This is a genomic window from Streptomyces sp. NBC_00878 (assembly GCF_026341515.1).
GTDB lineage: Bacteria > Actinomycetota > Actinomycetes > Streptomycetales > Streptomycetaceae > Streptomyces.
Map to the genome: position 1 here is coordinate 4310288 of NZ_JAPEOK010000001.1, position 57671 is coordinate 4367958.

51 protein-coding genes (2 of these 51 running past the window's edge) are annotated in these 57671 nt (G+C 69.7%); 22 read left to right on the plus strand and 29 right to left on the minus strand.

Features of this window, described 5'->3' with window-relative positions; translation table 11 throughout:
• Together galE and galT are read right to left on the minus strand one after the other, a co-directional pair.
• On the minus strand, positions 1–1033 hold the 5' portion of the coding sequence (gene galE, locus OHA11_RS17960; RefSeq protein WP_266497461.1) for a UDP-glucose 4-epimerase GalE. The gene continues 2 nt to the left of window position 1, outside the view; only the first 1033 of its 1035 coding nucleotides appear in the window; the start codon lies at positions 1031–1033; the stop codon is cut by the window's left edge — 1 of its three bases falls inside, at position 1.
• Positions 1030–2091 carry a galactose-1-phosphate uridylyltransferase gene (gene galT / locus OHA11_RS17965; RefSeq protein ID WP_266497463.1) on the minus strand — a complete coding sequence of 354 codons (1062 nt, stop codon included), beginning with the start codon at positions 2089–2091 and terminating at the stop codon, positions 1030–1032. Before galT ends, galE begins: the two co-directional genes overlap by 4 nt.
• A gap of 376 nt (positions 2092–2467) precedes the next feature.
• Here galT and OHA11_RS17970 point away from each other — a divergent pair, with 376 nt between their 5' ends.
• Positions 2468–3694 (plus strand): serine hydrolase, encoded by a 1227-nt coding sequence (locus OHA11_RS17970; protein ID WP_266497465.1) that lies wholly within the window; start codon positions 2468–2470, stop codon positions 3692–3694.
• Between the two features lie 61 nt (positions 3695–3755).
• On the opposite strand, the gene OHA11_RS17975 is transcribed toward OHA11_RS17970, so the two are convergent.
• From OHA11_RS17975 to rsmI, 12 genes are all read right to left on the minus strand, one after another.
• The gene (locus OHA11_RS17975) at positions 3756–4463 is read right to left on the minus strand and encodes a response regulator transcription factor (protein WP_266497466.1); all 708 of its coding nucleotides are present in this window, start codon (positions 4461–4463) and stop codon (positions 3756–3758) included.
• A gap of 314 nt (positions 4464–4777) precedes the next feature.
• Positions 4778–6643, minus strand: a complete 1866-nt coding sequence (locus tag OHA11_RS17980) for a PQQ-binding-like beta-propeller repeat protein (RefSeq protein WP_266497468.1) — start codon at positions 6641–6643, stop codon at positions 4778–4780.
• Positions 6644–6767: 124 nt separating this feature from the next.
• Entirely contained in the window at positions 6768–8630 is a 1863-nt protein-coding gene (locus OHA11_RS17985; RefSeq protein ID WP_266497470.1) for a PQQ-binding-like beta-propeller repeat protein, read from the minus strand.
• 213 nt (positions 8631–8843) lie between these two features.
• A complete protein-coding gene (locus tag OHA11_RS17990) occupies positions 8844–10652 on the minus strand; it encodes an ABC-F family ATP-binding cassette domain-containing protein (RefSeq protein ID WP_266497472.1) in 1809 nt (602 codons plus the stop codon).
• A gap of 161 nt (positions 10653–10813) precedes the next feature.
• Positions 10814–12823 (minus strand): nitrate- and nitrite sensing domain-containing protein, encoded by a 2010-nt coding sequence (locus OHA11_RS17995; RefSeq protein WP_266497474.1) that lies wholly within the window; start codon positions 12821–12823, stop codon positions 10814–10816.
• Between the two features lie 118 nt (positions 12824–12941).
• Positions 12942–13721, minus strand: coding sequence for an MHYT domain-containing protein (locus OHA11_RS18000; protein WP_266497475.1), 780 nt, complete (start codon positions 13719–13721; stop codon positions 12942–12944).
• Positions 13722–14033: 312 nt separating this feature from the next.
• The gene (locus OHA11_RS18005; protein ID WP_266497477.1) at positions 14034–14936 is read right to left on the minus strand and encodes a 4-(cytidine 5'-diphospho)-2-C-methyl-D-erythritol kinase; all 903 of its coding nucleotides are present in this window, start codon (positions 14934–14936) and stop codon (positions 14034–14036) included.
• On the minus strand, positions 14933–15793 hold the full coding sequence (rsmA, locus tag OHA11_RS18010; RefSeq protein WP_266497478.1) for a 16S rRNA (adenine(1518)-N(6)/adenine(1519)-N(6))-dimethyltransferase RsmA: 861 nt from the start codon (positions 15791–15793) through the stop codon (positions 14933–14935). Before rsmA ends, OHA11_RS18005 begins: the two co-directional genes overlap by 4 nt.
• Positions 15794–16045: 252 nt before the next feature.
• On the minus strand, positions 16046–17560 hold the full coding sequence (locus OHA11_RS18015) for a ubiquitin-like domain-containing protein (protein WP_266497479.1): 1515 nt from the start codon (positions 17558–17560) through the stop codon (positions 16046–16048).
• A 148-nt stretch (positions 17561–17708) separates the two neighbouring features.
• Positions 17709–18578, minus strand: coding sequence for a TatD family hydrolase (locus tag OHA11_RS18020; protein WP_266497481.1), 870 nt, complete (start codon positions 18576–18578; stop codon positions 17709–17711).
• A gap of 125 nt (positions 18579–18703) precedes the next feature.
• Positions 18704–19147, minus strand: coding sequence for a hypothetical protein (locus OHA11_RS18025; RefSeq protein ID WP_266497482.1), 444 nt, complete (start codon positions 19145–19147; stop codon positions 18704–18706).
• Between the two features lie 299 nt (positions 19148–19446).
• Positions 19447–20301, minus strand: a complete 855-nt coding sequence (gene rsmI / locus OHA11_RS18030; protein ID WP_266497484.1) for a 16S rRNA (cytidine(1402)-2'-O)-methyltransferase — start codon at positions 20299–20301, stop codon at positions 19447–19449.
• A gap of 61 nt (positions 20302–20362) precedes the next feature.
• Between rsmI and OHA11_RS18035 the strand changes: the two genes are divergently transcribed.
• Positions 20363–22105, plus strand: coding sequence for a dolichyl-phosphate-mannose--protein mannosyltransferase (locus OHA11_RS18035; protein WP_266497487.1), 1743 nt, complete (start codon positions 20363–20365; stop codon positions 22103–22105).
• An 840-nt stretch (positions 22106–22945) separates the two neighbouring features.
• On the opposite strand, the gene OHA11_RS18040 is transcribed toward OHA11_RS18035, so the two are convergent.
• Entirely contained in the window at positions 22946–23677 is a 732-nt protein-coding gene (locus OHA11_RS18040; protein ID WP_266497489.1) for a hypothetical protein, read from the minus strand.
• A gap of 685 nt (positions 23678–24362) precedes the next feature.
• Here OHA11_RS18040 and OHA11_RS18045 point away from each other — a divergent pair.
• Positions 24363–24560, plus strand: coding sequence for a hypothetical protein (locus OHA11_RS18045; protein ID WP_266497491.1), 198 nt, complete (start codon positions 24363–24365; stop codon positions 24558–24560).
• Positions 24561–24616: 56 nt separating this feature from the next.
• Here the strand turns inward: OHA11_RS18045 and OHA11_RS18050 are convergent, their stop codons facing one another.
• A complete protein-coding gene (locus OHA11_RS18050; RefSeq protein ID WP_266497494.1) occupies positions 24617–25468 on the minus strand; it encodes a helix-turn-helix transcriptional regulator in 852 nt (283 codons plus the stop codon).
• A gap of 15 nt (positions 25469–25483) precedes the next feature.
• Positions 25484–26239 carry a DUF6879 family protein gene (locus OHA11_RS18055; RefSeq protein WP_266497496.1) on the minus strand — a complete coding sequence of 252 codons (756 nt, stop codon included), beginning with the start codon at positions 26237–26239 and terminating at the stop codon, positions 25484–25486.
• Between the two features lie 173 nt (positions 26240–26412).
• Between OHA11_RS18055 and OHA11_RS18060 the strand changes: the two genes are divergently transcribed.
• From OHA11_RS18060 to OHA11_RS18085, 7 genes are all read left to right on the plus strand, one after another.
• Complete coding sequence (locus tag OHA11_RS18060) at positions 26413–26613, plus strand: hypothetical protein (RefSeq protein WP_266497499.1); 201 nt, start codon at positions 26413–26415, stop codon at positions 26611–26613.
• Positions 26610–26861: a hypothetical protein gene (locus OHA11_RS18065; RefSeq protein WP_266497501.1), complete on the plus strand. Its 252-nt coding sequence runs from the start codon at positions 26610–26612 to the stop codon at positions 26859–26861. The genes OHA11_RS18060 and OHA11_RS18065 overlap by 4 nt, the downstream gene beginning before the upstream one ends.
• 79 nt (positions 26862–26940) lie before the next feature.
• Positions 26941–27192 (plus strand): putative ATP-grasp-modified RiPP, encoded by a 252-nt coding sequence (locus OHA11_RS18070; RefSeq protein WP_266497503.1) that lies wholly within the window; start codon positions 26941–26943, stop codon positions 27190–27192.
• A gap of 14 nt (positions 27193–27206) precedes the next feature.
• Positions 27207–27830 carry an MvdC/MvdD family ATP grasp protein gene (locus tag OHA11_RS48355; RefSeq protein WP_323186769.1) on the plus strand — a complete coding sequence of 208 codons (624 nt, stop codon included), beginning with the start codon at positions 27207–27209 and terminating at the stop codon, positions 27828–27830.
• Complete coding sequence (locus OHA11_RS48360) at positions 27767–28168, plus strand: hypothetical protein (protein ID WP_323186783.1); 402 nt, start codon at positions 27767–27769, stop codon at positions 28166–28168. Before OHA11_RS48355 ends, OHA11_RS48360 begins: the two co-directional genes overlap by 64 nt.
• Complete coding sequence (gene tgmC / locus OHA11_RS18080) at positions 28165–29298, plus strand: ATP-grasp peptide maturase system methyltransferase (protein ID WP_266497506.1); 1134 nt, start codon at positions 28165–28167, stop codon at positions 29296–29298. The genes OHA11_RS48360 and tgmC overlap by 4 nt, the downstream gene beginning before the upstream one ends.
• Before the next feature lie 401 nt (positions 29299–29699).
• Positions 29700–30542, plus strand: a complete 843-nt coding sequence (locus OHA11_RS18085) for a protein kinase (RefSeq protein ID WP_266507267.1) — start codon at positions 29700–29702, stop codon at positions 30540–30542.
• A 341-nt stretch (positions 30543–30883) separates the two neighbouring features.
• Here the strand turns inward: OHA11_RS18085 and OHA11_RS18090 are convergent, their stop codons facing one another.
• Positions 30884–31201 carry a hypothetical protein gene (locus tag OHA11_RS18090; protein WP_266497509.1) on the minus strand — a complete coding sequence of 106 codons (318 nt, stop codon included), beginning with the start codon at positions 31199–31201 and terminating at the stop codon, positions 30884–30886.
• Positions 31198–31674, minus strand: coding sequence for a DUF6232 family protein (locus tag OHA11_RS18095; protein WP_266497511.1), 477 nt, complete (start codon positions 31672–31674; stop codon positions 31198–31200). Before OHA11_RS18095 ends, OHA11_RS18090 begins: the two co-directional genes overlap by 4 nt.
• 412 nt (positions 31675–32086) lie before the next feature.
• On the opposite strand from OHA11_RS18095, the gene OHA11_RS18100 reads away from it, so the two are divergent.
• Complete coding sequence (locus OHA11_RS18100; RefSeq protein ID WP_266497513.1) at positions 32087–33718, plus strand: penicillin-binding transpeptidase domain-containing protein; 1632 nt, start codon at positions 32087–32089, stop codon at positions 33716–33718.
• Between the two features lie 192 nt (positions 33719–33910).
• The gene (locus OHA11_RS18105; protein WP_266497515.1) at positions 33911–35659 is read left to right on the plus strand and encodes a penicillin-binding transpeptidase domain-containing protein; all 1749 of its coding nucleotides are present in this window, start codon (positions 33911–33913) and stop codon (positions 35657–35659) included.
• Positions 35660–35832: 173 nt separating this feature from the next.
• On the opposite strand, the gene OHA11_RS18110 is transcribed toward OHA11_RS18105, so the two are convergent.
• Positions 35833–36174, minus strand: a complete 342-nt coding sequence (locus OHA11_RS18110; protein ID WP_266497517.1) for an SsgA family sporulation/cell division regulator — start codon at positions 36172–36174, stop codon at positions 35833–35835.
• Positions 36175–36352: 178 nt separating this feature from the next.
• Here OHA11_RS18110 and OHA11_RS18115 point away from each other — a divergent pair, with 178 nt between their 5' ends.
• The 5 genes from OHA11_RS18115 (at position 36353) to OHA11_RS18135 (ending at position 40944) form a co-directional block, all read left to right on the plus strand.
• Positions 36353–37402 (plus strand): energy-coupling factor ABC transporter permease, encoded by a 1050-nt coding sequence (locus tag OHA11_RS18115; RefSeq protein ID WP_266497519.1) that lies wholly within the window; start codon positions 36353–36355, stop codon positions 37400–37402.
• A 1-nt stretch (position 37403) separates the two neighbouring features.
• Positions 37404–38165: a cobalt ECF transporter T component CbiQ gene (cbiQ, locus tag OHA11_RS18120; protein WP_266497521.1), complete on the plus strand. Its 762-nt coding sequence runs from the start codon at positions 37404–37406 to the stop codon at positions 38163–38165.
• Positions 38153–38944: an energy-coupling factor ABC transporter ATP-binding protein gene (locus OHA11_RS18125; RefSeq protein WP_266497523.1), complete on the plus strand. Its 792-nt coding sequence runs from the start codon at positions 38153–38155 to the stop codon at positions 38942–38944. Before cbiQ ends, OHA11_RS18125 begins: the two co-directional genes overlap by 13 nt.
• Before the next feature lie 241 nt (positions 38945–39185).
• On the plus strand, positions 39186–39635 hold the full coding sequence (locus OHA11_RS18130) for an organic hydroperoxide resistance protein (RefSeq protein WP_266497524.1): 450 nt from the start codon (positions 39186–39188) through the stop codon (positions 39633–39635).
• A gap of 88 nt (positions 39636–39723) precedes the next feature.
• On the plus strand, positions 39724–40944 hold the full coding sequence (locus tag OHA11_RS18135; RefSeq protein ID WP_266507269.1) for a serine hydrolase domain-containing protein: 1221 nt from the start codon (positions 39724–39726) through the stop codon (positions 40942–40944).
• Between the two features lie 172 nt (positions 40945–41116).
• Here OHA11_RS18135 and OHA11_RS18140 read toward each other — a convergent pair whose 3' ends face one another.
• Positions 41117–41476, minus strand: coding sequence for a hypothetical protein (locus OHA11_RS18140; protein ID WP_266497526.1), 360 nt, complete (start codon positions 41474–41476; stop codon positions 41117–41119).
• 387 nt (positions 41477–41863) lie between these two features.
• Between OHA11_RS18140 and OHA11_RS18145 the strand changes: the two genes are divergently transcribed.
• The 3 genes from OHA11_RS18145 (at position 41864) to OHA11_RS18155 (ending at position 45547) form a co-directional block, all read left to right on the plus strand.
• Positions 41864–42706 (plus strand): AraC family transcriptional regulator, encoded by an 843-nt coding sequence (locus OHA11_RS18145; RefSeq protein ID WP_266497527.1) that lies wholly within the window; start codon positions 41864–41866, stop codon positions 42704–42706.
• Positions 42707–42780: 74 nt separating this feature from the next.
• Positions 42781–43398, plus strand: coding sequence for a dihydrofolate reductase family protein (locus OHA11_RS18150; RefSeq protein ID WP_266497528.1), 618 nt, complete (start codon positions 42781–42783; stop codon positions 43396–43398).
• A gap of 553 nt (positions 43399–43951) precedes the next feature.
• Positions 43952–45547, plus strand: a complete 1596-nt coding sequence (locus tag OHA11_RS18155; RefSeq protein WP_266497530.1) for a VCBS repeat-containing protein — start codon at positions 43952–43954, stop codon at positions 45545–45547.
• Between the two features lie 153 nt (positions 45548–45700).
• Here OHA11_RS18155 and OHA11_RS18160 read toward each other — a convergent pair whose 3' ends face one another.
• Together OHA11_RS18160 and OHA11_RS18165 are read right to left on the minus strand one after the other, a co-directional pair.
• Positions 45701–46546 carry a DMT family transporter gene (locus OHA11_RS18160; RefSeq protein ID WP_266497531.1) on the minus strand — a complete coding sequence of 282 codons (846 nt, stop codon included), beginning with the start codon at positions 46544–46546 and terminating at the stop codon, positions 45701–45703.
• Complete coding sequence (locus OHA11_RS18165; RefSeq protein ID WP_266497532.1) at positions 46543–47064, minus strand: YbaK/EbsC family protein; 522 nt, start codon at positions 47062–47064, stop codon at positions 46543–46545. The genes OHA11_RS18160 and OHA11_RS18165 overlap by 4 nt, the downstream gene beginning before the upstream one ends.
• Before the next feature lie 299 nt (positions 47065–47363).
• Between OHA11_RS18165 and OHA11_RS18170 the strand changes: the two genes are divergently transcribed.
• Entirely contained in the window at positions 47364–48152 is a 789-nt protein-coding gene (locus tag OHA11_RS18170) for a class I SAM-dependent methyltransferase (protein ID WP_266497535.1), read from the plus strand.
• 22 nt (positions 48153–48174) lie between these two features.
• Here the strand turns inward: OHA11_RS18170 and OHA11_RS18175 are convergent, their stop codons facing one another.
• From OHA11_RS18175 to OHA11_RS18185, 3 genes are all read right to left on the minus strand, one after another.
• On the minus strand, positions 48175–48729 hold the full coding sequence (locus OHA11_RS18175) for a cysteine hydrolase family protein (RefSeq protein ID WP_266497536.1): 555 nt from the start codon (positions 48727–48729) through the stop codon (positions 48175–48177).
• 168 nt (positions 48730–48897) lie between these two features.
• A complete protein-coding gene (locus OHA11_RS18180; RefSeq protein ID WP_266497538.1) occupies positions 48898–51252 on the minus strand; it encodes an MMPL family transporter in 2355 nt (784 codons plus the stop codon).
• 179 nt (positions 51253–51431) lie between these two features.
• On the minus strand, positions 51432–52022 hold the full coding sequence (locus tag OHA11_RS18185) for a TetR/AcrR family transcriptional regulator (RefSeq protein ID WP_266497540.1): 591 nt from the start codon (positions 52020–52022) through the stop codon (positions 51432–51434).
• 428 nt (positions 52023–52450) lie between these two features.
• On the opposite strand from OHA11_RS18185, the gene OHA11_RS18190 reads away from it, so the two are divergent.
• Positions 52451–55795: a S41 family peptidase gene (locus OHA11_RS18190; RefSeq protein WP_266507271.1), complete on the plus strand. Its 3345-nt coding sequence runs from the start codon at positions 52451–52453 to the stop codon at positions 55793–55795.
• Positions 55796–55991: 196 nt separating this feature from the next.
• Here OHA11_RS18190 and OHA11_RS18195 read toward each other — a convergent pair whose 3' ends face one another.
• From OHA11_RS18195 to OHA11_RS18205, 3 genes are all read right to left on the minus strand, one after another.
• On the minus strand, positions 55992–56258 hold the full coding sequence (locus OHA11_RS18195; RefSeq protein ID WP_266497542.1) for a hypothetical protein: 267 nt from the start codon (positions 56256–56258) through the stop codon (positions 55992–55994).
• 84 nt (positions 56259–56342) lie between these two features.
• Positions 56343–57227: an SDR family oxidoreductase gene (locus OHA11_RS18200; RefSeq protein WP_266497544.1), complete on the minus strand. Its 885-nt coding sequence runs from the start codon at positions 57225–57227 to the stop codon at positions 56343–56345.
• Positions 57224–57671: the 3' portion of an alpha/beta fold hydrolase gene (locus tag OHA11_RS18205; protein WP_266497546.1), read on the minus strand. Its footprint extends 494 nt past the window's final position; the window shows 448 of its 942 coding nt (coding positions 495–942); its start codon lies beyond the right edge, outside the window; its stop codon occupies positions 57224–57226. Before OHA11_RS18205 ends, OHA11_RS18200 begins: the two co-directional genes overlap by 4 nt.

Here is a 57671-nt window from a genome sequence, read left to right on the forward strand (position 1 = left end):
AGCTCTCCTTCGACTTCGCGACGCCCTGCTTCGTGATGTTCTGCTTCGCGATGTTCTGCTTCGCGATGTTCTGCTTCGCGATGTTCTGCGCGAACTCCCACGCGTCCGCGACGATCCCCGCGAGATCCGCGCGGGACGGGTTCCAGCCGAGCCGGTCGCGGGCCGTGGCCGCGGAGGCGACGAGGACCGCCGGGTCGCCCGCCCGGCGCGGGGCCGCGACCTCGGGGATCGGGTGCCCGGTCACCTTGCGGACGGTCTCGATGACCTCGCGGACCGAGAAGCCGTTGCCGTTGCCGAGGTTGCAGATCAGGTGCTCGCCCGGCTGCGCGGCGGCGACCGCCAGCAGGTGGGCCTCCGCCAGGTCCGCGACGTGGATGTAGTCGCGGACGCAGGTGCCGTCCGGGGTCGGGTAGTCGTCGCCGAAGACGGAGATGGCGTCGCGGCGGCCCTGGGCGACCTGGAGGACGAGCGGGATCAGGTGCGACTCGGGGGCGTGCCGCTCGCCGCAGGTGCCGTACGCACCCGCCACGTTGAAGTAGCGCAGCGACACCGCCGCCAGTCCGTGCGCGGCCGCCTCGCCGGTGATCATGTGGTCCACGGCGAGCTTGGAGGCGCCGTACGGATTGGTCGGGGCCGTCGGGGCGGACTCGACGATCGGGGTGGTCTCCGGCTCGCCGTACGTCGCCGCCGTGGAGGAGAAGACCAGGGTGCGGACGCCCGCCACGCGCATGGCGGACAGCAGGGCCATCGTGCCGCCGACGTTGTTGTCCCAGTACTTCTCGGGCCTCACGACCGACTCGCCGACCTGTGAGAACGCGGCGAAGTGCAGCACGGCGTCGAACGAGTGGTCCAGCCACTTGGCGGCGTCGCGGATGTCGCCCTCGATGAACGAAGCGCCCGCGGGGACGCCCTCGCGGAAGCCGGTGGAGAGGTTGTCGAGGACGGTCACCTGGTGACCCGCCTCCAGCAGGTGCTGCGCGACCACGCTGCCCACATAGCCCGCACCGCCGGTGACCAGGTACTTCCCACTCATGAACTCGCTACCTCTCGCAGTCGCTGGGCCGCGGCCTCCGGCGGCACGTCGTTGATGAACACGCTCATGCCGGACTCGGAGCCCGCGAGGAACTTCAGCTTGCCCGATGTACGGCGGATGGTGAAAAGCTCCAGGTGGAGCGCGAAGTCGTCCCGCACCACACCGTCGAACTCCTCCAGCGTGCCGAACGGCGCCTGATGCCAGGCCGCGATGTACGGCGTCCGCGGTTCACCCTCGCCGAAGATCCGGTCGAAGCGCCTCAACAGTTCCAGATAGACCTGGGGGAACTCTGTGCGCGCCCCCTCGTCGAGCCCCAGCAGGTCCGGCACGCGGCGGCGCGGGTAGAGGTGCACCTCGTACGGCCAGTGCGCGGCGTACGGCACGAAGGCCACCCAGTGGTCGGTCTCCAGCACGATCCGCTCGTCGGCCAGCTCCCGCTCCAGTACGGCGTCGAAGAGGTTCTCCCCGCCGGTCGCCTCCTTGTGTGCCGCGAGCGAGCGCAGCATCAGGGCCGTCCGGGGCGTCGTGAACGGGTACGCGTAGATCTGCCCGTGCGGGTGTCCGAGCGTCACGCCGATCTCGGCGCCGCGGTTCTCGAAACAGAACACCTGCTCCACGGAGGGGAGATGGGACAGCTCGGCCGTGCGGTCGGTCCACGCCTCCAGGACCAGGGCGGCCTGCGCCTCGGTCAGATCGGCGAAGGACGCGTCGTGGTCCGAGGTGAAGCAGACGACCTCGCAGCGGCCGGAGTCCCCGGCGAGCGACGGGAAGCGGTTCTCGAAGACCGCGACGTCGTACGAGGAGTCCGGGATCTCGCTCAGCCGGTCGCCCTCGGAGGGGCACAGCGGGCATTGGTCGGCCGGCGGGTGGTACGTGCGCCCCTGGCGGTGCGAGGCGATGGCCACCGCGTCGCCCAGCAGCGGGTCGCGGCGTACCTCCGATGTGGTGACCGTCCGGTCGAGCGGGCGCCGGTCCACCGCGTCGCGCACCGCGTCGTCCCGCACGTCGTAGTAGATGAGCTCACGACCGTCGGCCAGCCGGGTCGAGGTCTTCTTCACGCCGGACTCTCCATCCGTACCCGATCAAATCATTCAACAGAACCAAACACATCAAACCACAAATCCCCACGCCCGTCACCACCACAACCAAACAAAGAACACCAACGCGAAGTGAGGTGCGTGCTGCGTGCAGACCCCCGCCTATCCTCTCGGCATCGGCTTCGCGGCCCGCCGCTCGGTGAGGACCAGCCTCGACGTCTTCCTTTCCGGGCGTTCGCCGCCCGCCTGCGGTACGGGATCGCGTCGTCGTCAGGGTCGCCAGCATCACCGAGTCCGCCGCCGGCCGCCGATGTGACCGAGCAGCTGGGGAAAACCCCCGTCGAAGTATGAGGTTCGCCGGATGGCCGCCCGGTACGCGCTTTCCTACGGTTGATCCATGCCGATCACACACACCGCTCGTACCCGTCGTCGCCTTCGGACCACGGGCCGGGCGGCGTCGGTCGCCGCGGTCACCGCCCTCGCGCTCCTCGCCGCACTTCCGACGCAGGCCGGAGCTGCCGACACCGATGCCGACGAAACGCCCTCCCTCGCACTGTTGCTGCAACGAGACGCCGACGCGCTACGCGACGCCGGGGCGACCGGTGTGTCGGTGCGGATGGAGACACCCGCCGGGGTGCGTACCGTGCGCAGCGGGGTCGGGAACCTCCGCACCGGAGAGCCCGTGCCCCGCGACGGATACATCCGCATCGGCAGTACGACCAAGACCTACGTGGCGACCGTGCTGCTGCAACTCGTGGGCGAGGGGCGGCTGTCGCTCGACGACACCGTGGAGCGGTGGCTGCCGGGAGTGGTCCGGGGCCAGGGCAACGACGGCCGCCGGATCACCCTGCGCCAGCTTCTCCAGCACACCAGCGGGCTGCCCGAGTACGTCCAGGACGTCGTCCCCGACCTCAGTGCCGCCGGATACCGCAAGCACCGCTGGAGCACCTACACCTCCGAGCAGCGCGTCGCGTTCGCCATGACACACGCGCCGTCCTTCGAGCCCGGGACGAGCTGGGAGTACTCCAACACCAACTACATCCTCGCGGGCATGGTGATCAAGGCGGTCACCGGCCGGCCCTGGGACCAGGAGGTCCACGCCAGGATCCTGCGGCCGCTGGGGCTCGCGCACACCGTCACACCGGGCAACGATCCGTCCCTTCCGAGCCCCCACGCCCGCAACTACCAGCAGTTCGAGCCGGACGGGCCGATGACCGACACCACCCTCGCCTACCTGCCGTTCGACGGGGACGCCGACGGGTCGATCCTCGCCACGGCCGCGGACGCGAACTGGTTCTTCTCGGCGCTGCTGGGCGGACGGCTGCTGGCCCCCGAGCAGCTCGCCGAGTTGCGGCGGACGATCACCCTGCCGGACCGCCCCGGAGACGTACCGGGCGAGCGCGACGGGCTGGGCGTCTTCTGGACGCCGCTGTCCTGCGGCGGCGGGTACTGGGGCCACAGCGGCAGCAGCTTCGGCGCTCTGGCGTTTCCCGCGACCACGGCGGACGGCCGGACCTCGATCACGGTCGCCGTGCACAGTCGGCCCGGTGACGAGGACACAGCCGTACGCCAGGTCCAGGGCATCACGGACCTGATCGACCACGCGCTGTGCGCGACCGAATGACCGGCCGCCCGTGCTCCGTCTCTCTCCCACAACCGGACAGGCCGGAGTTCGTCAGACAGACCTAGGACTCCGGCCCCGGCTCGGGCCCGGCCGAGTGCGACGGCACCGGGCCCGCCCGGTCCAGCAGTCCCGTACGCGCCGCCAGCGCCGCCGCCTCCAGGCGGGAGCCGACGCCCAGCTTCATCAGGACGCGCTGTACGTGGGTGCGCGCGGTGCTCGGCGCTATGCCCATGCCCGCCGCGATGAGCCGGGTGTCCTCGCCGTCGGCCACCCTGACCAGCACCTCGACCTCCCTCGGCGTCAGCATGTGGAGGAGCCGCTGGCCCTCGTCGTCGGGCTGCGCGGCCGGGTTGAGCAGTTCGCTGAAGGCGCCCTGGAGGAGCTGCGGCGCCACGGCCGCCTCCCCCGCGCGCGCCTTCATGATGGCCCGCTCGACACCCTCTATGCGCTCGTCGTGCCGTACGTAACCGGACGCCCCGGCGGCGAACGCCGCGGCGATCCCGCGCGGGTTGGGCACCGGTCCGAGGACCAGCACCGCGACCTGCGGCCGCTCCCGCTTGATCCTCACCACCGGGTCGAATATGCCCGGTTCGGCGGGTGTCGCCGTACCGATCAGGCACACCTCCGGTGCCCGCGTGATCACCAGCTCCGCCGCTCCCGCGGCGGGCGCGGCCGCGGCCAGCACACGGTGTCCGCGCAGCTTCAGGGCCGAGGCCAACGCCTCGGCGAGCAGTCGGTGGTCGTCGACCACCATGAGCCGCACACCCATCGAGCCCAACCCCCCAGTCCCCCCAAGGATCCCCACCGGTCCCCCATGGATGGGAGCCCCCCGGCTCTCCATCCCCCGGAAGCTACACGCTTGTTCGACGTTGCGCTTCCCCTACTGGAGAGAAGTGCCCCGGATTTCCGAAATTCCTCGTATTCGCGAGCGATGGGCCGTACGAGCACGACGCCGCCCCTGAACAGGGGCGGAGCCGTGATCGACGGGCGAACGCCTGATCGGCCGGCGACCCGGCGGCGGTTGTCCGAGGCCCCGTTCGAGGCCTCGGACAACCGCCGGACGCCTACTTGGCGCCGGGACGCCTACTTGGCGCCGAAGCCGATCGCCGCGTACTCCTTGTCGTCCGCCGAGTACGGCGCGCTGATCAGCTCCTGGGCCATGAAGAGCCGGCCGCTGGTGTAGCGCATCTCCGAGCTGCTCGGGACGATGCTGCTGATCGCGCTGCGGACCTGGGCGTCGGCGGGGGTCTCCAGGAGCTTGGTCTCCTTGAAGGTCCTGCCGTCGAGGGAGACGACCTGGGAACCCTTGTCGTACGGGCCGTTCTTGTACGCGAGGACGTTGCCGCCGTCCATCCGGATCGGCAGGATCTCGTAGCCGTCGCCCGCGTCGGCACGGTCGCTCGTGGGCTTGCCCGTGGCCAGCGCGAAGGACACGATCTCGTTGACCCGGGAGTACTGCTTGGCGCCCTCGTGCTGCTTGGTCGGCACGTACAGCTTGTCGTTGCCGACCGCGATGGACCGGCAGTCGTGGACCTTGTTCACGCCGCAGTCGTGCTCGTACTTGCCGTCCTCCAGCGTGATCTTGGCGCGCAGCTTGCCGCTGTCGTCCAGCGAGAAGACGTCCGTCGCGCCGGACGCGGTGATCTCGCCGGAGTCCACGCCGAAGACGACCGGCTTGGTGGAGATGACCTTGGCGTTGTCGATGCCCGCGGGGAGCTTGTAACTCCACTTGACGGTGCCCGACTTCGGGTCGAGCAGCTGGACCTCGTACGTCTCGTTGCCGTAGTCACCGCACTTGCGGACCGCGACCAGCTGCTCGCCGCCCGCGTAGCCGACGTCCTCGCACGTGCCGACCTTCGGCTGCCACAGGACCTTGCCGCTGGTGATGTCGAAGGCGGCGCCGCCGCTGAGGCCCGCACCGGCCGCGACCGTGGTGCCGGTGATGCTGACCTCCTTGAACGCGGCCTTCCCGCCGCCGCCCGGAGCGACGGACTTCGTCCAGAGCGATTTGCCGGTGTCCATGTTGAAGGCGGTGACCTCGGTGCACGTCGGGTACTGGTTCGCCTTGGTGCGCTTGGCGCCCTCGGCGACCACCACGGCGACGCCGTCCTTGGTGACCTCGGGGGAACCGGCGCAGGTCAGACCCGTCAGCGGCAGCGTCCAGGACTTCGCGCCGCTGTCCGGGTCGTAGCCGATGACCTCGCTGACGCCGGACTTGGCGTACACCTTGTCCGTCAGCCAGGAACCCTCGACGCTCCAGACCTCCTTCTTCGGCACCTCCGCCGCGGGCACCTGGAAGAGGACCTTGGCGCTGGTGCTGGCCGGCACCTTCTCCGTGCCGCCGCCTCCTCCGCCGACGTCGTCGCCGCCGCTGTTGTCGTCCTTGCCGTCGGTGCCGCCGGGGCCCGCGGAGGTGTCCTTGTCGTCGCTCTTGCCGGACGAGTTGGAGTACCAGACACCGCCGCCGACGATGAGCGCGATCGCCACGACGGCCGAGACGATGATCGCCACCTGCGGGTTGACCTTCCGCCCGCCGCCGCCCGGAGCCTGCGGCTGCGACGGCATGGTGCCCGGCTGCGGATAGCCGTACTGGGGCTGCTGGCCGTATCCGTACGGGGGCTGCTGGCCCGGGTAGCCATAGCCCGGCTGGGCGGGCGGCGGCTGCGGGGCTCCCAGGGGCGCGCCGGGCGCCTGCGGGTAGCCGTACGGCTGCTGCGACGGGGCCGACGGGGGCCCGGCCGGGGGCGGGGTCTGCGGTGCCTGGCCCGGTGCCTGGCCCGGTGCCTGGGGGTAGCCGTAGCCCGGCTGGGGCGGCTGCGGCGGAGGTCCGGCGGGCGGACCGGCCGGCGGGGTGGGCGGCCCGAAGCCGCCCGGAGGCGGGTCCTGCGGGGCGCCGAAACCGCCTCCCGGGGGCGGCTGGTTGGGCGGCGGGGGCGGCGGCTGACTCATGGCGTGTGTACCTCGGATACGAAGGGGACGGAGGTCGGGTGCGCGCGGAGGGCGCGGACGCGGCGCCTGCGAAGGGCGGGAACGGCAGGAAGGGCGAGACGGGTGGGAAGGTGAACCGGCCAGGTCATTTACCGAAGGCCAGCATCAACTTCTCCTTCGACTCGTCGTTGCCCGTCAGCCGGGTGGTGGAGAGGTAGAAGCGCCCGTCCACGTAGTCGACGGCCTTCGAGAAGAAGCCGTTCTCGATGTCGGCGGTGCCCTGCGGGTTCTGCAGCAGCTTCCGAGGCGTGTGCGAACCGCCGCCGACCGGGATCGAGACGACCTGCCCGCCCGCGTCGTACGAGGGCTGCACGTACGCGAGCAGGTTCGTGCCCTCCAGCCTCAGCGGCATCATCGCCTCGTCCGCCGGGGACTTGACGCGCCACTTCTCCTTGCCGTTGTCCAGGCTGATCGCGACGACCTCGTTGGCGCCGCTCTTCGCCTCGGTCGGCAGGTAGAGGGTGTTCGCGTCGGCCGCCACACCCCCGCAGGCCTGGAGGTCGCGCGAGAGGACCGACCAGCCGCACTCGGGCGCGAACGACTCGTCGACGTCGACCTCCGAGCGGACCGTGCCGTCGCTCTTCAGCGCGGTGACGTTCCACTGCTTCTTGTCGGCGTTGGTGAGGTAGATGACGACGGGGTCGACGGAGTACGTCCGCTCGACGCGCCAGCCCTTGGGGAACTTCCTGGTCCACTTGGTCTTGCCGGTGGCCGGGTCGAGTTCCTGCACCTCCTCGTGCTCGTTGTCGCCGCCGGCCCCGCAGGACGCGACGGAGAGCAGCTTCGCGCCGCCGGTGAACGCCGACGGGAAGCAGGAGGCGTCGTACTTCTTCTTGTCGAAGCGCTTGTCGCCGCTGTTCACGTCGTAGCCGATGCCGGACATGGAGCGGCCGACCATCAGCGTGTCACCGACGATGTTCAGGCTGAGGCTGAGGGCACTGTCGAAGAGGTCCCCCTCGGGGATCGTCTTCGTCCAGCCCTTCTTGCCGGTGGTGAGGTCGAGCTGCACGACCTGGTTGCACTCGGCGGCGTCCTTGGTGCCTTCCTTGTACGCCACGAAGACCTTGTCGTCGGACGTCTTCTGCGGCGACACCGCGCAGATCTTCTGCGGGAACGAGATCGCGGGCCAACTGACCTTGCCGTCGCCCACGTTGTAGGCGAAGACCTGCTTGTACGCGGCCTTCACGGCGACCTTGTCGGTGATCCACAGGCCGGGGGCGTCGGCGCCGGAACCGGGCGCGTCGGGCGCCTCCTTGTACCAGAGCACCTTCGACTCGCCCGGCTGGCGGCCCTCGTTGAGGTCCTCGGACCCCGCGTTGCCGTCGCCGTCGCCGTCACCGGGGTTGACCGGGGCGTCCGAGGCGGTGGCCTTGCCGTCCTGGCTCTTGTCGGCGACGGGCTTCTTCTTGCTGTCGTCACCGCTGCCGGAGACGGCCCACACGGTGCCGCCGATGACGAGCGCCGCGGCCAGCGCCGCCCCGATGATCACCGCGGGCTTCCCCTTGAAGGGGTTGCGCGAGCCCCCGCCCGGCGGCGGCGTCCCGGGCGCACCTGGGAACTGCGGCTGCTGCGGGTATCCGTATCCGGGCTGCTGACCGTACGGACCCGGCTGCTGCGGCTGTCCGTACGGGCCGGGCTGGGTGTACGGCCCTGCCTGCTGGGTGTACGGCCCCGGCTGCTGGCCGTACGGGCCCGGCTGGGCGTAGGGACCGGGCTGCTGCGGATAGCCGTATCCGGGCTGCGGAGCGCCGTGCGGAGGCGGCGGGGACTGCGGAGCGCCCTGCGGAGGCGGCGGCGGGGTCCCCGGTGGCTGGGCGGGCGGTGGAGGCGTGGCTCCCTGCGGGTCCTGCGGGGGGCCGAAGCCTCCCTGTGGTGGCGGACCTTGCGGTGGCTGGTCCTGCGGCGCCCCGAACCCGCCCTGCGGCGGCTGGTTGGGCGGCTGAGTCATCAGCGTGTTCCCCCTCTTCACTGATTTTTAGCCATGCCCTGCAGTACGCACCGCAGTAGGCGGTGCACTCACAGTGGTTGTCAGACTCCCCAAGAGTGTTCTCGGACGGCCCTTTCTATCACCATGACGCACTCGAACAAGGGGCCGGTTCCGCCCCTGTTCCCAAGGGAGGACCGGCCCGTGATGCCCTCGTTATGCTCCTTCACGCAGCCTTCACGCGTCGTCTGCGAGCTCCAGCCACCGCATCTCCAACTCCTCGCGCTCGGTGGCCAGTTCACGCAGGTCCGAGTCCAGTTTCGCCACTTTCCCGAAGTCCGTGGCATTGTCGGCGATTTGGGTGTGGAGTCTGCTCTCCTTCTCGGAGATCTTGTCCAACTGCCGCTCGATCTTCTGGAGTTCCTTCTTCGCGGCGCGGGCGTCTGCTGCCGACGCCCCGGGCTTCTCGGCCGACTGGACGGGCACGGGGGCCGAGGCCGCCGCGGCCTCCTCCATCTTGTGCCGCCGCTCCAGGTACTCGTCGATCCCGCGCGGCAGCATCCGCAGGGTCGCGTCGCCGAGGAGCGCGAACACCCGGTCCGTCGTGCGCTCGATGAAGAACCGGTCGTGGGAGATCACGACCATCGAGCCGGGCCAGCCGTCGAGGACGTCCTCCAACTGCGTGAGGGTCTCGATGTCGAGGTCGTTCGTCGGCTCGTCGAGGAAGAGGACGTTGGGCTCGTCCATCAGCAGCCGCAGCAGCTGGAGGCGGCGGCGCTCACCGCCGCTGAGATCCCCGACCGGCGTCCACTGCTTCTCCTTGTTGAAGCCGAAGGTCTCGCAGAGCTGGCCCGCGGTCATCTCACGGCCCTTGCCGAGGTCGACGCGATCGCGCACCGCCTGGACGGCCTGCAACACCCGCAGGGCCGGGTCGAGTTCGGCGACCTCCTGGGAGAGGTAGGCGAGCTTGACGGTCTTGCCGGTGACGATCCGGCCGGCGACGGGCTGCGTCTCGCCCTCGGAACGGGCGGCGTCTCTCATGGCCCGCAGCAGCGAGGTCTTGCCCGCGCCGTTCACCCCGACGAGACCGATCCGGTCGCCCGGTCCGAGCTGCCAGGTCAGGTGCTTGAGGAGCACCTTGGGCCCGGCCTGCACGGTGACGTCCTTCAGGTCGAAGACCGTCTTGCCGAGCCGGGTCGAGGCGAACTTCATCAGCTCGCTGCTGTCCCGGGGCGGCGGCACGTCCGCGATCAGCTCGTTGGCGGCCTCGACGCGGAAGCGCGGCTTGGACGTACGGGCCGGGGCGCCCCGCCGCAGCCAGGCCAGCTCCTTCCTGACCAGGTTCTGCCGCTTGACCTCCTCGGTGGCGGCGATGCGCTCCCGCTCGGCCCGCGCGAAGACGTAGTCGGTGTAGCCGCCCTCGTACTCGTACACGTCGCCCTTCTGCACGTCCCACATGCGGGTGCAGACCTGGTCCAGGAACCAGCGGTCGTGGGTGACGCAGACGAGGGCGGACCGGCGCCGGCTCAGATGCTGGGCGAGCCAGGAGATCCCTTCCACGTCCAGGTGGTTGGTGGGCTCGTCGAGGATGACCAGGTCCTGCTCCTCGATGAGCAGCTTGGCCAGCGCGATCCGCCGCCGCTCACCGCCGGAGAGCGGTCCGATCACGGTGTCGAGCCCCTGCGGGAAGCCTGGCAGGTCGAGCCCGCCGAAGAGTCCGGTGAGTACGTCCCTGATCTTGGCGTTGCCCGCCCACTCGTGGTCGGCCATGTCCCGGATGACCTCGTGGCGGACGGTGGCCTCGGGGTCGAGGGAGTCGTGCTGGGTGAGCACGCCGAGGTGGAGGCCGCCCGAGTGCGTGACGCGCCCGGTGTCGGCCTCCTCCAGCTTGGCGAGCATCCGGATCAGCGTGGTCTTGCCGTCGCCGTTGCGGCCGACCACCCCGATCCGGTCGCCCTCGGACACGCCGAGGGAGACTCCGTCGAGCAGCGCACGGGTTCCGTACACCTTGCTGACTGCCTCGACATTGACCAGATTGACGGCCATCGCACTCCTGACAAGGGGGATCGATCGACCTTCCAGGGTAGTCGCCCGTGAGGGTGATCCTTCCGCCCGTCCAGGGGCACGGCTCCGCCGGGTGGGCGCGCCCAGCCCCCACGCACCCGCAGGTGGGACTCAATCCCTCCGTACCCCTCCGCGCGAAGCGCCTACCGCCCCTGCTGGGGCGGTATCAGCGCGGAGGCGGGCGCCAGGGACCTACCCCCCGCCCCGGACTCCGCGAGGGCCCGATCATGCACAGGCATGTCGTCCCGCACGAGGTTCTCCGGAATCAGCACGGCCGCCGTCACTCCCCCGCTCACCGAGGCCCGCAGCTCCACACTCAGCCCCTGCCGCTCGGCCAGCCGGTTCACCACGAACAGCCCGATCTGCTTGGCGTCCAGCAGGTCGACCTTCTCGGACCGGAGCTTGCGGTTGGCGTCGGCCATCGCGTCCTCGTTCATACCGAAGCCGCTGTCCTCGACCTCGATCAGCAGCCCGTCACGCACCCGGGCGGCCCGCAGCTGCACCGTGGTGCTGGGCGGCGAGAAGGCGGAGGCGTTCTCGACGAGCTCGGCGAGCAGATGGATCACGTCGGCGACCGAGCCGCCCGCGATGGAGACGCGGGGCGCGGCCCAGATCTGTACCCGCGAGGCGTTCTCGATCTCGGCGACGGCGGCGCGCAACACGTCCAGCAGCGGGATCGGGTCGCGCCAGCCGCGGCCGGGCGCGATGCCGGACAGGATGAGCAGGCTCTCGGAGTGCCGCCGCATCCGGGTGGCGAGGTAGTCGATCCGGTACAGGTCCTGGAGCTCGGCCTGATCGCGCTGCCGCTGCTCCATCGTGTCGAGCAGGTCGAGCTGGCGGTGCAGCAGAACCTGGCTGCGGCGCGCGATGCTGACGTACACGCCGGAGATGCCACTGAGGAGTTCGGCGCGTTCCGAGGCGGCCTTGAGGGCGGCCCGCTGGACGGCGGTGAGTGCGGTGCCGACCTGCGCGAGCTCGTCGCCGACCAGCCGCCGCATCGGTGCCTCGACGTCGATGTCGACGCCCTGCCCGGCGTGCAGCCGCCGCATGGCCTGCGGCAGTCGGCGTCCGGCCACTTCGAGGGCGGAGTTGCGCAGATCGAGGAGTTCGACGATGAATCCGCGCCCGACGAGTACGGAGACGAGCAGCGAGAGCAGCACGCCGACGAGGCCCAGGACGACGGCGACGCCGGAGGCCCCGAGCGTGTCCCAGCCGAAGGCGTTCGCCTGGGAGACGGCGGCCGTTCCGGCGCTCGTCTCGGCGTCGTTCAGCCCTTCGAGGACGGCGTCCGAGGAGCCGTCCCACTGCTTGAGGAAGCCCGCCGCCACGGCCGAGGCACCGGGACCGGCGCTGCGCACCCGGTTCTCGACGGCTTGCAGGTTCTCGTAACTCCCGCTTCCCAGAACGCCCTTGTACGCGTCCCGGTGGCCGGGCTTGAGGTCGGCGACGGCGGGCGCGAGCAGTTGGCGCTGGGTGGCGACGGCGCCGACGAACAGCGCGTACTGGTCCTTGGTGAGCGTTCCGGCGGCCCGGCCGGCGGCGAGGATCGCCTGTTCCTGGGCCAGTGCCTCGCGAGCGCGGGCGAGTTCGAGCACGACCCGGGCCTCGGAGGCGGCGCCCGCGCGGTCCTCGCCGGTGAGCGCGCCGGAGACGGCGAAGGCGTGCTCGACCATCGTGGAGTACGCCGTGTGGAGGTCCATGGTCTTCGCGCCGTCGCCGTAGACCTCGGCGCGCAGCGCGACCAGACCTTCCGCGTCGGCCTCCAGGCGGTCGATGCGCCCCGGCAGCGAGGAGTTGAGCAGTCCGGCGTCGGCGCTGCTGGCGTTGGCGCCGTCGAGGAGCTTCTTGGCGGCGGCGTCGGTCTTCCGGGTGACGGCGCGCAGTTCGACGCGGTCGCCCTTGCCGGGGGTGGCCGCGAACCGCAGGGCGGCGGTCCGCTCGGCCTGCAGGGCGGTGACGAACCCGTCGACGGGTTCGAGGAGTTCGGAGTTGACCTCCTTGGCCCGCTCGGTGGCGCCGATGCTGGAGGCGGTGGTCACCGCGGCGAAGCCCCACAGGGCCATCAGCGACACGATGGGAAGCATGAGCAGGGAGACGATCTTGGCTCTGACCGACCTGGGTCGCAGCCGGTCGGGCGTGCGTCGGACACGCATGGGGCACCTCGTTCAGGGAGGGGTAGGACGTACGGCGGCCGTCTGAGGGGGCGTTACGGTCGCCCGCCGCCGACAGGCCGTCTCAGGTGGTGACTTGGGCGGTGACTCAGGCGGCGGCTCAGGCGGTGGAAAGCTCCACCTGGCGCAGGAGTTCGGCGGCCACGGCGGACTCGGCGCGCTTGCCGGTCGGGGAGAGCGCGACATACGCGGCGGCCAGGAAGAGGAAGGAGCCGAGGAGGACGGCGAGGGGGAAGATGAACTCCGTGGCGGTGGCGCCCGCCAGGGCCGCGCTGCTCGGCGCGAGGCTGATGCTCACGGCGTACATCGCGGTGTAGTGCATGCTGCTGACCGCGAGGCCCATCACGAGGGCGGCGGCGGTGGCGACGACCGGGCCGCGTACGACGAGGCTGAGCGTGAGCGCGGCGGTCGCGGCGACGACGGCGATCGCGACCGAGGCGATGACCAGGGTCGGGTCGTACCGGACCGTGCCGTGCAGATTGAGCGCCGCCATGCCGATGTAGTGCATGGCCGCGACGCCGAGTCCGGTGCCGAGTCCGCCGAGCAGCACGGCGCGTACGCGGGACCGGCCGTAGCCGGCGGTGCACACGCCCGCGCCGACGACGAGTACGGCGACGACCAGGCTGAGCACGGTCAGCGGGACGTCGTAGCGGATCGGCGTGCCGTCGACGCCGAAGCCGAGCATCGCGACGAAGTGCATGGTCCAGATGCCGGAACCGATGGCGACCGAGGCAAGCAGCAGCCAGTTCCGCTTGGAGGCACCGTCCGCCTCAAGTGCCCTGACGGTGCACCGCAGTCCGAGTGCCGCGCCGACGCAGGCCATCGCATAGGACAGGACGGGAGTGACCCATCCGGCGCTGAAGTGGTCCATGTGACCCATGGGGAAGCCCCTCTCGCCCGCCGCACGGCCTGACCGTACGCACGGAAGTACCGCCGGTAACAAGACACCGGAGGTGGCTGATAATGCCAGCCCAAGGCGATCGGCAGACCGGGGCGAAAGGGGCCAGGCCGGGAGATAGACGAGAATTAATTCCGGTGACCTAGATAACACTTGACCTGCATTTACATGCAGACGACCAGGCCAAACGGAATCTACCGAGGACGTCCACAGACCCCACACACGCGGGGTCGAACCCGTTGAGTCCCCGTTTCCCAAGGCACCTTTCAAGCCACCGGATTCGACACACGACTCTCACACCACGACAGCCCCCGGCACGGGCCCGGCGGCCACGCGCGCGGCGCGACAAGTCCCGGAAACGACAAGCACGTCCGCCACCTTCACCGCGGCCTCCGCGTCACGGACGAGGAACGCGGTCGTCGGCCCCGACCCGGACACCAGCGCGGCCAGCGCCCCCGCGGCCGTCCCCGCCTCCAACGTCCGGGCCAGCGACGGCCGGAGAGACAACGCGGCGGCCTGGAGGTCGTTGGAGAGGGCGCCCGCGAGCGCCGCGGCGTCCCCCTTCGCCAGCGCCCCGAGCAGCGCGTCGGAAGCAACCGGCTCGGGCACCTCCACCCCTTCGCCCAGCCGGTCGAACTCCCCGTACACGGCCGGCGTCGACAGCCCGCCGTCGGCGACGGCGAAGACCCAGTGGAAGGTCCCGCCGACCTCCAGCACGCGCAGCTTCTCCCCCCGCCCGGTCCCGAGCGCCGCACCGCCGACCAGGCTGAACGGCACGTCGCTGCCCAACTCGGCGCAGATGTCGAGGAGTTCGTCGCGCGAGGCCCCCGTACCCCAGAGAGCGTCGCACGCGAGCAGCGCGCCCGCGCCGTCGGCGGACCCGCCCGCCATGCCCCCGGCGACGGGAATGTCCTTGGCGATGTGGATGTGCACGCGGGCCTCGCGCCCCGTCCTCGCGGCGAGCTTCTCCACCGCGCGGGCCGCCAGGTTCGTACGGTCCAGGGGGACTTGGGCGGCGTCGGGCCCCTCGCAGGTCACCCGGAGGGTGTCCGCCGGGCGCACGGTGACCTCGTCGTACAGGCCGACCGCGAGGAAGACGTTGGCCAGGTCGTGGAACCCGTCGGGGCGGGCGCCGCCCACCGCGAGCTGCACATTGACCTTGGCGGGTACCCGTACCGTCACGCTCGTCGCACTCACTGCTTGCTCTCCGCGATCCGTGCGAACTCTTCCACCGTCAGGGACTCGCCGCGTGCCTGGGGCGAGACGCCCGCCGCGACGAGGGCGGCCTCGGCGGCGGGGGCCGAACCCGCCCAGCCGGCGAGCGCGGCCCGCAGGGTCTTGCGGCGCTGGGCGAAGGCCGCGTCCACGACGGCGAAGACCTCGCGCCTGGAGGCGGTCGTCTTCACCGGCTCCTCGCGCCGCACCAGCGATACGAGCCCGCTGTCGACGTTGGGCGCGGGCCAGAAGACGGTGCGGCCGATGGAACCGGCCCGCCTGACGTCGGCGTACCAGTTCGCCTTCACGGACGGCACGCCGTAGACCTTCGAGCCGGGCGGGGCGGCCAGCCGGTCGGCGACCTCCGCCTGCACCATCACGAGGGTGCGCTCGATGGTGGGGAAGGTGTCGAGCATGTGCAGGAGTACGGGGACGGCGACGTTGTAGGGAAGGTTCGCGACGAGGGCGGTGGGGGCGGGGCCGGGGAGTCCGGTCACCTGCATGGCGTCGGAGTGGACGAGTGCGAAGCGCTCGGCGCGGGACGGCATGCGGGCGGTGATCGTCGCCGGGAGCGCGCCCGCGAGGGCGTCGTCGATCTCGACGGCGACGACGCGGTCGGCGGCCTCCAGCAGGGCGAGGGTCAGGGAGCCGAGTCCCGGGCCGACCTCGACGACCACGTCCTCGGGGCGGACGCCGGCGGTCCGCACGATCCGGCGCACGGTGTTGGCGTCGATGACGAAGTTCTGGCCGCGCTGCTTGGTGGGCCGTACGCCGAGGGCCTCCGCGAGCTCGCGGACATCGGCGGGGCCCAGGAGGGCGTCGGGGGTGGGGCTGCTCACGCCCCAAGGGTACGGGTGGCATGGGGCGGGGATTTTCGCCGGAGGGGCTGAGATGCCTCAGGGCCGAGACACCCAAGGGGCGCGGGGCTGTTTCCCTATGCGGCTCCGCCGCGATGGGGGTCCCCCCGCTCATGGGGGTCCCCCCGCTCATGGGGGTCCCCCCGCTCGAGCGAAGCCGAGAGTGGGGGAGAAGCCGAGAGTGGGGGAGAAGCCGAGAGTGGGGGAGCGCTCAGCCACAACGAACCCGCACCCTCAGCCATGCAGCCGCCCCCCACAATGCGGCCAGGGACTCGCCCCCCGCCGCACATACAGCTTCTTCGCGCGGAGCGTCTGCTCGGCCGCGGGCGCGTCCTGCGGGCGTCCCGCGCCACCGAGCCCCCGCCAGGTCAGGGTGTCGAACTGGTAGAGCCCCCCGTACGTGCCGGAGGAATCAACCGCCCCCGGCCGCCCACGCGACTCACAGTGGGCCAGCCCCTGCCAGTTCAGGCTGTCCGCCCCCTGCACGGACGTCGGCAACGGCCTCGTCCCCACCTTCACCACCTGCGTCCGCGGCACCTGCACCACCTCGGACCGGAGCCGCCGCGGCCGCTCCTTCACCCCGTTGACCGTACGGAGCGCGTACGTGACCCGCCGCAGCCCCGGCCGCCCCGGCCGCTCGACGACCTCGGTCCCCCGGAACAACCCCGGATCCTCGGTCCGCCACACGTCGAAGGCGATCGGCTCCTCGCGGACCTCCTGCCCCTCGGTGATCCGCATGACCATCACCGTCTGCCCGTCCCGTGGAAAGCTCCCGGACGGCACGGACAGGGTGTCCTCCCCGCGCAGCGTGATCCCGGCGTCCGCCACGACCTCGCGGACGGTCGCCGCGTTCGTCCGGACCGTCCGCGCCCGCCCGTCCGCCATGACCGTCACGGTCCGCTCGGTACGGACGTCGAGCGCGAGCCCTTCCCGCCCGATCCGCCGGGAGCGCGGAACCGAGACGTACGCGCCCTCCGCACGCACCCCGAGCTCCCGCAGCGCGCCGTCCACCGTACGGGCCGTGGTCCACACCCTGCTCCGCTGCCCGTCGAGGGTGAGGCGCACGGGCCGCCCGTACCGCACGGCCACCTCGTCCCCGCTGGTCAGAGCAGCCCCGGGGCCGGGCGCGACGATGTCGTGGGCGCCCACCTCGACGCCCTCGTCGGCGAGCAGTTCGGTGACGTCGTCGGCGAAGGTGTGCAGCGTGCGCGGCTTCCCGTCGACGTTCAGCTCGATCGCCTTGTCGTCGGCGACGAACGCGGTGGTGCCGCCCGCGAGGAACGCCACGACCAGCGCCTGCGGCAGCAGCCTGCGCACGTCGGGCCGCTCGGCGCTCCGCCGCCGCCGGGCGGCCCGCCGGGCTTCGACACGGCCGCCGGGGCGCGGCGTCTCCAGCGTGGGCGGAACCTGCCGGGGAAGCGTCGGCCCCTCCGGCCCAGGCCGGCCCTCGTCCACGGCCGCACTCTCATATGCCGGTTCCACGTACGCCGGTTCCCCGCACGCCGGGTCCACGTACGCCGGGTCCACGTACGCCGGGTCCTCGCACGCCGGGTCCCCGTACGCCGGGTCCCCGTACGCCGGGTCCCCGTACGCCGGGTCCTCGCACGCCGGGTTCGCATACGCCGGGTCCTCGTACGCCGGCCGATACGTGTCCGCGTATCCGTATCCGTATCCGTATCCGCTTCCGTGCCCGTACGGTTCGGGGGTCTCGTACATCGGGCCATACGTCTCGTACTGCGAACTGCTCACGACGACACGCTCCAGGAGACACTCCAGGGATCCGGATCGGGCCCGAGGAACTTAGCCGAGCGGCCGTCACTCTCCAAAGCATCGCAACTACGCGGTGTCGCGGGGTGTCCCCCGGCCGGACCATCCTGAGCGGGCCGGCCGTTACGGCTCAGAAATCGAACGCGCGGGCCGTGTTCGCCGAGATCGCCGTCGCCAGCGCGTCCTCGTCCAGGCCCCGCACCGCGGCCATGGCGCGGACCGTGACCGGAATGAGATACGGGGCGTTAGGCCGTCCGCGGTACGGCACGGGGGTCAGGAAGGGCGCGTCGGTCTCGACGAGGACCAGTTCGAGCGGGGCCACGGCGAGAGCGTCGCGCAACGGCTGGGCGTTCTTGAAGGTCATGTTCCCGGCGAACGACATGTAGTAGCCGGCGCCGGCGCAGATCTCCGCCATGGCGGCGTCACCGGAGTAGCAGTGGAAGACGGTCCGCTCGGGGGCGCCCTCCTCCTTCAGGACCCGCAACACGTCGGCGTGGGCGTCCCGGTCATGGATGACCAGCGCCTTGCCGTGCCGCTTGGCGATCTCGATATGGGCGCGGAAGGACCTCTCCTGGGCGGACTTTCCCTCGGGCCCGGTGCGGAAGTAGTCGAGGCCGGTCTCGCCGACGCCCTTGACCTGCGGAAGGGCCGCGAGCCGGTCGATCTCGGCGAGCGCCTCGTCCAGCGCGTCGTCGCCACCGGCCACTCGCGCGCCCTGCCGGGACCAGCCGTCGGGGTCGCCGTGCACGATCCGCGGGGCCTCGTTCGGGTGCAGCGCGACGGTCGCGTGGACGGCCTCGTGGTCCAGGGCCGTCTGGGCGGCCCAGCGCGAGCCCTTCACGTCGCAGCCGACCTGCACGACCGTCGTCACACCGACCGACGCGGCCTTCGCGAGACCCTCCGCGACCGTGCCGGACTGCATGTCGAGGTGGGTGTGCGAGTCGGCGACCGGCACCCGGAGCGGATCCGGCAGGGGCGGGGCTTCGGCGTTGGAAGGCATGTCCCGATCCTACGAAGGGGGTCCGGTGCGGTTGCGGGAAGGGCGGACGCCGGGCCCCACCTCACACGGGAGACGGGGGAGGCCGCTGAACATGAGGCCCGGCGCCGGGAGGGGCGACCGGAGGATCACCCCGCCTTGCGGTGGTGGAACGGGTGGAGCAGATCGGAGAGGTGCCAGTGGTGACGCTCGTCGCCCGCCGGCGACTCCGGAGCCTGGGTGGCCGGGTCCCGGGCGTCCTCGGATGTCCGCGGCCGTACGGGTGTCGGCCGGCGCATCGAGTTCTGCGCCGAGGAGACCTGTCCGGGGCGCATGATGCGTACGACATGGCCGTCGCAGTTGAGGCAGGTGGGCCGGCTCAGCGGCGACGGGACGACCCGGCCGTCGGCCACGTACATGACGAACTCGGTGCCCTCGGCGTCGAGGTGGTGCTCTATCTCGTACGACTGCTCCCAGCCGTGCCCGCAGCGCATGCAGGCGAAGGAATACGACTCGTGAACGATGCCGGTCGCCGTGGTGCGGTGGTCAGGTTCGCCGGTGATCTGCCCGGTCTGACCTGCGATCTCAGTCATTGCCAGCTCCTCTAGTCCGCTGGACCAGGACGGGTGCGTCCGTTAACCAGTGGACGCTTCCGGCGGCCGATACGCACCAGACCTGTCGAGTGTTGGAGCCGTCTTGGCCTTTCCTTGTCGGAGGCCCCTCAGAACACGGTCCGAGCTTTGCTTTTCGCGATCGTCCTTTGCCCGCTCATGGGGTCGGGGGCGACTGTCCGCTCATGGGTTCGAGAGCATCGCGTCACGCGGTCGGGGGCGCCGCGTTCTTGTTCATGTTCATGCACTCGGGGGCGCCGCGTTCTTGTTCATGTTCATGTTCATGCACTCGGGGGCGCCGCGTTCTTCGCCGCGACGACCGCGTCGAAGACCTCGCGCTTGGGCAGGCCCGCGTCCGCGGCGACGGCGGCGATCGCCTCCTTGCGCCGCTCCCCTGCCTCCTCGCGCACCCGCACCCTGCGCACCAGTTCCTCGGCGTCGAGCGACTCGACGGTCTCCGGGGCACCCTCCACGACGACGGTGATCTCGCCGCGCACCCCTTCGGCGGCCCAGGCGGCGAGTTCGCCCAGCGGCCCGCGCTTGACCTCCTCGTACGTCTTGGTCAGTTCGCGGCAGACGGCGGCCCGCCGCTGCGTGCCGAACACCTCGGCCATCGCGGCGAGTGTGTCGTCGAGGCGGTGCGGCGCCTCGAAGTACACGAGTGTGCGCCGCTCGCCCGCGACCTCCCGCAGTCGCGACAGCCGCTCGCCTGCCTTCCTCGGCAGGAATCCCTCGAAGCAGAACCGGTCGACGGGCAGCCCGGACAGCGCGAGCGCGGTGAGCACCGCGGAGGGCCCCGGGACGGCCGTGACCTTGATGTCCTTCGCGACGGCGGCGGCGACCAGCCGGTACCCCGGGTCGGACACGGACGGCATCCCGGCGTCCGTCACGAGCAGCACGCGCGCCCCGCCCACCAGCGCCTCGACGAGTTCGGGCGTACGCGCCGACTCGTTGCCCTCGAAGTACGACACGACGCGCCCGGACGGCTGTACGTCCAGCGCCTGCGTCAGCCGCCTCAGGCGCCGCGTGTCCTCGGCGGCGATGACGTCGGCGCCCGCCAACTCCGCCGTCAGCCGGGGCGGCGCGTCCGCGATGTCCCCGATGGGCGTGCCTGCGAGTACAAGGGTTCCTGTCACGGTTCCATCCTCGCAGGGCGGTCCACGGGACTCACACAGCGCTGTTCCCTACGATGGCGCGGTGACCAGTACCGCGTCCTCCACGGACACCCGGCAGGGACAGGGCGTCGAAGAGCAGCGGCCGACGTGGCAGCAACGGCTGCGCCGCTTCGGCTACACGCCCGCGCCCAGAAGCGACGTCCGCGACCGCCTGGTGCCCGCGTACACCGAGCCCAGTCCCCGGCTGTGGGCGGCGATCGGACTCCGCCGGGAGGCCGCGGAGCGCATCGTCCGCTGGTCGGCGTGGGGCGGCCCGCTGCTCGTCACGCTGATCGCGGGCGTGATGCGGTTCTGGAACCTGGGCAGCCCGAAGGCGGTGATATTCGACGAGACGTACTACGCCAAGGACGCCTGGGCACTCATTCACCGCGGATACGAGGTCAACTGGGCGAAGAACGCCAACGAGCTGATCCTGCAGAACGGCGGAAACGTCAAGATCCCGACGGACCCCGCCTATGTGGTCCACCCGCCCGTCGGCAAGTACGTCATCGGGCTCGGCGAGTGGATGTTCGGGTTCACGCCGTTCGGCTGGCGGTTCATGACGGCCGTGCTCGGCACGCTGTCGGTGCTGATGCTGTGCCGGATCGGCCGCCGCATCTTCCGCTCGACGTTCCTCGGCTGCCTGGCGGGCGCGCTGATGGCGGTCGACGGCCTGCACTTCGTGATGAGCCGCACCGCGCTGCTCGACCAGGTGCTGATGTTCTTCGTCCTCGCGGCCTTCGGCTGCCTGGTCATCGACCGCGACAAGGTCCGCGAACGCCTGGCCGCCGCGCTCCCACCGGACGCCGACGGCCTCGTACGCCCGGACGCGCGCGTCGCGGAGGACACGCGCCTCGGCCGCCGCCCCTGGCGCCTGGCGGCCGGTCTGCTGCTCGGCCTCGCCATCGGCACGAAGTGGAACGGCCTGTACATCCTCGTCGCGTTCGGCCTGCTGACGGTCCTGTGGGACGTCGGCTCACGGCGGGTGGCAGGCGCCCGCCGCCCCCACCTGGCGGTCCTCAAGCACGACGTGGGCTGGGCGTTCCTCGCCACGGTCCCGGTCGCGATCGCCACGTACATCGTGTCGTGGACGGGCTGGTTCCTCTCGGCCACCAACGGCAAGGGCGGCTACTACCGCAACTGGGCCACAGCCGACGGCCGCACCAGCGACTGGTCCTGGCTGTTCCCGGACTGGTGGCGCAGCCTGTGGCACTACGAGACCCAGGTGTACGACTTCCACGTCGGCCTGCACTCCCCGCACACGTACCAGTCGAACCCGTGGAGCTGGATCGTCACGGGACGTCCGGTCTCGTACTTCTACGAGTCCCCGCTGCCCGGCAAGGACGGCTGCCCGACGGACGCGGGCGAGAAGTGCGCCCGCGAGGTCCTGGCCCTCGGCACACCGCTGCTCTGGTGGGCGGCGGCCTTCGCGGTCCTCTACGTCCTGTGGCGCTGGCTGTTCCGCCGCGACTGGCGCGCGGGCGCGATCGCCTGCGGCATCGCGGCCGGCTACCTCCCCTGGTTCATGTACCAGGAACGCACGATCTTCTTCTTCTACGCCGTAGTCTTCCTCCCCTTCCTCTGCCTGGCCGTCGCCATGATGACCGGCGCGATCCTCGGCCCCCCCGGCTCCACAGAACGCCGCCGCGTAATCGGCGCGGCCACGGCAGGCGTCCTGGTCCTGCTCATCGCCTGGAACTTCATCTACTTCTGGCCGATCTATACGGGGCAGGCGATTCCGATCGACAGTTGGCGGTCTCGGATGTGGCTGGATACTTGGGTTTAGCTGGGCGGACGTACCGAGAGGGCGCGGCAATCTGCCGCGCCCTCTTGGTCGTTGTTGGCCGTCGGGGGTTGTCGTTGGCCGCCTCCTGACGGCCCCAGGACGGCCTCAGTTTCTGCCTCGGGAGATTTACAGTCCCCACACGATCGCCCGCCCACCCGCGGCCTGACCTGCGATTTTTCGTGCCGCCAGAAGGGGCCCACTGAGTCTCGTCCACGTGTCGTCCTGATCTTGAAAGTCTTCACAAGGCTCTAGTTAAAACCCAGAGAGGTGCTGGAATTCAAAAGGCAATTGCGCTTCTCAGAGCAGCATCTCTAGACAGAGGTGCCGTTTCACTTTTGCAGCTTGTAGGCTCAGAGCGACGCGCTGATGAAGCAATACCAATCGCTGGCCGTTTCCATAAAAATGATCAGCCAGAAGACGGGAATCAAATTCTACAAGGGATCGGCAAAGGGGGCGCGTACAGCATCAAGGCAGCCTTGGACGGACTGAAGGGGCGCATGCTAGAAGAAGAATATAGGATCGAAATACTTCGCAGTATCCCGCACGGGCAGCATGAGAGTTATGCAAATACTCTCGCTAACCTTGGCTCCCCGGAATTAGCGCAGGTCATGCAAGAGGCCGAGAACATGCCGCCGTTTTAAGTCGCAGTACGTCAGACAGGCGCATGGGCACAGTACGCGTTCCCTGATGACCTATTGGTTCACGACTTTCAACTCACCGCCCGGCTTCAGGACGCTGAAACGGCCATGGGGTGGACCTTCGGCTCAGTGAGCGAGACCGCACCTTGAGGAAGTCCAAATCAGATGAACGCCACCAAGAAACACACTGCACGCGTCGTCTCTAATCAAAGCGGAATCCTCCACCACCGTTCATGCGCGCACTCGTTTTCTCCATACGTATGTTGTACTTCTCTAGAAGTATGTGATCGGGTGCCACTTGCACCTGAAATCCATCGTAGGCAAAGGTCCCACGGTTGATTATGATCGCACTCGGTGCGACGAATTCGACTTGCGCCAATATGGCGCGCAACCCACTGCGAATCGTCAATCTTTTTCCGACAAGTTCCACATCCCATGAATCGACGGAAAAAATAAGCTCATTCTCGTCTACATCGAGAAGTAACTTCCCCTCCTTGTCGAAGATGCGTAGCGACAGGAGGAGGCTACCGTCCTGTTTTTTGATCCGGATCACAGGATACCCCCTAATGGTCAAAGCAGAAATTACAGCATCACGCGCGAAGTCGTGCATGAATCTATTGCTTCCAAAATTTACCAAACAGGAGTCGCCGGAATATCTCAACGGAAACGCCTCAGACATCCCAAATCTCAAGTTGTGAGGTTTACTATTGGCGGTCAAAACCTCTGCAATGGGAAGTAGCCCGCGTGTCTTCTCTGCATGATGAGTCGGGCAAAGAATCGTCATTTCATCCGGATTATGCTCCTTGACAATCGACCACTCCCGCATGTGTTCGTATTCGTAAAGCGGAAGCCCGCAAATGACGCACCCAAACCCACAACGCTGCCGAATTTGACGCTTGATCGGTTCCGGTATATAGCGTCCATTTTGAGTCATTTGGAAATCCTTGTCTATATGATTCGTATGAGTCATGTTAAGCCTGGAAGCGACGCTTGCGGGGAACTGTCGAACAGTGCGTAACAGGTCCTGAGCACGCGTGTTTGCGCTGCGTCTATCTTGCGTGTGGAGCAAGCCCGCTGAGGTCGTCGGCGGCCTTCAGCGCCAGTCACGAGAAGTATTGAGATCAATCACGGGAGATAGGGCTGGCGAGCACCCGGGGTCTCAACGTGACGCCCGGCGTCCGGCGGCCTGGTCTGTGGGTGCGGGCATGCCCAGCGGCGGCCTCCCGTGGGTACGGGAGCGCACGAGCACCCCGCCCGGAGGCGTCCGCCGTACCCGCCAGCACGAGGCCACGGGAGACCCCACGGCGAGCCGTCGGCCCGATGACCCGTCAACTGATATAGGGACCAGTCCAGTTAAGCCTGGAGACCAATCCATACACGCTCCCCAGGACCCGACGTTTCCCGGGCAGGGTCAACGGGCCAGCTCAGGCCCTGAAGACCGCGCGTGCAAGGAACACCCATGGATCCCTAAAAGGGAGGATCGCCAAGCGCAGCCCTGGCAAGGCACCGAGAGCCAAGACACGTCGGCACGGCCTCAGCAGGACCACACGTACGTGGTGGTCGGGCTGAGAGTTGCGTGCCGCAGACTCCGACCGCCACCCAAATGGGAAAGGTCGGAAGTGAAGCTCTCTCTCGGTGTCAAGGTGCTGATCGTCAGCATCTGCGCCCTGATCTCCGTCATCGTCGGCATTGTCGCTGGACTCATCAGCCACAAGACCGACACCCCCATCGGACCCGCGTTCCTCCTCGGGGGCGGCGTGTTCGGCGGAACCCTGACGCTGTGCCTGATGGTGCTGTCAGCGCTCGGCGTGCTTTGAAAGCGCGAGAGCCCCGGAGGTCGGTTCTCCGGGGCATCGCGAGCAATCCGTGCGTCTCAACGGGGGTTCAGCGCACGGCGGGCGGCATTGATGACGTTGTGGGCGTCGGCCCCGTACACAGCCGACTCGCGCAAGGTCTTCCAGGTCCGCAGGTAGAGGGCGACGCTGTCGTCGTCATCGAGCCACATCTCGGCGTGCCAAGCCTCGGTGACGACCTGGCGATCGTCGTAGATCCAGAAACCCAGACCGGGCGGAACCTTCAGAGACGCGGTGAGCGGCACGATGCCAAGCTCCACGGTGTCCATGCCGATGACGCCCGTAAGCCGGTCGAGTTGGGCGACGAGTACCGAGGGCGAGCAGACCAGCGACCGCAGGACCGGTTCCCACAGGATGATGTGGTAGCGCCTGCCCCCGCTGTACAGAAGCTCCTGACGCCTCATGCGGGCCCGTACGGCTTCCTCAATGTCCCGTGGGGACCTGTGCAGTTCGGCAGAACGGGTGAGCACGGCGCGTGCGTAGTCGGGGGTCTGAAGGACGCCCACGACCCAAGAGGACTCCCAGGCGCGCAGCACCCTCGAATTGGCCTGCGCCTCGTTGTGGACGTCCTGCACGGGCTTGTGTCCGCCGACAAGCTGCCTGCGCCATGAGCGGATGTGCGACTCGAACCCCGCCAGCCTGGCCCGCAGTTCCTGATAAGCCGCTGGCTGGCCGCACGCCGTTGCCCACTGGTCCAAGTCCTCCGGGGTAGCCGTCTGCTTGCCCAACTCCAGCTTCGAGACCTTCGAGTTGGGCCAGCCGAGTCGGCGAGCGAGGGCAGTGCCGGTGAGCCGGCCGTCAGGGGCGGAAAGCCGAAGTTCCCGGAGCCGCACCCCGAGGGCTTCGCGGGCCTGCTGATAGTCCGTGCTCACCGGCACCCACCTGCTTTACGCCTCCTTCGCGGCCATGCCCGCCGCGAACTGCTTGAAAGGAACGCCGTAGTGCTGCGCAACGTCCCGCAGTCGGTTGTACTGGTTCACGCGCGCCGGTTCCGTGATCAGCTCGGCACCCGTGAGGTTGTCATCGTCGTCGAAGATGCACACGGCGACGATGTGTGAGTCGAAGATCCAGAAGTCTTCGTTCGGAAGGTTGACGCGCTCGGCGTCCTCCCGCCACATGCTGCGCACGTCCTCGCCGAGGGCCGCGTTCTTCTCGGCGTGCACCAGCAGATACAGCTGACCCGGGGTAGGCGGGTTGTCGACGATCCGGACCCGCCCGACGCTGACACCGTCCTCGGTCTTCGCTCGGATGCCCTGGCTCCATGGCGTGTCCAGGTCCCAGGTCGGTGCCTCGCCCCGGGCGAACTGAGCGTAGGTGTCGGTCGCTTCGTCGACCGCATAGCGCTTGCGCATTTCCAGGTGCCACGCGCTGTGCTGGAAGTTCTCGAACAGATGGGCGAACTGTTCCGGGTTGAAGATGCGCGGTTCGGTCTCGCGGTCCTTCGGCCCGAAGTCGATCAACGTGTTGCGAGGCATGACGATCGGGATCTCGTCCTCGTCGATGTGCTGAAGCTGGGCGAGTGCCTCCGGGTCGGTCAGACGCGGCCCGTGGACGATCACTTCCCCCGTGTCCAGGTCTTCGTGCACTGCGGGGCAGCTGCCTTCACCGCTGCCCGTACCGTTGAAGCGCAGTCGTCGAGCCATGATCAGAGTCCCTTCGCCGGAAGCCGATCACCCCAGCATCGCCAGGCCACACGCCCCGGGCTATGGGTTCCCACCAGCTTCGTGAGAAAAACTGAGCCAAGCAAGAGAGGGTGCGAGAAAAATCGAGAAAACACCATCGCGCGTCCCAACCCCTCGTCCCTAGCGTCCCGTTCATGGCAACGAAGAAACCGGACGTCGACCCGTACGCGGCTGCCGAGTCCCTGAGAGCAGCACTGACCGAGGTCGGAATCGTCTTCCCCTCCCTGCGGGTCGACCCTGCATCCCCCAAATTGCGGCTCGTTGAGCTGGGGCGCGTGCGCGCGGACGTGGCCGCTCGCCTGGCCGAAGCCCTCCAGCCAGGGGGGCAGGCATGACGGGGTACGAGAAGCCGGCAACGATGCTCAGCCACGGCAACCTGCCTTACCCAGCAGGGACGTTGATGGTGGACACGATCTCTGAGCGCACAGGCCACCTGGTCGGCGTGATCGAGGAGCGCACCAAGGAAGGCAACAAGGTCGTGAGCCGACAGGCGTTCATGCGACCCGAGGGCGGGGGCATCGAGTGGGATGTGCCCCTTGAGCGCGTGCGGCCGGTGGGCCCAGAGGACGAGCAACCCCGGTGACCACATCGGCTATGAGCGACAGTGGCTCACTGTGAAAGCCCGAAAGGCCCCTCCGACCGACGGCAACGGGGAGGACCCAGTGACCGAATCAACCGCCGTACCCTTCGGCCTGACCCGGATGCGGCCCTTCCCGGACGCCGTGGATCTGGTTCCGGCCACGGTAGTGCTGGACCCGAAGACGCAGACCGGACGGTGGCTGGGCCCGGACGGGCTGGACATCCCCGAGTTGGACCGGCACAAGAGGTCCGAGACTTCGAAGGAGACGAAGACGAAGACGAGCCTGGACGGGAATCCCGACGAGGGCGGGGACCAGCAGGGAGACAGCGATTGACCTCGTCACCGTTCTTGTCGTCACCGGTTCTTGTCGTCACCCAGCTCGACGACGCGACCGCCGATGGGGTCATCGAGGAGCTGAATCGTCGGTCGGTTCCGGTCGTACGGCTCGACCCGGGCGACTTCCCAGCAGCTGTCGTCGTTGACGCGCGTGTGGGCGATGTCGGCCTCGTCGGCGGTTTGCGGACCGCGACCCGGGCGGCGGATCTCGACCAGGTCCGTTCGGTTTACTGGCGCCGCCCCAGCCCGTACAGCGCTCCCGAGGGGGTGGGCGCCCAGGACGCCCGCTGGTGCGTGGACCAGGCCCGCTATGGGCTGGGCGGCCTGCTCGCCGCACTGCCCGGCGCGCACTACGTCAACCACCCCTGGCGCAACCGGGACGCGGAGTACAAGCCCGCTCAACTGGCCGCCGCTGCCCGCAGCGGTCTGCACGTACCCCCGACGCTCCTCACCAACGATCGGGAACGGGCCGCCAGTTCACTCGCGAGTACGGGCCCGTCGTCTACAAGCCGCTGCGCAACACCGACTACGCCGACCACGACGGGCACGGGCTCACCGTGTGGGTCGAGGAGGTGGAGCCCCACGCCCTCGGGGCCGGCGTCGCGCAGACCATGCACCTCTTCCAGCAGCGCGTGAACAAGACGGCCGACATCCGTCTCACCGCCGTCGGGGACCGCCTGTTTCCCGTACGCATCGACGGCTCTCCGGGCCTGGACTGGCGCCGCCACTACGACGACCTCAGCTACACGCTGATCGACACCCCGTCCGACGTCGCCAAAGGCATACGGACTTACATGGATGCCTTCGGCCTCACCTACGGCGCGTTCGACTTCGGGCTCGATCCGGACGGCCGCTGGTGGTGGTACGTGTGCAATCCGAACGGGCAGTACGCCTGGTTCCCCGACCCCGTCACAAGCCGCATCAAAGCAGCCATCGCCGACGAACTCCAGCACCCCCACCGGGACACCCCATGACCAATGCCGCTGCCCTCCGCCGGGACCTCGCCGACAGCCTCGCGGCCCGAGGCCAACTGACAGACCCCGCATGGCGAACCGCTGTCGAGGAGGTGCCCCGCGAACTCTTCCTCGGCAGGGCGTTCTACCGACCGCTCGGAACGCAGTGGGAACCCGTACGCCGCGAAGATCTCAGCGAGGACGAGTGGCTACGCCTGGCGTACTCGGACACCACCTGGGTCACACAGGTGGACGGCGTCGACGCTGCCGACTCCCCAGGCGCGCGCTCCGGGCGCCCGACCTCCTCAAGCACCTTGCCCTCCCTCATCATGAGGACCATCGAGCTCGCCGGACTCCAGGACGACGACAAGGTGCTGGAGATCGGCACCGGAACCGGCTACTCCACCGCGATCCTGTCCCACCGCCTGGGCGGCGAGAACGTCTATTCCATCGAGTACGACGAGCGCCTCGCGGACCTCGCCGCCGACCGCATCCGTGCCGCGGGGCACAGTCCCCAACTCGTCACCGGCGACGGCCTCCAGGGCCACAGGGGAGGCGCCGAGTACGACGCGATCATCGCCACGTGCTCCGTACGCAGCATCCCGCCCTCATGGCTGTTCCAGCTCCGCGACGGAGGCAGCATCACCACCACCATCAGCGGCTGGATGCTCGCCTCCGGCATGATCCGCCTCACCCTCGACGACGAGGGCGTCGCGCGCGGGCGCTTCACCGGGGACGCTGTCTCGTACATGCTTGCCCGCCCCCACGAGCGCCCTCCCCACCCCAACTTCTACCCGCACCCGGGCAAGACCCGTCCCACCCGGGTGAGTCCCGCCCTGCTCGACCGGTGGACCGGGCACTTCCTGGCACAACTCGCCGCACCCTCGGCCGAGTTGCTGCGCCTGGGCGACGACGTGATCCTCCTCGACGTGGCCACCGGCTCGCAGGCATGGACAGAACCCGACGGAAACGGCTGGGCAGTCCACCAGAACGGGCCGCTGAACCTGTGGGATCAGGTCGAAGACGCGTTGGTGACATGGCAAGAGGCAGGCTCGCCCGACCAGACATCGTTCGGGATGACCGTCACGGACTTGAACCAGATCGTCTGGCTGGGGCATCCGGAAGGGCCGTGTTGGCGTTTGCCGAACTGAGACGGTGCGAGAAGCTCAACCGCCCGTCGAAAGACTCCCGTTGGCCGCACCACGCTGCTCGACGACGTGCTCCCAACCCCCCTCGTCGTGGGGGCGGCAGCACGTCGTCGAACGATCAGAAGACCGTTCGCGCGGTGGCTGGTGAGGAACTGTTCGAGAGCCTCACCCACTTCGTGGTCATCCACAACGAGCAGTTGCCCCAGCTTGCCGAACGGATCGCAGACCAGGTGGTCGCCTTCCTGGTCACCGCCGCCACGGCCACCGTCCCCATGGTCCCGAGAACCTCGCGCAGTGCGACTCGGACTGCGGCCGACCGTACGGTCAGGCGTAACACACGACAACAGCGACGCGGCCGGCCTCCACTCATGGTCGGCCGCGTTCGCCGGGAAGGAGAGCAGACGTTGTCCGGGTCACCCCCTGAACTGCCGATCGTGGTACTCGACGCACTCATGCCCACGGCCCAGCGCCTGGTGCTCAACCGCCGGGGCTCCATGGTCTGGGAGGTGGAGAGCCGTCGGGGCCACTACGCCGTGAAGGTCGGCTATCCGATCGAGGCCACGACCGACTGGGCCGCCCAGCCCTGGACCGCCCTCGCACCCGCACGCGAGGGGGCCGTGCTGCATCGCCTCGGCTTCGTCGACTTCGCGTACGGCGAGTGGGAGCAAGGAACCTGGAACTTCCAGCCGTGGCACGAGGGGCCGGACCTGTACCAGCTGTGGGAGCCCTGCCGTAGGCGAGACGCGCCCCTCGCGCCGCACACCGGCGTGGCCCTGGGATGCGTCGAAGCACTGGCCGAACTCCACGCCCAGGACTGGGCCCACGGTGACGTACAGCCCGCCCACTTCATCATCGGGCCCGAGCGAACCCACCTCATCGACCTCGCCCTTGCCCTTGCCCAAGGCGGACACGTGCCCGAGGGGTACGACTTCCCGTTCCGCGGCTGCCTCGTCCACTACGAGGCACCGGAGATCGCCCGGAGCGTGCTCGCCACCGGAGAAGCCGAGCCGACCCAGGAAGCCGACATCTACGCGCTCGGCGCCTCCCTGCTCATCTCCGCTACCGGCTGGCGGGCGATGGAGTACCCGGACGCCGCTCCCCGCTCAGTGCAGAGAGAGGCCGTGGCGAACGGTCGGCGTCGGCCGGTGAAGGCACCCGGTGAACTGGGCGAACTGATCGACGCGATGCTCAGCCATGCGCCAGAGGACCGACCCACCACCTACGAGGTGGGCAAAGCCCTGCACTGACTCCGAAGCTGATCAGGCCCCCGGCGCCGATGGGATGTTGTTGGCGAATCCCGTCAGACCTCCAGCAAGTGGGCGGTGAGTCCCAGCGACACGCCGTAAACCCGGCGTGTCGCTAGGACTCTCGCGACAATTACTTCGCGTCTGACCGGGCATGCCGAGCGACACGACAGTGCCCCCGACCCCCCTCGTCGCGGGTCGGGAGCACTGTCGTCGAGCACCGGGCCGTCACCCCAAGCCCCTCACCACCCGGCCGTCACCCCGGACCGTCACCCCGGACCGTCACTCCCGGGCGGCCGTCACCCCAGGGCCGTAGTCCCCGGGCCGTCGCCCCGGGGCGACCGTCACCGCAACCCAAACGCCTCCATAACCGCATTGATCGCCTCGACCACCGGCGCCCCCGCCGCCCCGAGCAGCGCCGCCACCCCGCCGATGCTGCCCAGGGCCTGCCGGAAGCGCTGCCCGTCCACCGGGCCGTCCGTGTCGATGATGCCCAGCGAGTCGTCGAGGACCGCTCGGTCCGCCTCCGAGACCCGCGTCCGCAGGGCCAGTACCGCGTTGATCATCTGTTCGTGGGCCGCCCGCTGGTCCACCGGGCCCTGGTTCTTGACGACGCCGATGTTGAAGTTGCCGAACTGCATGACGCTGTCGCCGCCGGTCACCTGGTCACCTTGCCCGTGTTGTTGTCGCCGAACTGATAGATATTGTCCCCGCTGCTGATGTTGTACGTCGGCATTTCGTAGCGGAACTGGATTTCCGGGTTGTCCATCGCTTCCATGACCTGCTGGAAGACTTTGTCCATCAGTCCCTGGTCGTCGCTCGTGAGTGCGGTCTGCGGCGATCCCGACGTCGTGATTTCCAGGACGTACAGCGTCGGAGCGTTCAGCACCTGCTGGAGCCGGTGGAAACTGCGGGCGATCAGCCCGGCGCCGACGGCCAGCAGCAGGAGCCCCACGAAGGTGGACGCCGACATGAACCCCAGCCCGGCGAAGACCAGGACCAAGTGGAGCACCAGCTTCTTCACGAACTCGGTCTTGGCCTTGGCGCGGTCGGGCACGAGCTGCTTCATCGACGTACGGGCGATGTTGCGCAAGGGATAGGTGTCCGAACCCACCCACAGGGCACCTTTGCTCACCTGGACTTCTGTGATACTGCGCGAATAACCCATACTCGTCCCCCCTTTGTCGTGCGATGAGAGGCGTTACTCAAACACACGGGAGACATCGAAGGACAACGATCCTGGGATTTTCACTCCGGCGAGAAATGCCGATCACCTTTCGGTCGCCTTTCGATCGAATTCTCACCTAGTTCTCGCCGAATTCCCGCCGACGCCGACCATTCCCGCTCGGAACATCCGCGGAGTGGGGAGTGAGGAGCGAAACCGGAGCGTTCGCACACCCGAACGACGCCCGGGCTCTCGTCACTCTTCGGAAACCATCTGGGAACAGGAACCCCATCCGCCACCCCTCCCGCATACAGTGCGACGTACGCACACGTTTCTGAACGCGTTCAGAAACGTACACGGGGAACGGGGAGGGGAAGGCGCGATGCGCAACGGGGTCAAGGCCGCCATAGTGGGCGGGGTGTTCGCGGTGATGGTCGGGGGTGCCGGGTACGGCGCGTTCAACATAGTCAGCGCGTTCAGCGGGGACGGCGGCTCGGGTGACGCCGTCAAGACCGGACCGCCGTCCAGCGACGAGGTCGAGGAGACCACGAAGGCGTTCTTCACGGCCTGGGAGGACGGCGAAGCCGCCGCGGCCGCGGACCAGACGGACAACGCGCAGGTCGCCAGGCCCCTGCTGGTCGCCTACGGCGGCCAGGCGCACATCACCAAGGTGAAGATCACGCCCGGTACGCCGTCGGGCTTGACCGTCCCCTTCTCGGTGTCGGCCACCGTGTCGTACAAGGGCGAGAGCAAGCCCCTCGCGTACAAGAGCGAACTGACCGTCATGCGCGGGAAGACCACGGGCAAGGCGCTGGTCGACTGGCAGCCGTCCGTCCTGCACCCGGACATGAAGACCGGCGACACCCTGGTCACCGGCGAGGCCGCCAGCCCGCCCATCGACGCCGTGGACCGCGACGGCGCCGTCCTGACCAAGGCGAAGTACCCGTCCCTCGGCCCGGTCCTGGACGCGCTGCGCGGCAAGTACGGCGACAAGGCGGGCGGCACGCCCGGTGTCGAGCTCGCGATCCGGCACGAGAGCGAGACCGCTGGCGACACCCCGCTCGTGGTCCTCTCCAAGGGCAAGGCGGGCAAGCTGCGCACCACACTCAGCGCGGGCGCGCAGGCGGCGGCGGAGAAGGCGGTCAAGCAGTTCGCCGAGTCGTCGGTGGTCGCCCTGAAGCCGAGCACCGGGGAGGTACTGGCGATCGCGAACCACCGCGAGGACGGGTTCAACGCGGCGTTCGAGGGCAGGGTCGCCCCCGGCTCCACGATGAAGATCATCACCGCGGCGACGCTCATCGACAACGGCGTGACCTCGATGAACGGCCCGGCGCCCTGTCCGGCGGACGCCGTCTGGAAGAGCAAGCCGTTCAAGAACCTCAAGGGCATGCAGCCCAACGAGGGCGCCACGCTCGCCAACAGCTTCATGCGCTCATGCAACACGGCCTTCGTGAAGCTCATCGGCGGCACCGACGAGAAGCCGCTCACGGACGAGTCGCTCACGACCGAGGCCCAGGAGCGGTTCGGCCTGGGCAAGGACAACTGGAAGACGGGAATCGTCTCGTTCGACGGAAGCGTCCCCGCGTCCGGCGGCCCGGACCGCGCGGCCAACGCGATCGGCCAGGGCAAGGTCCAGATGAACCCGCTGAACATGGCGTCGGTCACGGCGACCGCGATCACCGGCACGTTCCGGCAGCCCGTCATCGTGTCGCCGGAGCTCGACGACCGTGAACTGGCCACCGCCCGCGGCCTGTCGAGCGGCACCGCCGCCCAGCTGAAGCAGATGATGCGGCTCACCGCGACGAGCGGCACCGCCGTGAAGGCCATGTCCGGGCTCGGCGGCGACATCGGCGCCAAGACCGGCTCCGCCGAGGTCGACGGCCGGGACAAGGCCGACAGTTGGTTCACCGGCTTCCGCAACGACATCGCGGCCGCGGCCATGGCTCAGGGGGGCGGCCGCGGCGGCGACTCGGCCGGCCCGATCGTGGCCCAGGTCCTGCGGGCGGGGGGCTGAGTACCGGGGGCAGAGTACCGGGGGCCGAGTACCGAGTCGGCCCGCCGGAGGGGCGAGCGGTGCGGGACCGGCCGGTTCACAGGTGTCGGAACTCACCCTCACAGAGCAGGACTCTAGGGTGGTGGCTCTCGTTCTCATAGAGGACGGTGAGGACCGTGAGGGCACCGGGGAAGCAGCGAAGGAACGGAAGCCGTGGGGAACAGAAAGCGCGCGACTGAGCGCGGCAGCAACAGGACGAAACCCGCTGTCATCGGCGGGATGATCGCCGTTGTCGTGGGCGGCGCGGGGTTCGGTGTCTACGCCCTGTACGGGGGCGGGGCCGCGGCCCACGACACAAAGAGCGCGGCCTCCGACGCGAAGGACGAGAAGGACGCGAAGCCCGTGAAGAAGGGCCCGCTGTCGGCGGCGGAGGTGAAGTCCACCGCCACGGCGTTCCTCACGGCCTGGCAGAGCGGTGCCGTCACGACCGCGGCGGCCTCGACGAACGACACCGCGGCCGCCCGCACCCTGCTCACCGGCTACGGCAAGGAGGCGTACATCAAGGATGTGACGCTCACCGCCAAGGCGCGCTCCGGCGACACCGTCCCGTTCTCCGTCAAGGGCACCGTCACGTACAAGGGCACGACCAAGCCCCTCGCGTACGAGTCGAAGCTCACCGTCGTCCGTCGCGCCAAGGACGGCAAGCCGCTGGTCGACTGGCACTCGGCCGTCGTGCACCCGGACCTGGAGGACGGCGACAAGCTGGTCACCGGGGAGGCCGGGACGCCCCCGATCAAGGCGCTGGACCGGGACGGCGGCGAGCTGACCACCGCCAAGTACGCCTCCCTGGGCACGGTTCTCGACGGCCTGCGGGAGAAGTTCGGCAAGACGGCGGGCGGCAAGGCGGGCATCGAACTGCGGGTGATCCGCGCCGACTCCAAGGACGCCGACAGCTCCGCCAAGACGGCCGATTCCGACGAGAACGCCGATGAGAACGCCGACAAGAAGCCGGACAAGACGCTGCTGGAGCTCAGCAAGGGCACCCCGGGCACGGTCCGTACGACGCTCAGTCCGGGCCTCCAGGCGATCGCCGAGCAGCAGGTCGCCAAGAAGGCCAAGTCCTCGGCCGTCCTCATCCGGCCGTCCACCGGCGAGATCCTGGCGGCCGCGAACGCCGGCGCCGGCAAGGGCTTCAACACCGCCTTCCAGGGTTCCCTGGCCCCCGGCTCGACGATGAAGGTCATCACGGCGTCGCTGCTCATCGACAAGGGGCTCGCGTCGGTGAACAAGGAACACCCCTGCCCCAAGTACTCGACGTACGGCGGCTGGAAGTTCCAGAACGACGACAAGTTCGAGATCAAGGGCGGCACGTTCAAGGCGAGCTTCGCGCGCTCCTGCAACACGGCCTTCATCAGTCAGGCCAAGAAGCTCAAGGACGACGACCTGGCCAAGCAGGCCCAGCAGGTGTTCGGGCTCGGCATGGACAACTGGTCCGTCGGCGTGCCGAGCTTCGACGGCGCGGTGCCGGTCCAGTCGCAGGCCCAGATGGCGGCCGAGCTGATCGGCCAGGGCGGGGTCCGGATGAACCCGCTGAACATGGCGTCGGTCGTCGCCACCGTCAAGACGGGCACGTTCCACCAGCCCTACCTGGTGTCCCCGACGGTCGACAAGCGCACCCTCGCCAAGGCGACCCGCGCGCTGTCCGCCGACACCCAGTCCCAGCTCAAGGAGCTCCTCCAGTACACGGCGTCGTCGGGTACGGCGGCGGGGGCCATGGCGGGCCTCGGCCCCGACTTCGGCGCCAAGACCGGTTCCGCGGAGGTCGACGGCCAGAAGAAGCCCAACGGCTGGTTCACGGCCTGGAAGGGCGACCTGGCGGCCGCGGGCGTGGTCCAGCAGGGCGGCCACGGCGGCGACTCGGCCGGCCCGATCGTCGCGGCACTGCTGAAGGCGGGCAGCTGACGGCGGGCACCTGAAGGCAGGCGGCTGACGGCTGACGGCGGCAGCCTCAAGGCGGCCGCCGGTCGCCTGCCGACAGCCGACAGCGGGCAGCGGGCAGGATCGGCAGCCGAGCCGACATCGGCAGCCGGCCGTCGGCCAACAGCGGGCCGGAGTGAGCCGCTGTTGGCCGACGGTCAGTTGGAGACCGGGGTCGCCGTGTACGTACGGCGCAGGAAGCGGATCAAGGCCTTCGAGTCGAACTGCACGACCTCCACGCCCGTCGGCGAGTGGAACTCCATGACGGCCTGGACCCGCCCCAACGGCCAGATGTGTACGTCACCGGCGACGGCCGGAGCCCGCAGGCCCTGTTCGAGAAGGTCACGGGCGAAGACCCACTCGTGGTGGCCCGGCAGCATGATGTGCACTCTGCGCGGGTCGGCCACGGGATCGTATCGAAGGGCCACCGGGACGGCGGGCGGGTCCTGGGCCTCGTCCGTCACGATGTGGGCACGCGCGTACTGCTCGACGGCGGACATCGATCGCTCCCTCTTTGAGCTGCTCCCCTTTGAGCCGCTTCCTCTCCAATGTCGCACATTTTCCGGAATGCGCTCCCGGATTATTCGAGGTCACCTCGCTCTTGCAAGTTGTTCGCATTAAGCCTCTATCATCGAACGGTCACAGCCAGCCGGCCTGCCCCCGGAAGCGGAGCCCTCCATGCACGTCCCCGACGGTTTCATCAACGCGCCCGTCTCCGTTGCCGCCGGAGCCGTGGCCGCCGCGGCTGTCGCGGTGAGCCTGCGCGGCGCCCGCCGTGAACTGGACGAGCGCACCGCCCCGCTCGCGGGCTTGGTCGCCGCCTTCATCTTCGCCGTACAGATGCTGAACTTCCCGGTCGCGGCCGGGACCAGCGGACATCTGCTGGGAGGCGCGCTGGCCGCGATACTCGTGGGCCCCTTCACCGGGGTCCTGTGTGTCTCGGTGGTGCTCCTCATGCAGGGCATCCTCTTCGCGGACGGCGGGCTCACCGCGCTCGGCGTGAACATCACGGTCATGGCGGTGGTCACCACGGTCGTGGCGTACGCCGTCTTCCGCGGCCTCGTGAAGCTTCTGCCCAAGAAGCGCCGGTCCATTACCGTCTCGGCGTTCGTCGCCGCCGTGCTCTCCGTGCCGGCCGCCGCCGCGGCCTTCACGCTCGTCTACGCGATCGGCGGCACCACGGATGTCCCGATCGGGCAGGTCCTCACCGCGATGGTCGGCGTCCACGTCCTGATCGGCATCGGCGAGGCCGCGATCACCGCGCTCACGGTGGGCGCCGTCATCGCCGTACGCCCGGACCTCGTGTACGGAGCCCGCGGTCTGACCACGCCGCTGAAGCTGCGGGTCGGCGGAGAGCTGGTGGACACGCCCGCCGCCGAGCCCGTACCGGCCGCCGCCGGGTCCCACCGCCCGGTGTGGCTGGCGGGTCTCGCCACCTCCCTCGTCCTCGCCGGCGTCGTCAGCTTCTACGCCTCCGCGAACCCGGACGGCCTGGAGAAGGTCGCCGCCGACAAGGGCATCGACGCCAAGGTCGAGGACCACGCCGCCGCCGACTCCCCGCTCGCCGACTACGGCGTCGAGGGCCTCACGAACTCCCGGATCTCCGGCGGCCTCGCGGGCGTGATCGGCGTGAGCGTCACGGTCGCCGCGGGCACGGGCGTCTTCTGGGCCGTACGGAAGCGTCGTACGTCCGAGACCTCGCCCTCGCACGTCGAGGAAACCGTCTGACGTGGGCGCCGGACACGCACACCGGCTCTACCGGCACGGGCACTCGCCCGTGCACGCCCTGCCGCCGCACACCAAGCTCGCCGCCGTCTTCGCCTTCGTGCTGGTCGTCGTGTCGACCCCGCGCGAGGCGATGTGGGCGTTCGGGCTGTACGCGCTGCTGCTGGGAGCCGTGGCGTACGCGGCCCGGGTCCCGGCCGGGTTCCTGCTGAAGCGGCTGCTGATCGAGGTGCCGTTCGTGGCCTTCGCCGTGCTGATGCCGTTCGTGGCACAGGGCGAGCGGGTGGACGTACTCGGCCTGTCCCTGAGTGTGAACGGTCTGTGGGGAGCCTGGAACGTGCTGGCCAAGGGCACGCTCGGCGTCGCCGCGTCCGTCCTGCTCGCCTCGACGACCGAACTGCGCGAACTGCTGCTGGGGCTCCAGCGGTTGAAGCTGCCGCCGCTCCTCGTACAGATCGCGTCCTTCATGATCCGTTACGGGGACGTCATCGCGGACGAGATGCGGCGGATGAGGATCGCGCGGGAGTCGCGCGGCTTCGAGGCCCGCGGTCTACGGTCCTGGGGCGTCCTCGCCAAGTCCGCGGGCGCGCTCTTCATCCGCTCGTACGAACGCGGGGAGCGGGTGCATCTCGCCATGGTCAGCCGGGGGTACGCCGGTTCGATGCCGGTCATCGACGAGGTGACCGCGTCCCGGGCGCAGTGGTCGTACGCGCTCGCCCTGCCGTCCGCCGCCCTCGTCGTATGCCTGTTGGGATGGACCCTGTGACCTCGCCTTCGATCCCGTCTGTCGCCCCGTCCGTCCCGTCCCTGGAAGTCTCCGGGCTCGCCTTCGCGTACCCCGACGGCCATCAGGCCCTGTTCGGCGTCGACTTCACCGTCGGCCGCGGCGAGCGCGTGGCGCTGCTCGGGCCGAACGGCGCCGGCAAGACGACCCTCGTACTGCACCTCAACGGCATCCTGACCGGCGGCGCCGGGACCGTGACGGTCGCCGGGCTGTCCGTCGGCCGCAAGCACATGGCGGAGATCCGGCGGAAGGTCGGCATCGTCTTCCAGGACCCGGACGACCAGCTGTTCATGCCGACCGTGCGCGAGGACGTGGCCTTCGGGCCCGCGGCGGCCGGGCTGAAGGGACCGGAGCTGGAGGCGCGGGTGCGCACGGCGCTGGAGCGGGTCGGCATGGAGGCCTTCGCCGGCCGCCCGCCGCACCACCTCTCCTTCGGGCAGCGGCGCCGGGTGGCGGTCGCGACCGTACTGGCGATGGAGCCGGAGATCCTGGTCCTCGACGAGCCGTCGTCCAACCTCGATCCCGCCTCGCGACGCGAACTCGCCGACATCCTGCGATCGTTGGACGTGACCGTGCTCATGGTCACGCACGACCTGCCGTACGCCCTCGAACTGTGCCCGCGCGCCCTGATCCTCAGCGAGGGCGTGATCGCGGCGGACGGGAAGACGGGTGAGCTGCTCTCGGACGAGGAGCTGATGCGGGCGCACCGTCTGGAGCTGCCGTTCGGCTTCGATCCGCGCTCCGTGACGACGGGCGCGTGACGGACGGGCGCGTGACGGACGGGCGCGTGACGGACGGGCGCGTGACGGACGGGCGCGTGACGGACGGTGGTGTCGCCGCTGCTCAACACGCCCGCCTCGATGTTACCCACGGTTTCTACCCCCGAGTAACAAGTGGCCGGAATCGGTGGCTACATTGTGCGCGGTGTGTCCGTGCACTCTGTTTCTGGTCGCACTCTGTTTCTGGTTCTGAGTTTCCGCGTGCCTGGGGGTGAGGCGATCCATGTCCGACGCCGCTGTTGAGCTCGACAGCCGTCCCACGAAGATCGTGTACGTAGCGGAGGCCACGGCCCACGGGGGCCGCGAGGGCTATGTCACCAGCCAGGACGGCATGCTCGAACTGAAGGTCGCGATGCCTCCGGCTCTGGGCGGCGACGGTAACGGCACCAACCCGGAGCAGCTGTTCGCGGCCGGTTTCAGCTCCTGCTTCCACAACGCGCTGGTCCTGGTCGGCCGCCGTGCGGGCCTCGACCTGGCCGGCTCCACGGTCGCGGCGAAGGTCGGCATCGGCCCCAACAAGCAGCGCGGTTACGGCCTCGCGGTCGCCCTGAGCGTCTCGCTCCCCGTCCTCGACCAGGGCGTGGCCTCGAAACTCGTGGACGCGGCCCACCAGGTCTGCCCGTACTCGAACGCGACGCGCGGCAACATCGAGGTCACGATCCTGCTGGGCTGACGCGGCGCCGGAATCGCGGGCTCCGCGCGGATGTTGCACCCACTGTCGCAGGCGATTCAAGGGCGGGAGCACGGACGTGGCGTTGGACGTGAACGTGAACGGCACTGTGGCCGAAGGCTTCGAGCCGGTCAGGGATGCGTTCGTACGGAACTTCGAGGTACTCGGGGACCGGGGCGCGGCCGTCGCCGTGTACCGGGACGGGCACCGGATCGTGGACCTGTGGGCGGGCACGAAGGACGTCGACGGTACGGCGGACTCGGCGCCCTGGGAGCACGGCACCGCCCAGATCGTGCGCTCGGCGACGAAGGGCGTCACCGCGGCCGTGGTCCTTCTCCTGCACCAGCGCGGGCTGCTGGACCTGGACGCTCCGGTGGGCGAGTACTGGCCCGAGTTCAAGGCGGCGGGCAAGGAACGGGTGCTGGTCCGGCACGTACTGACGCACCGGGCCGGACTGCCGGTCCTGGACAGCCCGTTGACGCCCGAGGAGACGCTGGACCCCCTGCGCGGTGCCGAGGCGGTCGCGCGCCAGGCCCCCGTGTGGGAGCCGGGCGCCGATCACGGCTACCACGCGCTGACGTACGGCTGGCTGACCGGCGAGCTGGTGCGGCGTGTCACGGGCCGTGGGATCGGTGACTGGATAGCCGAGGAGATCACCGGACCGCTGGGCTCGGACCTGTGGATCGGCCTGCCGGCGGAGGAAGCGGGCCGGGTGGGCAGGGTCGGCCGCGTGGAGTCAGATTCAGGTACGGGGACAGGTACGGGAACAGGGACAGGGACAGGGACACCGGGGAACGCCGGTGGCCTGCGGTCCCGCCCGAAACGGTCGATCGCCGAGGCCTACGACGACCCGGACTCCCTCACCCGCCGGGCCTTCGCCGCGATCACCCCGTTCCCGGACCAGAACGACCCGGCGTACCGGGCGGCCGCCCTCCCCGCGACGAACGGCATCGCGACGGCGGACGGTCTGGCCCGCTTCTACGCGTCCCTGATCGGCGAAGTGGACGGCGGGCCGCGCCTGTTCACGCCTGGGACGCTGGCGGCGGCCCGTGCCGAGGAGTCCGCGGGGCCGGACCGGGTCCTGGTGATCAAAACCCGTTTCGGCCTGGGCTACATGCTCCACGGCTCGGCCTCCCCCTACCTGGACACCGGCTCGTTCGGCCACCCCGGCCGCGGCGGCTCCCTCGGCTTCGCCGACCCGGAGTCGGGCATCGCCTTCGCGTACGTCACCAACGGCTTCCGCAAGACGGTGACGGCGGATCCGCGGGCGCAGGCGTTGGTGCGAGGGGTACGGGCGGCGTTGGCGGCGTAGAGGCTCTCCCCCCGGCGGATTCCTGCCCGGCGCGGACCTTTCCCCAGGGCGGACTCTTGCCCGGCGCGGACTCTTCCCCGGGACCCGGTGAGCCGCCTTCGTGATGCGGCTCACCGGGAGTCACAGGAGAAGCAGCTCCGGCCGAGAGGCCCGGGCTGGTGCCTGACAGGGCCTAGCGGGGCACCTGGCTGTACGAACAAATCTCACCGGGCTGCTCGCAGAGCTCGACCGCGATGACCGTACCGGGGAACGTCCGGTTCCCGCAGCCGCCGGCCGATCCGTTGCCGTCGCCTACGTCGCCGACATAGCCCTCTTCCCTGGTCCAGAAGCTGGCGTAGACCCCGTTCCCGTCCCGCTCCATGTCGCATACCTCGACCCAGTGGCGGTTGGCTGCGACGCCGACGTAGTCGCTCCCTTCGTGCATTCGGAAGTAGCTCGCCGCTTGAGCCGGGAGGGCAGTAGCGAGCGCCAGCATGCCAGCGCCCGCGAGCACCGAAGCCAGTCGGCCCAGTGTCAATCCACTGATCTTCATGTCTCCCCTTTTTTGACACGCAGTGGTTTTTTGACACGCAGTGGCGAGCCGGGTTCCCCCATGGGTCCTCGATCGGTCCCCCGAGCAGCCACTGTGCGCCGCCGCTGGTCGAGCGGCCGCCGTGTCATGACGGTATGAACGGCGGCGACGCGGCTGTCGCGTCCCGCCGTGGTTGCACTCCCACCCCACCACGCCCGACAGTCGCACGGATCCTGCAACTATGTGGGTACCGGTCCCGCAACGTCCTTGGTAGCGCGGGAAGTTGATGCCACCCCGACGCTGGCCGAGACGCTGCCGTGAGGAGCCCGGCACGCCTGGGCCGTGTTGTGGCGGCGGGTGTGAGTCGCCCATGAGGCGGGCTGAATCCTCGTCGGCGATACTGAGTCCATGGAGTACGTCGGCCGGGTGCCTGCCCCGCCGCTCGACCGGTTCATCGACGACATCTACTGCCTGACGGGGGTGCCGAGCCACCGCCGGATGGTCGTCCCGCCGATGCCGTCGACGCACCTGCTCATCAACCTGGGCGAACCGGTCCGTCTGTGGGATTCCGACCCTTCGGTGTCACCGGCGTTGTTGACCGATGGCAGGTTCATGGGGCTGTGGACCAGGCGTTTCCTCTATGAGTACCCCACACGGGCAAGGCTCGTCGGGGTGCACTTCAAGCCCTGGGGCATGTCGCCGTTCGTCGACATGCCCGCGACCGAGCTGCGGGACCGATGGGTGCCCGTCGACTCCGTCTGGCAGCGGTCCGTGGACCGGATTCGCAATCAGGTCGACGATGCCGCCTCGGCCGCGCAGACGCTGCGGGTCCTGGAGGAGGAACTGCGGTCGCGGCTCGCCGATGCGCCGTCGCGCGGTCTCGACCTGGTCCAGCACACAGGCGGGTGGCTCGAAGCGTCCTTCGGCGCGGTACCGGTCGCCGCGCTGAGCGATGCCGCCGGGGTGAGCGGCAACCACCTGGCCACGCAGTTCAAGTCCCATGTCGGGGTCACCCCGAAGAAGGTGGCTCGGATCTACCGCTTCGCGCGGCTGATCCTGTCGGTGGACGCCCTGCGTCCGGTCGACTGGTCGGAGCTCGCTCTCACGGCGGGCTACTTCGACCAGGCCCACTTCAGCAAGGAGTTCAAGGACTTCACGGGCCACACCCCGACGGAATACCTCGCTCTGCGGCGCCGGATCCCGGCCGAGCGGGAGTTCCCGCCGGACAACGGTCCGATGCCCGCTGATTGATTTCCTACAAGCGCGGCCGCCCCAGGGACTGCACGATCGGAGACGACCGCTCAAGCAGAGTCAAGGAGAACCCCGTGGGCACGGTGATCATGCACAACGTGGTGTCGGTGGACGGCTTCATCGCCGACAAGAACGACGACGTCGGGCCGCTCCACGAGTGGTACTTCAGCGGAGACACTCCGCTCACCGAAAGCGGCGACCAGGACCAGCAGTACGACCACTCCGAAGGCGGAGGAGGCTTCAGGGTTTCGCGTGCGTCGGCGGAGTACGTCCGGCCGATGTGGGAGGCGATCGGCACGATCGTGATGGGCCGTCACATGTTCGACCTCGTGAACGGCTGGGAGGGCCGACCGCCCGCGGGCGACCACGTGGTCGTGGTTTCCCACCGGCCCAAGCCCGAGGGCTGGCACCCCGAGGCGTCGTACCACTTCGTCGACGGTGTGGAGGCGGCGATCGAGAAGGCCCAGGAGCTCGCCGGAGATCGAGTCGTCGCCGTGAGCGCCGGCGAAGTAGGCGGCCAGATCCTCGCGGCCGGCCTCGTGGACGAGGTGGCGATGGACGTGGTGCCGGTGGTGTTCGGGTCGGGCAAGCGCTTCTTCGGCGGCATCGATGGGCAGCGGCTGCTGGAGGATCCCCACGTGGTCATCCAGGGCGACCGCGTGCTGCACCTGAAGTTCAAGGTGCGCCGCTGAGGCCGGCCGATCGGTCGGCCCGTACCGGGACCGCGGATGCTGCGGGCCCGGGGCGGCTGGGCCGTGTTCCAGGTAGCGCGGGCGGCCATCCACAGCCACTGATGAATCGCGGCGACGTGGACGGCCGCCTCGAACCGAACCGCGAGCTTGTCTTGGCGGGTGGCACCGCCCGGTGCTGATTGACACGGCTGTTCCCGCACTCGACCGCGTGCAGGGCCTTGTAGTCCTGCCGGTCGAAAACGGGCGGACGGCCACCGGCCCGGCCTCGGCGCGTGCGATTGCGGACCTGGTCGTTCGGTTCCGGGATCGTGACACCTGAGTTACGCGCACCTCGTCGGTTCCCGGATATGTCGCCAGGAGCCCGGACGTCGAATGACGCGGAAAGAACCTGCGCCCCGGCAGGACGCACGCGGTCCGCGCCCCCGACGCCTGATCCAAGCCTGTGAACAAACCTCCGCCGCAAGGCATCCGCTGCAGGCCGCTCGGAGACCGTTGCCGTTCCGAAACGTGTCAGGACTGGTCGGGCCCAGCCACCCGGCCCGAGACTCGGGCTGTGACCCGTCGCCGTATCGCCACCGTCGTCGTTGCCGTCGTCGTCGCGCTGAGTCTCGCGAGCGTGGTGCTGCACGTACACCTCTCCGGTTCCTCCAGCGGCCACCGCAACCCGGGCATACCGGAGCGCACGCCGCCGGTCGAGTCGGACGGCAAGGCGCCGACCGTCGCCCCGGCCGTGTGCGCCGCCCCGCCCGCCGCCCCGGCGCGCACCGCCCGGGCAGCCCCGCAACAGACGGTCAACCGCACGGATTTCAACGGCGACGGCTTCCCCGACATCCACCTCGACGCCTGGTACCGCCCGAAGGAGGGCGGCGGCTGGCTGCACCACCGCGCCGTCGTCCCCGGCTCGGCGCGAGGCATCGCCCCGGCGGCCGGCGTCTCGCTGAGCCTCCCCGGACTCGACCCGGCCACCAGCACCCGCCCGCTGGTCGCGAACAGCGGCGCCCACCTCACCGGGGACCTGGACAGCGACGGACTGGCGGACCTCGTCGTCCAGAACCTGGCAACCGACCACGAGCGCCCCTGGACCAGACAGAGCATCGTCTGGGGCAGCCGGAAGGGCACGCCACACATGGTTCGACTCCCTGCCGAGTACCCGCTGTTCGCGGCGACCGGTGACTTCGACGGAGACGGGGCGCTGGACCTGATCGGGCTGCGGGACGGCCGCGAGGTGCGGCCTCCAGGCTTCCACGAGCCGGGCCACTCGGCCTGCCTCACCATCCTCTACGGGCCGTTCACCCGCACCGGCGCACCCCGCAGGACCGTCGCCGTCGAGGCGACCCAGGGTGGATACGTGGGTGTGTCCACCCTCGTCACCGGCGACTTCGACGGAGACGGCCGCGATGACGTGGTCACCCGCGGTGGGCTGCCCGTGCCGCCGGAGGATCAAGCCGTGTCCGACTGGTACGACGAGGACCGCCTGCCCCGCGGCCTCGTGGACACCCGCTACTACCGCGGTACGCCCGCAGGACCGGCCGTGGCTTCCTTGTCCACTCGCGTGGGCAGGGCTCTGCCACTACCGGGCCGCGACCGGACCACACTGCTGCTCACCGCCGGGAACCTGGACGGCGACCGGTTCACGGACATCGTCCAGACCGACGGCACGATCCTGCACGGCGGCCCGCACGGCCCCGGCGCCCGCACCAGCCGACTTCCCGCCCCCTACGACACCGGGGGCGAGGACCCACGCGGAACGTTGCGGACCATTGCCTACACCGGAGGACCCGTCCTCGCCGACCTGAACGGCGACGGCCAGGACGACCTGGTGAACCGGGACTCCCGCAGCAAACCGGCGGGTACCGTGACCGTCCTGCTCTCGCAGCCGAACGGCGGCTACGCGCCCCCGCTCACCATCGATCGCTACCGGCTCGATCTGCCCAGCCGTCCCTCGCACAGTGCGGACGCCGACAACTTCGGCTGGGACGTCGCCGCTGCCGACCTCGACGACGACGGCCGCGCCGAACTCCTCGTCGGCTACCGGGGCTTCTTCAAACCCCGCGAGGAACACGTCTATTGGGTCTTCCCCGGAACAGCCGACGGCCCAGGCATCAAGAAGGCGCGGCTCGTGCCCGTACGGGAATTGGGCACAAGGTGACTGCTCCCGCCCTCCGTCGAAGGGAACCCCTGTCCACGCAGTGTCGGCCCGCCGCGGCAACGTCCTCCCCAGGCCAGGCCAACAGGGTTCGTTCACAGGGTCTCAGCCCACCGGTGCACGCCTACGGTGCCCCATCCCGGCATGCCCAGGGCGCTAACCCGCGTGCAGCATCAGCCCGATTCCCAGCACCAGGAGGCCCGCAGCGGCGATGCGCGGGGCTCCGAACCGCTCCTTGAAGAACACGGCTCCTATTGCCGCGCCCACGATGATGGACGACTCGCGCAGGGCCGCGATCGGTGCCAGTTCCGCCTTTGTCTGGGCCCAGAGGACCAGGCCGTACGCGGCGACGGACAGTGCTGCTCCGAGGAGGCCGACGGCCGCGAACGGCCTCAGCGTGGCGAACAGTTCGCCTCGCCAGCGGTACACCGCGTACGCCGGGACCGCCAGGCCCTCCACCGCCATCAGCCAGGCGATGTAGGCGAGGGAGGAGCCGGACGCGCGGACGCCCAGGCCGTCGACGACCGTGTACGCCGCGATGGTGAGGCCGGTCGCGAGGGCCGCGCCGATCGCCGACCAGTTGGGCCGGTTTCCGCGCAGGCCCCACAGGGCTACGCCCGTCAGGCCCGCGCAGGACAGCGCGATACCCGCGGCCGCCCAGCCGTCCGGGACCTCGTGGGCGAAGACGGCGGCGAGGAGGGTGACCACCAGCGGTGCCGTGCCGCGTGCGATGGGGTACGCCTGACCGAAGTCACCCAACTGGAAGGACTTCATCAGCAGCACGTAGTACACGACGTGGATGACCGCCGAGCCGATCAGATACGGCCAGGCCTCCGCCGCCGGGAACGGTACGAACGGGACCATCGCCAGCCCGATCAGCATCCCGCCGCCCGCGATCAGCGTGAAGCCGACCAGCTTGTCGGTGATCTGGTGGGCGATGGCGTTCCAGCTGGCGTGTGTGACCGCGGCGAGCAGGACGGCGGCGGTGACCAGCGGGGTCACGGGGTCTGCTCGCGGACGTCCACCAGCGTGCCGCCCGCATGGGCGATCAGGGTCTTCGGGTCCATGGGAAACACGGCGTGCGGGGTGCCGGCCGCGGCCCACACCGTGGCGTGGTCCAGCAGCGAACGGTCCGCCAGTACACGGGTCCTGGTGCGGTGTCCGAAGGGCGGTACGCCACCGATCGCGTACCCGGTCGTCTCCCTGACCAGCTCCGCCTTGGCCCGGGTCACCTTCTCGGCGCCCACCTCCCGGCGTACGAGCTCGACGTCCACCCGGGACGCGCCGTCCATCAGCACCAGGACCGGCACCCCGTCCGCCGCGAAGATCAGCGACTTGCAGATCTGGCTCAGCTCGCACCCGACCGCCGCGGCGGCCTCGACGGCGGTCCGGGTCCCGTCCGGGAAGCGGCGGATCCGCGGGTGCAGATCGTCGAGGCCCAGCTCGCTCAGGGCTTCGGCGAAACGGGGGTGTGCGCCGGACTGTTCAGCTGCGGACTCTTCTGCTGCGCTCGTCGTCATGCCCGCACGCTAGCGGTGGGTGTACGGGGCACGCGAGCGAGTTCGCCCCCCGATCGGGTTCCCACGGGAGCGAGTTCGCCCTCGATCGCGTTCCCGCGGGAGCGAGTTCGCCCTCGATCGGGTTCCGCTGGCGGCGCGCATCCTCGCCTCAGCGCATCCCCGCGCGCTCCCCGCGCCCCCGCGCCCCCACCCGCACGTCACCCGGCCCGTCCCGCCGCCGTGCGGTTCGGTCTCGCGGCGGCGAGGATGGAACCGCGTGTGTACGAGGAAGCACCCTGCGTGAAGGAGAGGCCTCCGTCATGTCCCGCTATGTGTTCGACAACAGCGCCGGCCAGGCCCAGGGCCGCTTCTTCGCGCTGGAGTCCTGCTACGACCACTTCTCCCGTCGCCAGGTGGAGCTGACCGGGCTCGCCCCCGGCTGGCGCTGCCTGGAGGTCGGCGGAGGCGGTGGTTCGCTGGGCGACTGGCTCGGCGAACAGGTCGGCCCGGACGGCGAGGTCACCGTCACGGACCTCGACCTCCGCTGGGCCGAGTCCCGCCCCCGCCCGGCCCACGTACGCCTCCTGCGGCACGACATCGTCCAGGACCCGCTGCCCGCCGACGGCTACGACCTCGTGCACGCCCGGCTGGTGCTGCAGCACCTGCCGGAGCGGCTGGACGTCCTGGCACGGCTCGCGGGGGCGCTGCGGCCGGGCGGGTGGCTGGTGCTGGAGGAGTTCGACACCAGCTGGATCCCCGTGCTGGCCGCCCCCGACGAGGAGGCGGTCGCCCTCTTCGAACGTGTCCACACCGCGCTGCGGGCCCAGTTGGAGAAGGCGGGCCTCGACCCGGTGTGGGGCCGCCGCGTGCCCGGCGCGATGCTGGGTGCCGGTCTTGAGGACGTCACGGCGACGACGTACGCGGAGTCGTGGGCGGGCGGCGGTACGGGCATCGGCCTGCACCGGGTCAACGCGCAGCAGATGGCCGACCGACTGCGGGCGGAGGGCCTTACCGACGCCGAACTGGAGCGCTTCCAGGCTCTGACGGCGGACCCGGCCTTCGTGGTCAACTCCCTGCCGCTGGTCAGCACGCGGGGCCGCCGCCCCTAGGGACTGTCTGACAATCCCTGGCTCAACCGCTGAACGTCACGTCCTTCGTCTCCACCACCCCTGCCTTGCGCGCCGGTGCCGACTGCTCCTGCCAGTACAGGTTCGTGTGGGCGACGACCTGCTCCGGCGGCGGCGCACCCCACTGGCTCAGGTCCTCCGTCGTGTGGGCGTCGCCGACGAGCGTCACGTCGTAGCCCCGCACGAACGCCCCGTGGATCGTGGACCGTATGCAGGCGTCCGTCTGGGCGCCGGTCACCACCAGGTGTCCGACGCCCGCTCCGGCCAGCACCTCCTCCAGGTCGGTGTCCTCGAAGGAGTCGCCGTACGACTTGTGCACCAGCGGTTCCGATTCCCGGCGGGGCAGCTCGGGAACGTACTCCCAGTCCTCGCTCCCCTTCTCCAGGCCGTCGTCGGAGTGCTGGACCCACACGACCGGGACGCCTTGGGCGCGTGCCGTGTCGACGAGGGCTGCGATGTTCGCGACCACCGTGTCGCGCTGGTATGCCCCGGCCACGACGCCGTTCTGGACGTCGATCACCATCAGAGCCGTACGAGGTCGTTCCGAGAAAGTCGTCATGCCCTGCACGCTAGCCCCAGGCACTGACAACCGCCCCTGACAACCGCCTCTGCCCAGCGTGCCGCGCACACCAACGGCACGCACTCACTGCACACATGAAGCCGGTGAGGGCCGCCCGTCCCCACGGAGCCCTCACCGGCTGGTCCATCCTCTACAGGAGCCGGAGCGTCAGACCCGTACCAACTCCCGGTCCTCGTCCGAACCCGAATCCGAACCCGGATCCGAGCCTGAACCCGAATCCGAATCCGAATCCGAACCCGAACCCGCGTCCTTCGTCCGGTCGTCCTGGGCCCGCAGGCCCTCGCCCTCCACGTCGACGTTCGGCAGGGCGCGGTCCAGCCACTTCGGCAGCCACCAGGCCTTCTTGCCGAGCAGCGCCAGGACCGCCGGGACGATCGCCATGCGGACGACGAAGGCGTCGAAGAAGACGGCGATCGCGAGGCCGAAGCCGATCATCTTGATCATGGACTCGCTGGAGCTGATGAAGCCGCCGAAGACGGCCATCATGATGATCGCGGCGGCGACCACGACCCGGGCGCTGTGCCGGAAGCCGGTCACCACGGCCTGGCTCGGCGTCTCGCCGTGGACGTACGCCTCCCGCATCCGGGTCACGAGGAACACCTCGTAGTCCATCGCGAGACCGAAGACCACGCCCACCATGAAGATCGGCATCATCGACATGATCGGGCCGGTCTCCTCGACGCCGATCAGACCGCCGAGCCAGCCCCACTGGAAGACCGCGACCACGGCACCGAGCGCGGCGAGCACGCTGAGCAGGAAGCCGAGGGCCGCCTTCAGCGGGACCAGGATCGAGCGGAAGACCACGATCAGGAGGAGGAAGGCCAGACCGACCACCAGGGCCAGATACGGGATCAGCGCGTCGTTGAGCTTCTGCGAGAAGTCGATGTTCATCGCGGTCGTGCCGGTGACCAGGACGTCCGCGTCGGTGTCGGCCTTGACGTCGGCACCCTTGTCACGGATGGCGTGCACCAGGTCCTCGGTCTGTGCCGAGGACGGCTTGGAGTTCGGGATCACGGTGATCGTCGCGGTGTCGCCGGCCTTGTTGGGCGCCGGCGGGGTGACCGTCACGACGTCCTCGAGGCCCTTGATCCCATCGGCCACGTCACCGAAGGCGGCCGTCGGGTCGTCGCTGTCCTTGGCGTCGACCACGATCATCAGCGGGCCGTTGAACCCGGGGCCGAAGCCCTCCGACAGCAGGTCGTACGCCCGGCGCTGTGTCGTGGACGTCGGCTGCGAGCCGTCGTCGGGCAGGCCCAGTTGCAGTTGGGTGGCCGGGAGGGCTATCGCGCCCAGACCGACCACACCGAGCACCAGCACGGCGATCGGACGGCGGATGACGAAGCTCGCCCAGCGGGTGCCCATGTTGGGCTTGGCCGGCTTCTCGGACGTGCCGGTGTCAGAGGACGTGCCCTCCGCGGCCGACTCGCCCTCCTCGGACGGCTTCCGCTTCTCGGAGGACTTGCGCTTCTCGGAGGTCTTGCGCTTCTCGCCCGCCGGGCGGATCTTCCTGCCCGCGTACCCGAGCATCGCCGGGATCATGGTCAGCGCGATGAGGACGGCGACCACGACCGTGCCGGCCGCCGCGAGGCCCATCTTGGTGAGCATCGGGACGTTGACGACCGCGAGGCCCGCCAGGGCGATGACGACCGTGAGTCCCGCGAAGACCACCGCCGAGCCGGCGGTGCCGGTGGCGCGGCCGGCCGCCTCCTCGCGCTCGCGGCCCTCGGCCAGCTCGCTCCGGTAGCGGGAGACGATGAACAGCGCGTAGTCGATGCCGACCGCGAGACCGATCATCAACGCGAGCGTGGAGGTGGTGTCGCCGAGGTCGAGCGCCTTGGCGAGCATGGTGATGGTGGAGACGCCGATACCGACGCCGATGATCGCCGTCAGCAGCGGCAGCCCGGCCGCGACCAGTGAGCCCAGCGTGATGACGAGAACGACCGCGGCGATGGCGAGACCGATGACCTCGCCGACAGCGCCCGCCTCGGCCGCGGCCTGGAGCGCGTCACCGCCGACGTCGACGGTCAGCCCGGTGTCCCGGGCGTCGTCCCCGGCCGCTTCCAGGGCGTCCCTGGTCGATTCCTTCAGCTCCATGCCGGGGAGGTCGTACGTCACGGACGTGTAGGCGACCGTTCCGTCCTTGCTCACGGCGTTCGTCGTGAAGGGGTCGGTGACGGAGACGACTTCGGAGCCGCCGCGCAGTTCCTCGACGGTCTTCGCGACGGTCGTCTTGTTGTCGGCGTCCGTCATCTTCTGGCCGTCGGGCGCCTTGAAGACGATGCGCCCGGTCGCTCCGTCGGCGCTGGTGCCGGGGAAACGCTGCTCCAGCAGGTCGAAGGCCTTCTGCGCCTCGGTGCCGGGGATCGAGAAGGAGGTGGATCCGGCGGCGGGTGCGCTGGCCGCGCCGACGCCCGCGAGCGTCAGCAGCGCCACCCAGATCAGTGCGACGAAATGCCGTCGCCGGAAGGCGAGTCGGCCGAGTGTGTAGAGGAACGTGGCCACGTGGGCGTACTCCCGGTCAGGTCGGTGATGGCAGGGCATGAGTCATCGGCCCGACGACGTGAGCGGTCGCGTCAGGTGCGGGGGTCGTGCGTAAGGGGGTGTTGTGCGCAGGGGGTTGCGCAAAAGGGTGGTGCGAAAGGGCCGGTACGAAAGGGGCTGGTACGTAAGGGGGTTGAGGATCAGGCGCTGAGGGCGGGGATCACCACAGCGTCGATGTACGAGGACACGAAAGCCTGGGTCGGTGGCTGTTCGTCGATCAACGTCCGCGCCGCGAAGGCACCGATGAGCATGTGCATCATGTATTCGATCGCGGGGTTGTCCGCACGGACCTCGCCGCGATCGATGGCGCGCTGCACCGTCCGACGCATCTCCGCGAGCTCCGGCTCGATCAGCCATTCGCGGAGAGCGGTCATCAGCTCGGGGTTCGTGTGCGCGGCCGTGCCGAGGACTCGCATCAGCGCTGAGTCCTGTTCCATCTGGCAGTCGTCCTGGCGTTGTGCCATGGCCTGGAAGTCGCCCCGGAGGGATCCGGTGTCGACCTCGGCGAGACTGGCCGGTTTGTGATGCCCGATCGCCCTCGCGACCAACTCGGCCTTGCCGCCCCACTGGCGATAGAGGGTGGCCTTGCTGGACCGGGTACGAGCGGCGACGGCGTCCATGGTCAGGGAGTCGTAACCGACCTCCTGAAGCAGGTCGAGCACGGCCTCGTACAGCTCGGCCTCGCGCTCGGGCGTGATCCGGCTGCGACGCGTCGTTGCTGTCTCAGCCATCCCACTCACCACTTCCACTCGAATTCCGCTCGAACGAAACTGCTCCGTACGCCTATGAAGGTACCGCATCCCCAAACGAAACGAAACCGTTTCGTACGTGTTCTGGGTCACGACCTCTCGTCAGGCCCCTCATCGGCGTCTTACGCGGCCCGCGTCACGCACGTTCAGCGGGACCACGAGTTGCCGGGCCCCGCCCACCGGAAAAGCATGGGTGAGTGAGCGACGAGCACGAGAACGCGACCGGAGACGGGCCCCCGGCGGGAGAGGCCGGAGACCACCGGGCAGCAAAGGGGTACGGGACAGCCGCACCCCACGAGGCGCCTGCGGACAACAGCGCCTCCGCCTCCGCCACCACCTCCTCCACGTCCTCCCCGCACTCCGCGGCCTCCGCCGCGTACCTCCGCTTCCCGCACCTCAGCGGCGACCGCCTGTGCTTCGTGGCCGAGGACGACCTCTGGGTGGCCCCCCTCGACGACCCCGGCCGCGCCTGGCGGCTGACCGTCGACCGTACGAAGGTGAGTCACCCGCGCTTCTCGCCCGACGGCCGGCACATCGCGTACACGACCTGGCGCAGCCTCGTGCCGGAGATCCATCTGGTGCCGGTGGACGGCGGTCCGGCCCGGCGGCTCACCTACTGGGGGAACGCCGACACCCGGGTCTGCGGCTGGTCGCCCCCCGACAAGGAAGGAAACAGCGACATCCTCGCCGTCGCCTCGCACGGCGAACCCTTCTCCTACTTCACCTGGGCCTACAGCGTGCCGGTCAACGGCGAGCCCGGCGGCAAACTCCCGTGGGGCCCGGTCTCCCACATCGCGGTCGAGGACTTCGCAGGCAAGGACTTCGCAGGCGAGGACGTAACAGGCAAGGACGTCACGGGCAAGGACGTCACGGGCAAGGACATCGCGGGCGAGCGCCTGACCCTGCTGCTCACCGGCACACCTCCGCACGAGCCCGCCGCCTGGAAGCGCTACCGCGGCGGTGCCACCGGCCGGCTCTGGCTGCACGGGCAGCGCATCCTCGCCGGCCTCGGCGGACACCTGGACTCGCCGATGTTCGTCGGCGGCCGGATCGCCTTCCTCTCCGACCACGAGGGCATCGGCAACCTCTACTCCTGTCTCCACGACGGCTCCGACCTGCGCCGCCACACCGACCACGACGCCTTTTACGCCCGGCACGCCGCGAGCGACGGCACGCGGGTCGTTTACCAGTGCGGGGGCGACCTGTGGATCGTCGACGACCTGTCCCCGGACTCGCTCCCCCGCCGCCTCGACGTACGCCTCGGCGGGCCGCGCGCCGGACGCCGTACCTACCAGGTGCCGGCCGCGCAGCACATCGACGGGATCTCCGTGGACGAGACGGGCCGGGCCAGTGCGGTCGTCGTACGCGGCAGCCTGTACTGGCTCACGCACCGCGACGGCCCGGCGCGCACGATCGTGGACACCCCGGGCGTACGCGTCCGGCTCCCCGAGATGCTCGGCTCGGGCGGACAGGTCGCGTACGTGACGGACGCGGAGGGCGAGGACGCCGTCGAGATCGCCTATCTGCCGCGCGCGAGCGGCGAACGCGAGCCGCGCCGGCTGGCCTCCGGCGAACTGGGCCGCGTCCTGGAACTCGTCTCGGACCCGAAGGGCGAGCGCCTCGCGATCGCGTCGAACGACGGCCGCCTGCTGCTGCTCGACGCGACGGAGGAGTCTGGGGGTACGGAGGAGTCTGGGGGAGGTGAGGTCACCGAACTCATCCAGTCGATCAACGGGCCGGTGCGCGACCTGGCCTTCTCCCCGGACGGGGTCTGGCTGACCTGGTCGCACCCGGGCATCGGCCGCACCCTCCGCCAGATCAAGATGGCCCGGACCGAGGGGCCGGGCGTGCGCGTGATCGTCGATGTCACCAACGGCCGCTTCGAGGACGAGAACCCGGTCTTCACCCGGGACGGCCGCTTCCTCGCCTTCCTTTCCTGGCGCGGCTTCGACCCGGTGTACGACGTCCACACCGGCGACCTGTCCTTCCCGCTGGGCTGCCGCCCGTACCTCGTACCCCTGTCCTCGGCGACCCCGTCCCCCTTCGCGCTGAACCCGGAGGGCCGGCCGGCGGCGGGCGGCCTGGACCCGGTCGAGAACGACACCGGCGACGGTGACAGCGGCGGTGACAGCGGCACGGTGACGGTCGAGATCGAGGGCTTGGAGAGCCGCGTCACCCCCTTCCCGGTCACGGCGTCCAAGTACTCCGCGCTGTATCCCGTCGCGGGCGGCGGTCTGGTCTGGCTGCGCTGGCCGATCTCGGGCGCGCTCGGCGAGACGTTCGCGAACCCGGACGACACGAGCGGCCGTCCGACCCTGGAGTACTTCAACATCACCAAGGCGAAGAAGTCCGAACTCGTCGAGCACCTCGACTGGTTCGCGCTCAGCGGCGACGGCAGCCGGCTGGTCGTGGTCGACGAGGGCGACCTGCGCGCGGTCCCCTCCACGGAGTCCGGCGACGGCGACACGACCGTCTGGATCGACCTGCGCCGCATCCTGCACGAGGTCGACCCGGCCGCGGAGTGGCGCCAGGCGTACGCGGAGGCGGGCCGTCTGATCCGCGGCTACTTCTGGGCGCCGGACATGTGCGGCATCGACTGGGACGGGATCCTGGCGCAGTACCGCCCGCTGGTCGAACGGGTCGCGTCCCCCGACGAGTTCGCGGACCTGCTCCGCGAGGTGCTGGGCGAACTGGGCACCTCGCACGCGTACGTCACCGCCGCCCGCCGCAACGAGGGCCCGCCCCACTACCAGCGGGCGCAGGGCGTCCTCGGCGCCAACTTCGTGTGCCGCGACGGCGGTTGGCTCGTCAAACGCATCCTCCCGGGCGACTCCTCCGACTCCAAGGCCCGTTCCCCGCTGGCCGGTACGGGGATCCGCGAGGGCGCGGTCCTCACCCACGTGGACGGCCGCCCGGTGCACCCCGTCTCCGGCCCCTTCCCCCTCCTCGCGGGCGCGGGCGGTACGACGGTCGAGCTGACGTTCACCCCGGCGGAGAGCGAGCGCCGCTCGGGCGGGGGCCACTCGCGCCGGGTCGCGGTCGTCCCCCTGGTCGACGAACGCCCCCTGCGCTACCAGGACTGGGTGGCCAAACGCCGTGCGGTCGTACGGGAGTTGAGCGGCGGCCACTGCGGCTACCTGCACATCCCGGACATGGGCGGCTCGGGCTGGGCCCAGTTCAACCGCGACCTGCGCATGGAGGTGTCGCGGCCCGCCCTCATCGTCGACGTACGCGGCAACGCGGGCGGCCACATCAGCGAACTGGTCGTGGAGAAACTCACCCGCACGATCCTGGGCTGGGACCTGACCCGCAACGCCCAGCCGGTGTCGTACGCGTCCAACGCCCCGCGGGGCCCGGTGGTGGCCCTGGCCGACGAAATGACGTCGTCGGACGGCGACATGATCACGGCAGCGTTCAAACTCCTGAAGCTGGGCCCGGTGGTGGGCCAGCGCACCTGGGGCGGCGTGGTCGGCATGACCGGCCGCCACCGCCTGGGCGACGGCACCGTCATCACGGTCCCCATGAACGCCGCGTGGTTCGACGCGTACGGCTGGTCCATCGAGAACCAGGGCGTCACCCCCGACCTGGAAATCCTCCGCACCCCCCTGGACTGGGCAGAAGGCCGCCACGCCCAACTGGACGACGCAGTCCAACTGGCCCTGGACCTCCTGACCCTCCACCCCGCGGCAACTCCCCCGACCAACGAAAACACCCCGAACAGAAGCCGCCCAAAGCTTCCGCCGAGGTCTGCATAGACAGGGGCGCTGGGGTTCCTTCTTCACACGGAGGCCGGGGTTCTTTCTTCATGAGGGGGCGCACCGAAGTCTTTTAGGGGCGCGGGGAACTGCGCGACCAGCCCCCACCCACCCGCACGCGACGAACAACCCAACGCACGCACAAAAGCGTGGGGCGCCCTCCCAAAGAAGGGCACCCCACACTCACCACACTCGATCAGACGTCGTAGTCCTGATCGAACCGCTCCTGCGCATCGCGCGACGCCCGCTGCGCCTCATCAGGCGTCTGCCGCCCCGGCTCCTGACGCTCCCGCGGAGCTCGCTCACGCGGAGCCCGCTCACGCGACGCCCGCTCACGCGGTTCACGCGGCTCCTGCGGCTGCCGCCCGCGCTCACTCGCCTCGTCCCGGCCCTGGCCGGCACGTCGACGCGCCTGCTCCTCGAGCTCCGCGGCCTTGTCCTGGAACTGGTCCTTCATACCCATGAGATTCACTCCGTTGTGGGTGGGGGATGGGGCCTCGACCAGATTCACACGGACCGACAAAGCGCGCATTTCGATCAGTAACGGTCAGTTACCCACCGTGCTCCGTGCCTGCTCATCGGCCTCTCCCCCGGCCCCGACGAGCCCCTTCGACACCTGCCCAACCCGCGGAGCGACCCGCCGCATCTCCCGCTGCCCCACCGCCCCCACGAGCCCCGGCAGATACCCGCGTACGCCCTGCATCCCCCGCAGCCACCACTGCCCGTACACATGACTGGACCGCCGCTCGATCCCGGCCACGATCCGGTCGACGGCGGGCCCCAGCGGATACGTCTTGCTCGCCGGCCAGGGCAATCGCTGCCTCAACTCCCGCATGACGTCGTCCTGATCGGCCCCGCGCACCATGTCGGTGTCGGTCCACGACAGATACCCGACCCCCACGCGTACGCCCTTGTACCCGACTTCGGCCCGCAGGCTGCGCGCGTACGCCTCTACGCCCGACTTGGACGCGCAGTACGCGGTCATCATCGGCGCGGGCACGATCGCGGCGAGCGAGGCGATCTGCAGCAGGTAACCACGGCTCTCCATCAGCACGGGCAGAAACGCCCGCGCGGTCATCGCCGACCCGATGAGGTTCACCTCGATGACGCGCCGCCACGCCTCCGGGTCGGAGTCCACGAACGGCCCGCCGTTCGCGACCCCGGCGTTGGCGACGACGATGTCGACCTTCCCGAACCGCTCCTTCACCTCCGCGGCGACCCGCGTCATCGCCTCGTGGTCGGTGACGTCGGCGTACCAGTGCCCGCTCTCGCCGTGCAGCCGCTCGGCGACCTGCTTCAGCGCCTCCGGCTCCAGACCGACGAGCGCGACCGTGGCACCGCGGGCGGACAGCTTGCGGGCGAGCAGTTCCCCGACGCCCCGCGCGGCCCCCGTGACAACGGCGACCTGCCCTTCCAGGCTGACTCTGCTCATGCGCCCTCCCTCTGCTGAAACCGTTGAATCCGCTGAATCCCTATGTGTGCGGAGACGAGTTCCCGTATCCGGGTGATGACCAGCTCGGGCGCCTCGACCGGGGTCATGTGCCCGAGCCCGGGAAGCTCGGTGGAACCGACGCAGTGCGGCAGCGCGGCGACGAGGGCGCGCGCGTGCACGACGGGCGTCATCCGGTCGGCCGTTCCGGCGACGACCGCGGTCGGCACGCTCAACTCCCGTACGTGATGGTCGAGATCGAGCGTGTCGAGCACGTGCGACCAGGCGTACCGCACCTTGCGCGGGCAGGCGTGCACGATCCGCGCGCACGCCTCGACCATGCCGGGCGCCGAACCGGGCCCCATCGTCGCGTACTTGAGGATCCGCCGGGCGAGCGGCGTGACGGGCCCGAGCGGAGCCCGCGACCCGAGGATCTTCCCGGTCAGC

Excerpts from the sequence above, each read along its gene's own strand:
- OHA11_RS18000 (WP_266497475.1), bottom strand. The coding sequence starts at position 13,721 with ATGGGTCACATGGACCACTTCAGCGCCGGATGGGTCACTCCCGTCCTG.
- OHA11_RS17985 (WP_266497470.1), bottom strand. The coding sequence starts at position 8,630 with ATGACTCAGCCGCCCAACCAGCCGCCGCAGGGCGGGTTCGGGGCGCCG.
- OHA11_RS17980 (WP_266497468.1), bottom strand. The coding sequence starts at position 6,643 with ATGAGTCAGCCGCCGCCCCCGCCGCCCAACCAGCCGCCCCCGGGAGGC.
- OHA11_RS18100 (WP_266497513.1), top strand. The coding sequence starts at position 32,087 with ATGCGCAACGGGGTCAAGGCCGCCATAGTGGGCGGGGTGTTCGCGGTG.
- OHA11_RS18040 (WP_266497489.1), bottom strand. The coding sequence starts at position 23,677 with ATGACTCAAAATGGACGCTATATACCGGAACCGATCAAGCGTCAAATT.
- OHA11_RS17990 (WP_266497472.1), bottom strand. The coding sequence starts at position 10,652 with ATGGCCGTCAATCTGGTCAATGTCGAGGCAGTCAGCAAGGTGTACGGA.
- OHA11_RS18025 (WP_266497482.1), bottom strand. The coding sequence starts at position 19,147 with ATGACTGAGATCGCAGGTCAGACCGGGCAGATCACCGGCGAACCTGAC.
- OHA11_RS18145 (WP_266497527.1), top strand. The coding sequence starts at position 41,864 with ATGGAGTACGTCGGCCGGGTGCCTGCCCCGCCGCTCGACCGGTTCATC.
- OHA11_RS18165 (WP_266497532.1), bottom strand. The coding sequence starts at position 47,064 with ATGACGACGAGCGCAGCAGAAGAGTCCGCAGCTGAACAGTCCGGCGCA.
- OHA11_RS18115 (WP_266497519.1), top strand. The coding sequence starts at position 36,353 with ATGCACGTCCCCGACGGTTTCATCAACGCGCCCGTCTCCGTTGCCGCC.
- OHA11_RS17995 (WP_266497474.1), bottom strand. The coding sequence starts at position 12,823 with ATGCGTGTCCGACGCACGCCCGACCGGCTGCGACCCAGGTCGGTCAGA.
- OHA11_RS18130 (WP_266497524.1), top strand. The coding sequence starts at position 39,186 with ATGTCCGACGCCGCTGTTGAGCTCGACAGCCGTCCCACGAAGATCGTG.
- OHA11_RS18140 (WP_266497526.1), bottom strand. The coding sequence starts at position 41,476 with ATGAAGATCAGTGGATTGACACTGGGCCGACTGGCTTCGGTGCTCGCG.
- OHA11_RS18065 (WP_266497501.1), top strand. The coding sequence starts at position 26,610 with ATGACGGGGTACGAGAAGCCGGCAACGATGCTCAGCCACGGCAACCTG.
- OHA11_RS18185 (WP_266497540.1), bottom strand. The coding sequence starts at position 52,022 with ATGGCTGAGACAGCAACGACGCGTCGCAGCCGGATCACGCCCGAGCGC.
- OHA11_RS18110 (WP_266497517.1), bottom strand. The coding sequence starts at position 36,174 with ATGTCCGCCGTCGAGCAGTACGCGCGTGCCCACATCGTGACGGACGAG.
- OHA11_RS18195 (WP_266497542.1), bottom strand. The coding sequence starts at position 56,258 with ATGGGTATGAAGGACCAGTTCCAGGACAAGGCCGCGGAGCTCGAGGAG.
- OHA11_RS18200 (WP_266497544.1), bottom strand. The coding sequence starts at position 57,227 with ATGAGCAGAGTCAGCCTGGAAGGGCAGGTCGCCGTTGTCACGGGGGCC.
- OHA11_RS17970 (WP_266497465.1), top strand. The coding sequence starts at position 2,468 with ATGCCGATCACACACACCGCTCGTACCCGTCGTCGCCTTCGGACCACG.
- OHA11_RS18060 (WP_266497499.1), top strand. The coding sequence starts at position 26,413 with ATGGCAACGAAGAAACCGGACGTCGACCCGTACGCGGCTGCCGAGTCC.
- tgmC (WP_266497506.1), top strand. The coding sequence starts at position 28,165 with ATGACCAATGCCGCTGCCCTCCGCCGGGACCTCGCCGACAGCCTCGCG.
- OHA11_RS18170 (WP_266497535.1), top strand. The coding sequence starts at position 47,364 with ATGTCCCGCTATGTGTTCGACAACAGCGCCGGCCAGGCCCAGGGCCGC.
- OHA11_RS18020 (WP_266497481.1), bottom strand. The coding sequence starts at position 18,578 with ATGCCTTCCAACGCCGAAGCCCCGCCCCTGCCGGATCCGCTCCGGGTG.
- OHA11_RS17975 (WP_266497466.1), bottom strand. The coding sequence starts at position 4,463 with ATGGGTGTGCGGCTCATGGTGGTCGACGACCACCGACTGCTCGCCGAG.
- OHA11_RS18125 (WP_266497523.1), top strand. The coding sequence starts at position 38,153 with ATGGACCCTGTGACCTCGCCTTCGATCCCGTCTGTCGCCCCGTCCGTC.
- OHA11_RS18055 (WP_266497496.1), bottom strand. The coding sequence starts at position 26,239 with ATGGCTCGACGACTGCGCTTCAACGGTACGGGCAGCGGTGAAGGCAGC.
- OHA11_RS18175 (WP_266497536.1), bottom strand. The coding sequence starts at position 48,729 with ATGACGACTTTCTCGGAACGACCTCGTACGGCTCTGATGGTGATCGAC.